We start from the raw sequence: 57,671 nt of genomic DNA, 5'->3' as shown, positions 1-57,671 counted from the left end.
GGGTGGCAGCAGTGAAATTGGCGGTGAGTTCCGGCCACCGGTCATTCCACTCCGGCTTGACCTTGAACTTAACGACAATGAAGATCATCTCTCCTGCTTTCGGTTGGGAACGGGACAGCAATCCTATGCCCCGCCCGGCGCCGCCGTCACGCTGGCCGGAGCCAGCCCGCCGGATGGGAGGATGGATGCGTGGCTCATCTCGACGTATCCAACATTGACTACTTCCTCTCCGACGGACGGCAGCTGCTCAGTGGTGTCAGCTTCAAGGTCGGTGACGGCCATAAGACGGCATTGATCGGTCCGAACGGCACCGGCAAAACGACCCTGCTGCGGATCATCTCGGACGAGGTCAAGCCCGACGAAGGCACCGTCTCACGCTCCGGGAACATGGGCATCATGCGCCAGTTCGTCGGCCAGGTCCGTGACGGCAGCACCGTCCGGGACCTGCTTGTGTCTGCTGCCCCGCCGGTGCTGGCTGCGGCTGCCCGGGCGGTGGACGACGCGGAACTGGCCATGATGGAGAACGACGACGAACCCACCCAGATGCGTTATGCGCAGGCGGTCGCGGACTGGGGAGACGTGGGCGGGTACGAGCAGGAAACCGTGTGGGACGAGGTGACCATGGCATCCCTGGGGATGCCGTTTGACCGGGCGCAGTACCGCAAGGCCAGCACGCTCTCCGGCGGCGAGCAGAAACGGCTGGTCCTGGAAGCGCTGTTCTCCGGCCCGGACCAGCTGCTGCTGCTGGACGAACCGGACAACTACCTGGACGTCCCGGGCAAGCGCTGGCTCGAAGCGAAACTGGCCGAATCGAAGAAATCGGTATTGTTCGTCAGCCACGACCGGGAACTGCTGGCCAATGCCGCTACCCGGATCGTCACCCTGGAGCCGGGGATCAACGGAGCCTCGGCCTGGATTCACGGCGGCGGGTTCGAAAGCTACGTCCAGGCCCGTGAGGACCGGAACGCCCGGTTCGAGGAGCTGCGCCGGCGCTGGGACGAGGAGCACGTCAAGCTCAAGGAACTCGTCAACATGTACAAGAACAAAGCGGCCTTCCGCTCCGACATGGCCAACCGGTACCACGCGGCCCAGACCCGGCTGGCGAAGTTCTTGGAGGCCGGTCCGCCCGAAGCGCTTCCGATTGAACAGAATGTGCAGATGCGGCTGCGCGGCGGCCGGACCGCCAAACGGGCGGTGGTGGCGCAGAAGCTTGAGCTCACCGGTCTGATGAAACCGTTCAGCACCGAGATCTGGTTCGGCGACCGGGTGGGAGTCCTGGGCTCCAACGGTTCCGGAAAGTCACACTTCCTGCGGCTGCTGGCCCTGGGCGGCAGCGACCCGGATAAGGAACACGAACCTGTCTCCGAGGTGGAAATCGCGCCCGTCCCGCATGAGGGATCGGTAAAGCTCGGCGCGCGGATCCGGCCCGGGTTCTTTGCCCAGACCATGATGCGCCAGGACCTGCTGGGTAAAACCCTTCTGGACATCCTGCACCGCGGTGACGACCACCGGTCCGGGCTGGGACGGGAAGCCGCGGCCGGCGCCCTGGACCGCTACGGCCTGGCTTCGCAGGGCGAGCAGAAGTACGACTCACTCTCCGGAGGGCAGCAGGCGCGGCTGCAGATCCTGCTGCTGGAACTCTCCGGAGCTACGCTGCTGCTGCTGGATGAGCCCACCGACAACCTGGACCTGCACTCTGCCGAGGCGCTTGAGAAAGCCATTGACGCCTTTGAAGGAACGGTCCTGGCGGTAACGCACGACCGCTGGTTTGCCCGCAGTTTCGACCGGTTCCTGGTCTTCGGATCCGACGGCAGGGTCTACGAATCCGATGAGCCGGTCTGGGATGAGAAGCGGGTCCAGCGGGCCCGGTAAGCCCTGCCGCCACAGGAATTTCCCATGGGTGGCACCCGTGTCCGAGAATGGGCACGTGCAAACCAAATCACTGGATCGGGCACTACTGGCCGTTTTCGCCATCTTCGGACTGAACGGCATGATTTTCGCCAGCTGGGCAGCGCGGATTCCCGCTGCCGCTGAATCGCTGGGGATCGGCTCCGCGGGCGTCGGCGTGCTGCTGCTCTTCTCTGCTGTCGGATCGGTCTCCTCCCTGCCCCTGTCCGGGGCAGTGGCCCAGCGGGTCGGCACGGCCAACGCCGTTCGGCTGGGAGGACTGCTGGCGTCTTTCGCCGCCCTGGTGATTGCCGCTGGCCTGGCCTGGACCTCCATCCCGCTGACCGCCGGCGGGCTGCTGATCTTCGGAGCCGGGATCGGCCTCTGGGATGTCGCCATGAACCTCGAGGGGACCGAGGTTGAGCACCGGCTGAACCGGACGGTCATGCCGCAGTTCCATGCGGCGTTCAGCGGCGGCGCGTTTGTTGGGGCGATGATTGGTGCGGTGCTGTCCGCCGCCGGCGTGAGCCTGTCCCTGCACCTGATCGGAATCGTGGTGATCGCCGTCGTCCTGGTGATCCTGGTTCCCCGGGCCTTCCTGCCGGACGCACCGGTGCCGGAACACGGTGAACCTGTGGCCAGACCGTCCGGCTTCGCTGCGTGGAAGGAAGGGCGCACGCTGCTGATCGGCGTCGTCGTCCTGGGGGCCGCACTGACGGAAGGCGCCGCCAACGACTGGGTGGCCAAGGCCACGGTGGATGGGCTGCACGCCTCGGAAACCGCGGGCGCGGTGATGTTCGGTGTTTTCGTTGCCGCCATGACTGCCACCCGCTGGTTTGGCGCCCGTCTGATCGACCGGATGGGCCGGGTACGGGCGCTGCGCCTGTGCATGAGCGCCTCACTGGTGGGACTGGTCCTGTTCGTGGCCGCGCCCAACCTGTGGCTGGCGGGCATCGGCGTCATCCTCTGGGGGATCGGAGCCGCCCTGGGCTTCCCCATGGGTATGTCGGCGGCCGGGGATGACCCCGCGCTTGCCGCCGGACGGGTCTCGGTGGTCTCCACCCTGGGCTATACCGCCTTCTTCGTCGGTCCGCCGGTGCTGGGTTTCCTCGGCGAACTCTGGGGCCTGCGCAATGCCCTGCTGGTGGTCGGTGCCGCGATCCTGCTCTCGATCATCTTCGCCCCCGCCGCTGCCGAGCGCCGCAAGAGCACGCAGACCGCCCAGGATCCTGCCGCGTAACGGGCAAATTCGGACAACTTCCCGGGGAATGGGTACTTGCGGACCAAACCTGTCCGGAATGGGCCTTTTCAGCTGTTGCGGCGCAGTCCTACCCTGTTCGCATGTCTTTTCCCCAAAACCCCCCACGTCCGGAACGCCCGGTTTCCGAGGGCCGGCGGGATCCGCTGATCCAGGCCCGCGGGCTGACCAAGATCTATAAATCCAAGTCGGGGCCGGTGCACGCCCTCGACGGACTCGATATCGGAGTTCCCCAAGGCACCGTCACCGCCCTCCTGGGCCCCAACGGCGCCGGCAAGACAACAGCGGTCAAGGTGCTGACAACCCTGATCCAGCCCAACGCCGGAACCGCCTCCATTGACGGGATCGACGTCGCATCGCGTCCCAAGGAGGTCCGCAGGATCATCGGTGTCTCCGGCCAGTACGCTGCCGTGGACGAGAACCTCACCGGCATCGAGAACCTGCGGATGGTGGGCAAGCTCTACCACCTGCCGACCCAGAAGGCTCGGGCCCGGGCAGCCGAGCTCATTGACCAGTTCGAACTCTCCGACGCCGGCAACCGGCCCGTCAAAGGATATTCCGGAGGTATGCGCCGCCGGCTGGACCTGGCTGGCGCCCTGGTGAACGAGCCCCGCGTCCTGTTCCTGGACGAACCGACCACCGGCCTTGATCCGCGCAGCCGGCTGGCGCTCTGGGATGTCATCAAATCCCTGGTCGCCGGGGGGACCACGCTCCTGCTCACCACCCAGTACCTGGAGGAAGCTGACCAGCTCGCGGACACCGTGGCCGTCATCGACGGCGGCAAGGTCATCGCGGAAGGCACCTCCGACCAGCTCAAGGCCCGGATCGGCGGGCACCGGGTGGCCGTGGCGCTGGTGGAAGGATTCGACGCCGGTGTGGCCAGGGAAGTCCTGGCCCGGTACGGGAACGGCGAAGTGCAGACCGCCACCGACGGCCGGACCCTCGAAGTAGCGGTCACCGAGGGTCCGTCGGCGCTCCAGCAGGTCCTGCGCGACCTTGAGTCCGCGGGAATCGAACTGCACGACGCCGGGATCCGGCGCCCCACCTTGGATGACGTTTTCCTCAAGCTCACCGGGCATGTGGCCGAAGAGGAGAAGGACGACGCCGGGAAAGCGAAGGCCTCACGATGAGCACCGCAGCGCAGACACTCACGTTCCAGCCGAGCCAGGGCGCCACCGCCGGCAGCTGGGCCTCCGACGGCTGGACGGTGACCAAACGGAATCTGATCAAGATCCGCCGGACGCCGGACATGGTGGTGTTCGCCGTCCTGCAGCCGATCATGTTCGTGCTGCTGTTCAGCCAGGTTTACGGCGGTTCCATCCAAGTGGCGGGGACCGACTACACGCAGTACCTGATGGCCGGAATCTTCGCGCAGACCGTGGTGTTCGGCTCCACCTTCTCCGGCTCGGCCATGGCTCAGGACCTGAAGGAAGGGATCATCGACCGCTTCCGCACGCTCCCGATGAGTCCCTCGGCCGTGCTGATCGGCCGGACGAATTCGGACCTGGTGCTGAACAGCATCTCGATGGTGATCATGATGGGGACGGGCCTGCTGGTCGGCTGGCGCGTCAACACCGATTTTTGGAGTTTCCTCGGCGGCGTTGGACTGCTGCTGCTTTTCTCCTACTCGTTCAGCTGGGTGATGGCACTGCTGGGAATGTCCGTGCGGTCTCCGGAAGCGATCAACAACGCGTCCTTCATCATCCTGTTCCCGATCACCTTCATTTCGAATGCCTTTGTGCAGAGCTCCACCCTGCCGGAACCGCTGCGGACCATCGCCGACTGGAATCCCGTCTCGGCCCTGGTCCAGGCCGTGCGGCAGCTCTTCGGCAACCTCGGATCCACGCCGGTTCCGGATACCTGGCCCATGCAGAATCCGATCACCACGGTGCTCATCGGCTCTGCGATCATGCTCGTGGCGTTCGTGCCGCTTGCCGTGCGGAAGTTTGAGGCCGTGAGCTCCCGCTAGGACCCGACCCCGGACGGAAGGACACAGCATGATCGAGGCAGCCGAACTCACCAAGCGCTTTGGCGGCAAGACCGCCGTCGACGGCATCACCTTTTCGGTCCAGCCAGGACAGGTGACCGGGTTTCTTGGACCCAACGGTGCAGGGAAATCGACCACCATGAGGCTGATCGTCGGACTGGACCATCCCACCGCCGGGAGCGTGAGGGTCAACGGGAAACCGTATGCCAGGCACCGGATTCCGCTGCATGAGGTGGGTTCCCTCCTGGAGGCCAAGGCAGCCCACCCCAGGCGCTCTGCCTATAACCATCTGCGGGCGATGGCCGCCACCGAGGGTATTCCTGCCACCCGCGTCAAGGAGGTCATTGAACTCACCGGCCTGGGGCCGGCGGCAAGGAAGCGGGTGGGCGGCTTCTCGCTGGGCATGGGCCAGCGGCTCGGCATTGCGTCGGCTCTGCTGGGGGACCCGCAGACCCTGATCCTGGATGAACCGGTCAACGGCCTGGACCCCGAAGGAGTGAAATGGGTGCGCTACCTGGTACGCGGCCTGGCCGCTGAGGGCCGCACCGTCTTTATCTCCTCCCACCTCATGAGCGAAATGGCTGTTACGGCCGACCACCTGATAGTGATTGGCCGCGGCCGCATACTGGCCGACGCCCCGATAGCTGAGGTCCTTACCGGCAGCAAGCAGGAACGCATCCTGGTGCGCACGGACGACGCCGATGCCCTGACAACCGCCGTCGGCTCGGCGGGCGTGGAAGTGCGCCGGCAGGCAGCGGATGAGTTGGAGATCCTCGGACTCAGCGCCCGCAGCATTGCTGAAGCTGCGTTTGCCCGGGGGATCCTCATCACCGGACTCATCCCGCAGCAGGTGTCCCTGGAAGACGCCTACATGGAGCTGACCGGCGGTGAGGTCGAATACCGCTCGCAGCGGATCAGCCCCGGTGCCGATGCCCTGCCGGCCACGGAAGGGCAGCAGAAATGAGTACAGCAGCAGTTCCGGCACCACGGCAGCCGCGAACCTGGGAAGCTGGCCCGGTCACGTTTGGACGCGTCATGCGCTCCGAATGGATCAAGACCGCCACTGTGCCCTCGACCGTCATCCTTCTGGCGGTGAGTTTCGCGGTGATGGTTGGTCTGGGCGCCCTGGTCGCCTGGGGCACAACGGAGCTGGCCAATGACCCGGCCGCGGGCCCTCCGCAGGGACTCGACTCTTCCCTGCAGAGCCTGGCGTACGATGTTCCCTCTTCCGGCCTGCCCTTTGGCCAGCTGCTGATCGCCGCCCTGGCCGTGGTGCTCATCGGATCGGAATACACCACCGGCATGATCCGCAGCACGATGGTAGCCGTACCCACGCGCACCCCCGCACTGCTGGCCAAAACCCTGGTGATCGCAGTCATCTCCTTCCTCCTCGGCGTCGCGGCGGCTTTCACCACCTATCTGGTGGCCCAGCCAATACTCTCCGGTCCCGGTCTGGACTTCGGCCTGGACGCAGAGTGGGTGTTGCCTTCCATCATCAACACCGGCACCGTGCTGGCGCTCATCGCCGTTATGGGGGTGGCCATCGGCGCGCTGCTGCGCAGTACCGCCGGAGGCGTCGTCACCCTGGTCGGTGCGCTCTTTGTCCTGCCGATTATCGCCGGGCTGCTGACCGGCCTGGCCGACTGGGTGGAAGACGCCGCGCGGTTCCTGCCCAGCAATGCTGCCGCCCAGCTGGTTGCCACGCGAATCCAGCCGGAGGCGTTCAATCAAGTGGAAGGCGGCTTGATCCTTGCCGGGTGGGCTGCGGTGCTGCTGGCCGCCGCCGCCGTCGTCCTCAAAAAGCGGGACGTCTAGGTCTTGGCGTAAACCCGGCCCCGGCCGCTGCAGCATCACATCGGCAGGACAGGAAGTCCGCCGGGTGCGGGCGGGATCAGGGTGGACCCTGAGTCATCCCTAAGGGTGACTCCTGAATACTCCTGAATCATCCCTTGGAACGGTCCGGCCGCGCCTGTACTCGCATAGGGTGGGGGCAGCCCCCAAAAAATCTGTCCGCTCCAACATGAGGATCACTATGATTGAGGCAACCGGCCTCTCCAAGCGCTACGGCAGCAAGACCGCCGTCGATAATGTTTCCTTCACTGTTCAGCCCGGCAAGGTGACCGGATTCCTCGGCCCGAACGGCGCAGGAAAGTCCACGACCATGCGGATGATCGTCGGACTTGACCGGCCCACCGCCGGGACCGTCACCGTCAACGGTGCCCCCTACTCCCGCCACAAGGCACCGCTGCACGAGGTTGGCGCCCTGCTGGACGCCAAGGCCGTGCACACCCGCCGCTCGGCCTACAACCACCTGCGCGCCATGGCGGCGACCCACGGCATTTCCAACAAGCGGGTCAACGAAGTCATTGAACTGACCGGCCTGGATTCGGTCGCCAGGAAGCGCGTTGGCGGCTTCTCACTGGGCATGGGCCAGCGGCTGGGCATCGCCGTAGCCATGCTGGGCGATCCGCAGACCCTGATCCTCGACGAGCCCGTCAACGGACTGGATCCCGAGGGTGTGCTCTGGGTCCGCAACCTCGCCCGCGGCCTCGCTGCGGAAGGACGCACCGTTTTCCTGTCCTCGCACCTGATGAGCGAAATGGCTGTCACGGCCGACCACCTCATTGTGATCGGCCGCGGCCGGATCATCGCCAATGCTCCGATCCAGGACATTATCGACGGCGGCGGACGCCAGCGGACCCGCGTGCGGACGGACAACGCGCAGGAACTGCTGCCCGTCCTGGAGACACAGGGTGCCACGGTCCAGCACGTCGAAGACGGCCTCTTTGAGGTCAGCGGCGCCGACTCACGCACCATCGCCGAAATCGCCCTCGACCGCCGCATCCTGCTGACCGAGCTGACCCCGCTCCAGGTCTCGCTTGAGGACGCGTACATGGAACTGACCCGGGACGACGTCGAGTACAAATCCCACGGATTCTCGCAGGAACCGGCGCGCGCCGGTGTCACCGGGGAAGGAAACTGAGAATGAGCACCACATCTGCACCGGCTCCCTCGCGCCGGGCCGCTCGGCCCGACGGCAGCGGCGTCAACTTTGCCCGGATCCTGCGCTCGGAGTGGATCAAGGTCACCACCGTGCCTTCCACGGTGATCCTGCTGGCAACCACTCTGGTGGTGATGGTGGGCCTCGGCGCGTTCTTCGCCTGGAACGTCATCCTGACCGAAGAACTCCTGGCTGAAGCCGGCCCCGAAATGATGGCCCAAATGGGCGGGGCCGTGGACCTGCAGGCGATGGCCTACAGTGTGCCGACCTCCGGCCTGATGTTCGGGCAGCTGCTCATCGCCTCCCTCGCGGTGGTGCTGATTGCCTCCGAATACAGCACCGGAATGATCCGCTCCACCATGGTCGCCGTTCCGAAGCGGATCCCGGCCCTGCTGGCCAAGGCCCTGGTTATCGCCGTGATCGCGTTCGTGGTCGGTGCCATCTCCGGTTTCCTGAGCTACCTCGTAGGCCAGCCCATCCTGAACAGCTCGGACCTCGGCTTCGGCCTGGACATTGACGGCATGGTCGCCAGCATCATCAACACCGGCACGTTCCTTGCGCTGGTGGCCATCATCGGCACCGCACTCGGGACCCTGCTGCGCAGCACGGCGGGCGGCGTCGTAACCACGATCGGCCTGCTGATGATCCTGCCGATCATCGCGTCGATCTTCAACGTCGAATGGGTCACGGATGCTTCGCGGTTCCTGCCGAGCAACGCGGGCAACCAGCTGGTAGCCCTGGACATTGCCGAAGGCGCACTGAACCAGTGGCAGGGCGGACTCGTCATGGCGGCCTGGGCCGCGGTGCTGCTCCTCGTGGCGCTAATTATCACCAAGAAGCGCGACGTCTAAGTAACACAAGCTTCGGTGAGGGCGGCGGAAGAACGGCCGCTGCCCTCACCGATATCTCCTAAAGAACCCCCGGCAAACCGTTGCCGGGGGTTCTTTGCCGTGGAAACGGCGGCAGGTTATGCCGGCGCACCGGGCTCTGGTTGAATCGGAGCATGTCTGACGCATTGGCTCACGTAAAAGACCTCGGCGCGTATGTCAGCGCCTCACCTTCGAGCTTCCACGCCGCCCGCACCGCCGCGGAGAGGCTTCTCGCCGGAGGCTTCACCGAACTCGCCGAAGACCAGGACTGGCCGGCAGCGCCCGGGCGCTACGTGGTGGTCCGCGACGGAGCGTTTATCGCCTGGATCGTTCCGGAAGACGCGGGAGCGGCCACCGGCTTCAATATCTTTGGCACCCATACCGATTCCCCCACCTTCAAGCTCAAGCCTTCGCCCACCACGGGCCGGTTCGGGTGGCTGCAGGCCGGCGTGGAGGTGTACGGCGGGCCGCTGCTGAACTCCTGGCTGGACCGCGAACTGGAACTGGCCGGCCGGCTGGTCACCTTGGACGGACAGGAGCACCTGGTCTCCACAGGCCCGCTGCTGCGCTTCCCGCAGCTCGCCATCCACCTGGACCGGGCCGTGAACGAAGGCCTGAAGCTGGACAAGCAGCAGCATCTGAACCCGGTCTGGGGCCTGGGCGATCCGTCCGCTGCCGACCTGCTGGGAGTGCTGGCTGCGAAGGCCGGCGTGGACCGGGCGGAGATCGGCGGCTACGACGTCGTTGCCGCGGACACGCAGCCGGCCCGGACCTTCGGTGCTGAAGGTGAGTTCTTCGCCTCGGGACGGCTGGACAATCTTTCCTCGGTGCACGCCGGACTCCGCGCGTTGGAGGCCGCCGCCGCGGCCAAATCCGGTGGTTCAATTGCCGTGCTGGCGGCCTTCGACCACGAGGAGGTGGGCAGCGGCAGCCGTTCCGGTGCCGCCGGGCCGTTCCTCGAAGACGTGCTGGCCCGGATCAGTGCCGGGCTGGGCGCCGGTGCCGTGGAAACCCAGCGCGCCTTCGCGGCGTCGTTCTGTATCTCCGCGGATGCCGGGCATGCGGTCCACCCGAACTATGCCGATCGCCATGATCCGGCTAACAAGCCGGTCCTCAACGGGGGGCCGCTGCTGAAGATCAACGCCAACCAGCGCTACACCACCGATGCGCCGGGTGCTGCTTACTGGGCGGCCCTGTGCCGTGAGGCTGAAGTCCCGTACCAGGAGTTCGTTTCCAACAACTCGATTCCCTGCGGCTCCACCATCGGCCCGCTCACCGCGACCCGGCTGGGAATCCGCACCATCGACGTCGGGATTCCACTGCTCTCCATGCACTCGGCCCGCGAAATGGCGGGTGTGCAGGATCCCTACCTGCTCTCCCGTGCGGCGGAACTGTTCTTCAACCGCTGAATCCGGGGGCCGCCCGGTCTTCGGCAGCTGTCCACAGGTGCCCGCAGGCGTCAAAAACCGGCGTGAAAGTCCGATAGGATAGTGGAGTCTGTGCTGTCGGCCTTGGCTGGCAGGCTTTTGGTGCGCGGCGGAGCTATCCGCCGGGTTCCCGGAGCAAAGACAACGCTAAAGAACCTCCTGTTACGGAAATACCGTGACCGTATAGCCCAAAGGAGGTGGGTTCACAAATGCGTGCTTATGAACTGATGGTAATCATCGACCCCGAGGTCGAAGAGCGTACCGTGGAGCCTTCGCTCGACAAGTTCCTCAACGTTGTCCGCAACGATGGTGGAACCGTCGACAAGGTGGACATCTGGGGCCGTCGCCGCCTGGCCTACGAAATCAAAAAGAAGGCCGAAGGCATCTACGCGGTGGTTAACTTCACCGCCAGCCCTGCAGCGGCTGCTGAACTTGACCGCCAGCTTGGCCTCAATGAGACCATCCTGCGCACCAAGATCATCCGCCCCGAAGACCAGAAGGTTGTTGCCGAGTAATTTCGGCCCATCCTTTACTCGTCAATGAAAGGCCCGCATTCCGGGCCGAGACACCAGGAGGCATAAATGGCAGGCGAGACAACGATCACCGTGGTCGGCAACCTGACGAATGATCCGGAACTCCGGTTCACCCCGTCCGGTTCGGCAGTGGCGAACTTCACCATTGCCTCGACGCCGCGTACCTTCGACCGGCAGTCCAATGAATGGAAAGACGGCGAAACGCTGTTCCTCCGTGCATCGGTCTGGCGTGAAGCTGCGGAAAACGTCGCCGAATCCCTGACAAAGGGCACCCGCGTCGTCTGCCAGGGCCGACTCAAGTCGCGTTCGTACGAGACCAAAGAAGGCGAAAAGCGCACCGTGATGGAGCTTGAGGTCGACGAAATCGGCCCCTCGCTGCGGTACGCATCCGCAAAGGTCACCCGCACCCAGCGCTCCGGCGGTGGCGGCGGCGGCTTTGGCGGCAATGCTGGAAACTCCGGCGGCTTCGGCGGCAACTCCAACTCCGGTTGGGGCGGCCAGCAGCAGCAGTCCGCACCTGCGGAAGATCCCTGGGGTGCGCCTGCGGGCGGCAACTCAGGCGGCTGGGGAGCCGGTCCGGATTCCAACGACCCGCCCTTCTAAGCAACACCCTAAGTGCCGCAAGGCACAACCTCTGACGGCAACCGCCGTCGAGCCCATCCCGTGGAATCAATCCACGGGCTCCACTAGACATAAGGAGCTCCACGATGGCTAAGGCTGAACTTCGCAAGCCCAAACCAAAGTCCAATCCCTTGAAGGCCGCTGACATCACTGTCATCGACTACAAGGACGTAGCATTGCTGCGCAAGTTCATTTCCGACCGCGGAAAGATCCGCGCTCGCCGCGTAACTGGCGTCACCGTGCAGGAACAGCGCAAGATCGCACAGGCAATCAAGAACGCCCGTGAAGTTGCACTCCTGCCTTACTCCGGCGCTGGCCGCGGCTAAAGGAAAGGAACCTAACTCATGGCAAAGCTCATTCTGACCCACGAAGTAACCGGTCTCGGTGCTGCAGGCGACGTTGTTGAGGTAAAGGACGGTTACGCACGTAACTACCTGATCCCCCGCGGCTTCGCCCTGACCTGGACCAAAGGTGGCGAGAAGCAGGTTGAGTCCATCAAGGCTGCCCGCGCTGCCCGCGAGCACGCTTCGCTGGAAGATGCCCAGAAGCAGGCTGCTGCTCTCTCCGCCAAGCCGGTCAAGCTGACCGTCAAGGCCGGCGAGTCCGGACGCCTCTTCGGCACGGTCAAGCCCGCTGACGTTGCCGCTGCCGTTGAAGCTGCCGGCCTCGGCAGCATCGACAAGCGCAAGGTTGAACTGCCGACGCACATCAAGTCGGTTGGTTCCTTCCAGGCCAACGTCCGCCTGCACGACGACGTTGCTGCCGTCATCGACCTTGAGGTCGTTGCCAGCTAGCACCGCCCGTTGCGCACTGCGTGACTAAAAGCGCCCTCCGCCTTCGGCGGGGGGCGCTTTTGCGTGTAGGCGTGAGCCTGCCGGGCCTGGACCCCGGTTTTCCTGTGCCGTCAAGCACATCCATTGCCGGTGATGGAAGCTACGCAGGCTGATTATTCCAAGTAGTTTTCGGAAGCCCACAGGTATGTGGATATCGACTGTGGATAATGGCGCTGCTACGCCCCCTAAAGTGATCTGTCAACCTGAAGGTAGAGGATGAATGTTGAGGAAAATACTTCTCTGTGCACAGGTGTGGACGAGTGTTTTCCCAAGTCAGAGCCATATTTGGGCAGAAAATAAATTGTTATCCACAACCTTATGCCCAACCTGTGCACAAGACACGCCCAGTTATGAACAAGGTATCCACAGTGCCTGTGGATAACTCGTTTGTTGAGGGGGCCTTACGGGGCTACGGTTGCGGTGGACTCCTTCATCGGGGCACCTGCAGAGGTTACGGCGAAGGCACTGGCGGCCCAGCCGGTGTCAGTGCCGTCGGGTAGACAGATAGACAGCCACAACCTCATGCCGCCCGCCCGACGGGGCCCATGGATCTAACGTTTTTGGAAAGGGTGGCCATAGTGTCGCTTGCTCACGCGGATGCCGCTGAATCAACCCGCAATTCGGATTTCGGCCGGACCCCGCCGCAGGACCTGGTGGCCGAGCAGTCTGTTCTCGGCGGCATGATGCTCTCCAAGGACGCTATTGCCGACTGCGTTGAGGTGCTGCGCGGCGTGGACTTCTACCGTCCCGCCCATGAGTCCATCTACGAGGCCATCATCGACCTCTATGGCCGCGGCGAGCCTGCCGATGCGGTGACGATCTCGGATGAGTTGACGAAGCGCGGTGAAATTGGCCGGATCGGTGGTCCCGCCTACCTGCACACGCTCATCCAGTCCGTGCCGACCGCGGCAAACGCCGGGTTCTATGCGGAGATCGTCCGGGAACGTGCGGTGCTGCGCCGGCTGGTGGACGCAGGAACCAAGATTGTCCAGCTGGGCTACTCAAGCGACGGCATGGAAGTCGACGACATCGTCAACGCGGCGCAGGCCGAGGTGTATGCCGTGGCTGAGCGCCGCACGGCGGAGGACTATGTTCCGCTGAAGGACATCATCGAGGGCACGGTGGACGAGATCGAATCCGCCGGGCACCGCGGTGAGGGCATGATCGGTGTCCCTACCGGGTTCTACGAGCTCGACGAACTGACCCAGGGCCTGCACGGCGGCCAGATGATCGTTATAGCTGCCCGCCCGGCCGTGGGTAAATCCACGTTTGCCCTCGACTTTGCCCGGTCCGCGGCAATCAAGAACAACATGACCACCGTGTTCTTCTCCTTGGAAATGGGCCGGAACGAGATTGCCATGCGCCTGCTTTCCGCCGAGGCAACGATCGGGCTGCAGGACCTCCGCAAGGGAACGATCAAGGACGAACAGTGGGGCAAGATCGCCACCACCATGGGCAGGATGAATGATGCCCCGCTGTTCATCGATGACAGCCCCAACATGTCCCTGATGGAAATCCGGGCCAAATGCCGCCGTTTGAAGCAGCGGCACGACCTCAAACTGGTGGTCCTGGACTACCTGCAGCTGATGTCCTCCGGCAAGAAGGTGGAATCGCGCCAGCAGGAAGTCTCCGAGTTCTCCCGAGCCCTGAAGCTGCTGGCCAAGGAACTCGATGTCCCGGTCATCGCCCTGTCCCAGCTGAACCGTGGTTCGGAACAGCGTACGGATAAAAAGCCCATGGTCTCCGACCTCCGCGAATCGGGCTCGATCGAGCAGGACGCGGACATGGTCATCCTGCTGCACCGTGAAGACATTTACGACAAGGAGTCTCCGCGCGCCGGCGAAGCCGACGTGATCGTGGCCAAGCACCGTAACGGCCCCACCAAGACCATCGTGGTGGGCTTCCAGGGCCATTACTCCCGGTTCTCCAACATGGCGGTCGAGGGCGGCTCCGGCTTCTAGCCGTTTCTTCCCGCCGAACCCCCGATCTTCCTCAACCCGCCGTCTTTCAGGAGCAACACCGTGCCCAAGTCCAAACCGCGCAAGAAGGCCGCCGCCAAGAAGAGCCAGGCCCGCCGCAGCGCCCACGAAACCAACAGGATCCTGGGTGATGCGGAAACCTTCGTCAGCGACGAGGGCGAGGAACTGCTGAGCTCCCGCGGCTGGATCAGCGAGCGTAACCAGCCCGGCGGGGCGGACCAGGGGGACGCCTGGTACTGGATGCCTTCCCAGCTTCCCGCCTACCTCGAAGAGGGGGAGCCGGTGCCCACTTCCGTGTTCCCGGCTCAGACCGGATTTATCAGTCAGCTCGCCACTCCGGACGGCTCCGTTCCGCCCGAGGCGCAGCGGGAGTATGGCTCGCTGGAGGAGCTGGCGGCGGACTTGGAACGCCTTGAGTCCTACCGGGTGCCCGACGGTGCGTGGACGGTTCTGGGCGGAGGCCCCGGCCCGGATGAAACGCCCGGAGAACTCATTGACACCATCGCTGAGGAATGGGAACTCATTGCCGAGCTGATCCATTTTCCGTACAGCGACAGCGGGGAACGTTCCTTCGAGGCCGTGGCCAGCGCTGCCCGGGAAGGCCGTCTCACCGGCTACGCCTACCAATCCGTCCTGGCGGGCCGCGGAGCAGCCACTCTGCCGTAGGCCTGCCTGGCCTGCCTTTCCCGCGGAGCCTGAGCCGGTGGCCCTGAGCCGGGCCCCGAGCCGGTGGCCCTGAGCGCGGGCACGGGACGAGCGGGGGCCGACCCGTGTTGCACCCAGCCCGGCCCGGAATTAGTATCGACGCATGCTGCTTTCCTGACACCAACTGCCCGCGCCCGAGGCCCCACTGCCAGCCTTGGCGGAATCCGCACCTGTCGGATCCGCCCGCCTGGCCAACCTGTGGATCCTGCCCGGCGGGCTTCCGTATTTGGACGTCAGGACCTTCGTTGGCTGATCAGCACCTTCCCATAGCATCTCCCGGACCAGTTGCCGGACCGGTCACCGCCGGAAACATCCGCCACCTCCGGTTGGCCGCCGTATCCCTCAGCTATCCGGACAGGCGGCTGCTGAGGGATGTGTCAGTGACCGTCTCACCCGGCCAGCGCACCGGTCTGATCGGCGAAAACGGAGCCGGTAAATCCACGCTTCTCCGGATAGCCGCCGGCCTGATTACCCCGGACAGCGGGTCGGTGCACCGCCCGGAATCCACCGGTTTCCTGCGGCAAGAGATGGCATCCACCCCCGCACTGTCCGTGGACCAGGTGCTGGAGGCCGCCGTCGCACCGGTCCGTTCCCTTGGACCGCAGCTGACCGGTCTGGCGGAACGCCTCGGATCGGAAGCCGGCGATCCGGCCGTTGCTGACGCCTATGACCGTGTCCTGCAGGAGGCGGACAGCTCCGGCCTATGGTCGCTGGACGCCCGGATCGCCGCCGTGATGAACGGGCTGGGACTGGGAGCAGTGCCGCGCAGCCGCCCCCTGGACGCCCTATCCGGCGGCCAGCGGCGGCGGCTGTCCCTCGCCGCGCTCCTGCTGGAACGCCCCTTCGCCCTCCTCCTTGATGAGCCCACCAACCACCTCGACGACGGCGCCCTGGACTTCCTGTCCGCCGAACTCGCCGGCTGGCCGGGACCGGTCCTGATGGCCAGCCACGACCGCTGGTTCCTGGACACCGTTGCCACGGACCTGGTGGACCTGGACCCCGGGTCGGGGCCCGAAGGTTACGGCGGGCCGACCGTGCAGGGCATCCGCTATACCGGCGGGTACTCCGGCTACCTGCGGGCCAGGGCCGGGGTGCGCAGCCGCTGGGAGGAAGCCTGGCGGGCACAGGAGGCGGAGCGGCAGCGCCTGCAGCAGATAGCCGATGTGGACGGGCGCAACGTCTTCCACACCACGGCGCCGAAGACTGAAGTCCGCGGAGCCCGGAAATTCTACAGCGACAAGGCGGCCAAGACCGTGGGCGGCAGGGTCCAGGCCGCCCGGCGGGGCCTGGCCGAACTGGAACGCTCCGCGGTTCCCGCTCCGCAGCCGCCGCTGCGTTTCCGTGGAATACCCGGAACACCCGGAACACCCGGAACCTTCGGTGTGAGCGGCATGCCGAACGTGAGCGGATCACCCGGGAGCCCGTCGTTGGAGACGGCAGCGGAGGAGATTGTCCTCCTCGCCCAAGCAGGGGTGCCGGGTCGGCTGCCTCCACAGACCCTGGTGCTCCGGGCCGGTGACCGCCTGCTGGTGGAAGGCCCCAACGGGGCAGGGAAATCGACGCTGCTGGGGCTGCTCGCCGGGACTCTGGCCCCCGCCGCCGGCCGGGTGGTCCGCGCCGGCGGACTGACGGTGGGCCTGCTGAGCCAGGAAGACCGCTGGCCGGACCTGGACGTCACCGCCGGTGACGCGTACCGGTCACGGCTGGCGGAACCCGGCCAGGCGCCGTCGCTGGATGAGCTTGGCCTGCTCCATCCGGGGGTGGACGGGCTGCGGCTGGCTGATCTCTCGCCGGGCCAGCGCCGGCGGGTGGCGCTGGCGGCGCTGGTGGCCGAACCACCGCAGCTGCTGCTGCTGGACGAGCCGACCAATCATCTCTCGCTCGCCCTCGCGGAGGAACTGGAAGAGGCCATTACCGCGTATCCGGGAACGGTGATCCTGGCCAGCCATGACCACTGGCTGCGGCAGCGCTGGACCGGCTCCCGGCTCAGCCTGGCGGCTCCGGACCCGCAGGCAGCTTAGTCCCCGGGCCCCGGGGCCGCGGTCTTGTCCCGGCTGGACGCCAGCTGCCAGGGGACACTGGCCACCATGATTCCCGGCTCGAAGTGCAGCCGGGTCTTGATCCGCAGCGCGGTCTGGTTGTGCACCAGCTGTTCCCACCAGCGGCCGACCACGTATTCGGGGATGTACACCACAAAAAGTTCCCGCGGTGAACTGCGGCGGGCCTCACGCAGGTAGGCCAGGACGGGGGACACGGTTTCGCGGTAGGGGGAGGAGAGGACCGTCAGTGGAACGGGGATGCGCAGCCGCTCCCAGTCATCCACGGTCTTCTGCGTTTCCTCGGGATCCAGGTCCACGATGATCGCGTTCAGGCTGGAGGGGCGGGACGCACGGGCGTAGGCGAGGGCGCGGAGGACCGGCTTGTGGACCTTGGACACCAGAATGACGGCGTTGACCCGGCTGGGCAGGGCCAGAACCTCGGGATCGTCCTCCACCCGCAGCTCCTCCGCCACGGACTGGTAGTGGATCCGGATGCTGTTCATCACGGCGTAGAGGAATGCCATGGCCAACAGGGCGATCCACGCCCCGTGCTCGAACTTGGTGATCACCACGATCACCAGCACCACCGACGTCATGCCGAAACCGCAGGCGTTGATCACCCGCGAACGCCGCATCCGGCGGCGCGCCTCCTTGTTCCGTTCGGTCCGCAGCTTCCTGGTCCAGTGCCGGATCATGCCGAGCTGGCTGGCCGTGAAGGAGACAAAAACGCCCACGATGTAGAGCTGGATCAGGCGGGTGACGTCCGCGTTGAACGCCAGGATGAGCACCAGAGCGGCCAGGCCCAGGGCGATGATGCCGTTGCTGAAGGCCAGGCGGTCGCCGCGGGTGCGCATCTGCCGGGGCAGGTAGCCGTCGCGGGCCAGTACCGAGGCCAGGATGGGGAATCCGTTGAACGCGGTGTTGGACGCAAACACCAGGATCAATCCGGTAGCGACCACCACAATGTAGAAGAGCAGGGAGCCGTCCCCAAAAACGGTCTCCGCGAGTTGGCTGATGACCGGGTGCTGGAGGTAGTCCTGCACGGGCGCACCGTTCAGGAGCAGCTGCGTGGCGGGGTTCTGGACGAAATGGACCTTGGTCAGGGTAGCCAGGGTGAGGATCCCGGCCAGCATCAGCGCCGCCAGCCCACCCAGGAGAAGCAGGGTGGTGGCAGCGTTGGTGCTCTTCGGTTTCCGGAAGGTGGGAACCCCGTTGCTGATGGCTTCCACGCCGGTCAGTGCAGCGGCGCCGGAGGAGAACGCCCGAAGCAGCAGGAAAGCGCCGGCGAGTCCGGTCAGGCCGGCGTCGAGCCCCGCCTCGGGAACCAGATCGAAGGCTGCCGAAGGAGCTTGGGCAAGGGTGCCCGTAGCGGCTTGGAAGAGGCCGGCGGCGCACATGCCCAGAACGGAGGCCAGGAACAGGTAGGTGGGAAAGGCAAAAATCTTCCCCGCTTCCTTGACCCCGCGGAGGTTCACCAGCATCAGGATGACGACGCCGGCTGCGGCGAGCAGTCCCTGCCGGCCGTGAAGCGCTGGAATAACGGTTACCAGGTACTGCGAGGCAGAGGACATGGAGACGGCAACGGTGAGGACATAGTCCACAAGCAGTGCCGACCCGACGGTCAGTCCTGCACGCCGACCCAGGTTTTCGCTGGCGATTTCATAGTCGCCGCCCCCGGAGGGATAGGCGTGGACGTTCTGCCGGTAGGAGGCCACCACCGTCAGCAGGACCACGATGACGGCGAGCCCAACCCAGGGGGAGACTGTAACGGCTGCTACCCCTGCCAGGGCCAGGGTGAGGAGGATTTCGTCCGGCGCATAGGCTGCCGAGGAAAGCGCGTCCGAGGCATAAACCGGCAAGGCGACCCGCTTTCGCAGCAGGGTATGCGATAGCCGCTCATTGCCGTACGGACGCCCCACCAGAATGCGCTTGAGCGCATTGAAGAATGTGAGCACGAGGACAAACCCTAGACCCGTTACAGAACCAAGTCCAGACGGTCACGAACCGGGCCTATCCGGGCCAGCATCCAGGTCTCAAACGGCGCTCAGGCCGCACAGTTCGGCTCTGGCAGCCGCTGCACATCCACGTCGATTGTGTCAGGGCCGCTGAGCTGAAGAAATCATGAACCCGGATGTGAAAATTCCGATGGGATGGTGCCCGCGAATCCCACTCAGGGGCGGCCGGGACCGTGAGCGCGCGCACAAAAACATTCCGTTCGAACAACCCTGAATAGCGTTAAAACGGCCCTGTGGCAAAGTGCACAATTGGCCCCTGGATCGGCATGAATAAGCGGAAGTGGAGTGTGGTAACGGTTGATTTCCGAAGGTCTCGATTTGGTATCGATTCGAACTCGTCTTAGCTTGGATATGTACCCAATACGGGACTACGTCGGATCCAAGAGAGTCCGCTGAGGCTGATCCGGCCGGCCAGCACCCCACATGAGATGGTGTGGCCGACAAATTGCAAGGTGCCCCGCGCCACCAGACGTCGCCGCGGTGGGAGCACCTAAACCTGAACTCTAGTAGTCGGGGTAGGCGACGGCGTTATGAAGCCCGGGGACGGGCGGAACGCATGGTGGGCCCTCAGGAGCAGATACAGCTGATGAAGAACTCTAAGATTACCCGTTACGTTCGCCGTGGACTTGCTGCCGCTGTTGTGGCTGGCGCAGGCCTCACCTTTGCTGGGCCCGGTGCCCAGGCGGCCGATGCGAGTACTTGGGATGCCCTGGCGCAGTGCGAGAGCGGCGGCAACTGGAACACGAACACCGGCAACGGTTTCTCCGGCGGCCTGCAGTTCACGCCTTCCACCTGGGCAGCCTACGGTGGAACCGGCAGCCCCGAAAACGCTTCCCGCGAGCAGCAGATCGCTGTTGCTGAAAAGGTCCTGGCAGGCCAGGGCTGGGGCGCATGGCCTGCATGCTCCGCCAAGCTGGGTCTTTCCGGCGGCGCTACCGGGGTTACCTCCGCAGCCCCCGAGGTAACCACCCAGAGCCAGTACGTGGCTCCGGAGCAGACCGTTCCGGCCGCTCCGGTTGAGACCTACACCCCGGTTGAGACCTACGTTCCGGAAACCCCGGTGCAGGAAGTTGCTCCGGCACCGACCTACACTGAGCCGGCCCCGGTCGCTGCCGCACCTGTCGAGGTTCCCGCATCCTCGCTGGCCCCGGCTGCACCCGTGCAGGCTCCGGCCGTGAGCGGTGACACCTACACCATCCAGGCTGGCGACACCCTGTCCTCCATCGCCGACAAGCTCGGCATCGCAGGCGGCTGGCAGGCCCTGTACGCTGCCAACGCCGGCACGATCGTCCACCCGGACCTCATCTTCACCGGCGAGGTCCTGCAGCTCCCCGCATAAGACGGCGCTGCCTGAGAATGGCTGGATTCCTTCGGGAGTCCAGCCATTCCCTTTTTAACCACTGCTATCCACCGGCGATGGACTGCAGGACCATCACCTCCGAGCCTGCACCGAGAATACTGTCCTGCCGGTCCAGGCCGCGGATGTCCTGGCCGTCGATGTAGATGTTCACATACCGCCGGACAGTTCCTGTCTCGTCCCGGATCCGCCGTTCCAGCACGGGATAGCGGCGCCCGATGGCGTCAAGCAGGGATCCGAGCGTCAGTCCATCGGAACCAGGGAGCGTGAGCTCCCGCTGACCTTCCGCCGTGGCGGCCAGGACTTCCGGCAGCAGGACCCGGACCTCGCCTGCAGTCATGGTCCGGTTGTCCCGAGTGTGGCAGCGCGGACGCACAGGACATCGGGAAGATTGGAAGCGACCAGGCTAAAAGTGCCCCCTTCGTCAGCGCTGGCGTAGACGTCCCCCGCCCGGGTGCCGAAGTAGACCCCTACCGGATCACCGGTATCCACCCCGGCCGCGTCACGCAGGATTGCGTTGTACTCCGCCTCCGGGAGTCCGGTGTCCTGCCGGGTCCAGGAGTCCCCGGCGTCCGTGCTGCGGTAGACGGCCAGGCGCCCGTCCGGCGGTATCCGTTCACCGTCTGCCACCAGCGGAATGGTCCAGATGGTCCCGCCGCTGCGCGGATGCGAGAGCATCACGAACCCGAAGTCCGCAGGAAGGCCGCCGGCAATCGAAATCCAGGTTTCGCCTGAATCATCGGAGCGGTACACACCGTGGTGGTTCTGCGCGTAGAGCCGCCCGGGCGTTTCGGCGTCCCGCGCCACCTTGTGCACGCACTGGCCGAACTCCGGATGAGGGTCCGGCAGGAAGTAGGCGGAAATGCCCTGATTGCGTGCCTGCCAGCTGTTCCCGCCGTCGTCGGACCGGTAGACGCCGCCGGAACTGATGGCCACATGCACCGTGTCATCCGTGGGACTTGGAAGGACAGTGTGCGCGGCGGCCCCGCCGTAGCCCGCACCCCATTCGGCACGGTGCGGGTGGTCCCACAGGCCCTGGTTCAGCTCGAAGCGGCTTCCGCCGTCGGTCGATTTCCACACCGAAATCGGTTCGCACCCGGCCCAGACGACTCCCGGTCGGTCCGCAGTATCCGGCTGGAGCTGCCAGATCCGTCCCAGCGACTCCCCGGCCGCGGCGGGGAAGGCAATGGCCCCCTCTTCCGGCTCCGACCAGGTGGCACCAAGATCGTCGGAGATCACCACTGTCGGCCCCCAGTGGGAGGAGAGCAGGCCGGCCAGGATCCGCGGCGGGGAGGTGCGGGTGTCCAGGGCAACACTGGCAACTTCATTCATCAGAAAGTACGGCCCGCTGAGCGTCCAGTCCCTGCGGTCCGGGCTGCTCGCCAGCCAGAGCCCCTTGCGCGTGCCGATGGCCAGGACAGTATCCTCCGTGTGCGTCATGGCAGACATTGGACCATTCGGCCCCGGGCTGGGCAAGGGGTATCCGGCTGCCTAACCGCAGTCATCCAGCCAACAGGGAAGGCGCCGGCGGCGCCGGATCCGCCCGCGGAAAAGAGGTTGAGAAAACCCAACCGATAGGATGAGCCGCATGGGCGCCCCCTTCGGCGCCTCCGGGAGCACCCGCCACGTGATGGCTGCTCCCGGTTATACGAAGCGGCGTGTCGAGGCGGCCCACGGGCCGCCTCCGCGCTGTGTGACACGAGGCCGAAAAGCCGGAAAGGCAGCCTTGACTGCACGAATTGCCATTATCGGAGCCGGCCCCAGCGGCATGGCCCAGCTCAGAGCGTTTGAGTCAGCGGCCCGGGAGGGCCTGGAAATCCCCGAGATTGTCTGCTTTGAGAAGCAGGACGACTGGGGAGGCCAATGGAACTACACCTGGCGCACCGGGATCGACGGGTACGGGGAACCCGTCCACTCCAGCATGTACCGCAATCTCTGGTCCAACGGGCCGAAGGAGGCCCTCGAGTTCGCCGACTACACCTTCGACGAGCACTTCGGCCGGCCCATCTCCTCCTATCCGCCGCGGGCGGTCCTCTGGGACTACATCAACGGCCGGGTCAGCAAAACGGACGTCCGGAAGTGGGTGCGCTTTGCCCACGCCGTCCGCTGGGTGAAGGAGGTCGACGGCGGCTTCGAGGTCACCGTCGAGGACCTGCGGGCTAAAACAACAACGACGGAACGCTTCGACCGCGTGGTGGTGGCCACCGGACACTTCTCCGTTCCGAACGTTCCCGACTTTGACGGCATTGAGACTTTCCCCGGCTCGCTGCGCCATGCCCACGATTTCCGTGGTGCAGAGGCGCTCGCCGGCAAGGACGTCCTGCTGGTTGGCGCCAGCTACTCCGCCGAGGACATCGGCGTGCAGGCCTTCAAGATGGGAGCGAAGTCGGTCACGATGAGCTACCGGACGGCGCCCATGGGGCTGGCCTGGCCGGACAGCATGGAGGAACTGCCGCTGCTCGAACGCTTCGAGGGTGAGACCGTGCGCTTCTCCAACGGCGAGACGCGCCGTTTCGACGCAGTGATCCTGTGCACCGGATACCTCCACAAGTATCCGTTCCTTCCCGCCGAACTCGCGCTGGATTCGCCGAACAACGTCTACCCCGAACGCCTGTACCGGGGTGTGGTGTGGGAGGGGAACCCGCACCTTTACTACTTGGGCGCCCAGGACCAGTGGTTCACCTTTAACATGTTCGATGCGCAGGCCTGGTACGTGCGGGACCTGATCCTCGGCACCGCGGAACTGCCGGGCGAGGAGGCCCGCCTGCAGCACCAGGCCGAGTGGATGGGCCGTTTCCGGGCCATCGGCACCGCTGCTGACGAGTTGCGGTTCCAGGCTGACTACATCAGCGACCTGGTAGGAGCGACGGACTATCCGGAATTCGACCTCGACCGCGTCGTGGAGGTGTTCCTCGCCTGGAAACAGGACAAGAAGGAGAACATCCTCACCTACCGCGACGGCGTGCACACCTCCGTCCTGACCGGCACCGAGTCGGTGGTCCACCACACGCCCTGGCTGAGCGAGCTGGACGACTCGCTGGAACGCTACCTGTCAGAGCCGGCCGAGGACGAGATCGCCCGGATTGTCCGTGGAAACACCGCCGCGGAGCCTGCCGGACAATAACCGGTCAGCGGAACCACCCGCGGGACGGCGCCGCCGTACCGCGGGTGGAAGGCGGGCGCGCAGCCGGCCAGATGGAAATTGCGGACCCGGTGGGCTAAGGATGGAGGAATGGTTCCTGCACCCCGGCCCTCCGAGTCCGCTTGATTTACATCGACCCGCCCCTGTGGCCTGCCCACAACACCCAGTTCTCCCACCTGGTGTCAGACACCTCGCTGGAAGAGCTGCATGACTTTGCCGCCGCCGCCGGGATTTCCCGCCGGGCCTTTGATCAGGACCACTATGACGTTCCGGCGCACCGGTACCGCGATCTGGTGGAGGCCGGTGCCGCAGCGGTCGACGGCGCCACCCTGGTCCGGGCGCTGATCGCCGGCGGGCTGCGGATACCGGCGCGAGAACGCGCCGCCTCGCTGGTGCATCCGCTGCGCCGCCGCTGGGAGGCGCTGCTCCCCGGCACCCCGGAGCTGGGTGCCGAGCTGCTGAACCGGTGGGGCGAGCCGCACCGCCGCTATCACGACCGCCGCCACCTGCTCCAAACCCTGGAAGCCCTGCACCGGCTGGGCTGCAGTGACCGTCCGGTGCTGCTGGCAGCCTGGTTCCATGATGCGGTGTACGACGGCGTGCCGGGCACGGACGAAGAGGCCTCCGCGGTCCTGGCGCAGCAGCTGCTTCCGGCTGCCGGTGTCAGCCGTCCCGAGACGGCCGAGACGGCCCGGCTGGTCAGGGTGACGGCCGGCCACGATCCGGATCCCGGGGATATCAGCGGTGCGCTGCTCAGCGACGCCGACCTGGCTGTGCTGGGCCGGGATGCGCAGGGGTATGACCGGTATGCCGCTGACATCCGGCTTGAATACCGGCACCTCGACGATGCCGCATTCCGTGCCGGCCGCCGTGCCGTCCTTGACGCGCTGCTGGGCCGGAGCCGGCTCTTCCGCACCGGCCGGGGCGAGGAACTGTGGGGAGCCGCGGCCCGCGCAAACCTGCGCCGCGAACTTGCTGCGCTCTCCGGTGCCACGGACGGAACCGGGGGATTCCGTGCCCCGCGCCGGGAAGCCGAACCGCCCCGTGGCTGAGGGCAGGGACGGATTCCCGGGCCACGAACGCGGAAGCGCCGGCTACCGGGGAGTGCTGGTGGGACTGGCCGCTGCTGGACTGGCGACCTTCGCCCAGCTCTACTCCGTGCAGGGCCTGCTGCCCGAGCTGGCCGCGGATTTCGGCATCACCGCCGCCACCGCTGCGCTCAGTGTCTCCGCCGCCACCCTGGGCCTGGCTGCCGCCGTCATCCCGTGGTCTGCGGCCGCTGACCGGTTCGGCAGGCTGCCGGTGATGCGGACGGCCATCGTGGCCGCCGTCGTTCTGGGACTGCTGGTGCCGCTGGCGCCGGACTTTCCGGCGCTCCTGCTCCTCCGCTTCGCCGAGGGCGCGGCCCTGGGCGGGATACCGGCCGTCGCCCTGGCCTACCTCAGCGAGGAGGTGAGTCCGGTGCACGCTGCCGTCGCGGCGGGAACCTACGTGTCCGGAACCACGATCGGCGGGCTGGCTGGCAGGATCGTGGCGGCGCCCGTCGGCGAATATGCCAACTGGCGCATCGGTGTGGCGGTGGTCAGCCTGCTGGCCGCGGCAGCCGCCGTCGTTTTTATGCTCGCAGCCCCTCGGCAGCGCGGGTACGAACCCCGCCGGCGGAGCGACGGCGGGCCCGGCCTGGGCGCCCGGCTGGCCGTGAACCTGCGGTCCCCGCGGCAGCTGGTGCTCTACGCCCAGGCCTTCCTGCTGATGGGCGGTTTTGTCGCCGTGTACAACTACCTTGGCTTCCGCCTCGGGATGGCGCCCTTCAATCTGCCGCAGGCGCTGGCCAGTTCCCTGTTCCTCGCCTACCTCGCCGGCACCTGGTCCTCACGGGCGGCCGGGAAGGCCGCCGGCACACTGGCCGGCGGCCGCAGGACCGTCCTGCTGGCCAGTACCGCTGTGATGGCTGCTGGCCTGGCCGTCACTCTGCTGCAGACCCTGCCGGCAGTGATCACCGGACTGGTGGTGTTCACCGCCGGGTTCTTCGGCGCGCATGCCGTTGCCTCGGGGTGGGTGCCGGTGCTGGCCGAAACGGGCCGGGCGCAGGCCTCGTCGCTGTACAACCTGGCTTACTACAGCGGATCCAGCCTGCTTGGCTGGGCCGGCGGATTCTTCTTCCAGGGCTCCGGCTGGGCGGGGCTGGCCGGATTTGTCGGCGTCCTGATGGCGCTGGCTGCCCTCCTCGCCACTGCCCTGCCAGGGGGCCGGCCACGCCTTGGCGGAGGAACCGGGCCGTGACCCGGCCAGCCGTACGCTAGAGGAGTGAAAACCAGGACTCCCGCTGCGAACCGCGGCCTCGGCCGGCAGATCCTTGCCCTCGCCCTCCCTGCCCTTGGGGCGCTGATCGCCGAACCGCTGTTCCTGCTGGCCGACGCCGCGATCGTGGGGCATCTGGGCGTGAACCAGCTGGCCGGTGTGGGCCTGGCGTCCACGGTCCTGCAGACCGCCGTCGGACTGATGGTCTTCCTTGCCTATTCGACCACCGGCACCGTGGCGCGGTACCTGGGCGGGAACCGCCACCGCGACGCCGTTGCCGCCGGACGCGACGGCATTGCCCTGGCAGTCCTGCTGGGCATCGTGCTCTCCGCCGCAGCCATCCTCCTGGCCCCCTGGCTGACCGGAGTGATGGGCGCCGAGGGAGACGTGCAGCGCTATGCCGTGGACTACCTGCGCTGGTCTGCACCCGGTCTGACCGCGATGCTGGTGGTGCTGGCCGCCACCGGCGTGCTGCGGGGCCTCCAGGACACCAAAACCCCGCTGGCCGTCGCAGTTGCCGGGTTCAGCGTCAACATCGGCCTGAACTTCCTGCTCGTCTACGGACTGGACCTCTCGGTCGCCGGCGCGGCATTGGGAACCAGCATCAGCCAGTGGGGCATGGCTGCGGTCTATCTGATCATGGTTGCGCGGATGGCCCGGCGGGAACGGGTGCCGCTGCGTCCTGCGGTCTCCGGCATCCTCGCCAGCCTCCATGTCGGGTCCTGGCTGATGCTGCGCACCCTGAGCCTGCGGATCGCGGTGCTTGCCGCCGTTTTCGTCGCCACGTCCCAGGGGCCGGTGTCCCTGGCTGCCCATCAGCTGGTTATGACGTTCTTTACGTTCCTGGCCTTCGCGCTCGATGCGCTCGCCATCGCCGCGCAGGCCATGATCGGCAAGGAGCTGGGCGCCGGGAACCGGCGGACCGTCCGTGACCTGACCCGGACGATGTCCCGGTGGGGCATCGGTTTTGGTGTGATCACCGGCGTGCTGCTGGCTGCGGCGGCGCCGTTTGTGGGCTGGATCTTCACGCCCGACACAGGTGTGCAGCAGGCACTGACGGCTGGCCTGTGGGTTCTGGCCGCTGCGCAGCCGGTCTGTGGCCTGGTGTTTGTGCTGGACGGTGTGCTGATCGGTGCCGGCGATGCGAAGTACCTGGCGCTCACCGGTGTCGTGAACCTGCTGGCCTATCTGCCGCTGCTGTGGTGGGTCCACATTTCCGGACTCGAAGGCGGCACCGGAATCGCGTGGCTGTGGGCCGCTTTTGGGCTCGGCTACATGTCAGCGCGGGCCATCACCCTCGCCTGGCGGGCCCGCGGCGACGCCTGGATGCGCACCGGTGCGGCACCCGGGAACCGGAAGGACTAAGCTAAGGATCGGCCGGACCGGCCGCCAAGCAACCTGAAAGCGGAGGCCAACCGTGGGCGTATCCCACCCCAAGGCACCTTGGGTCCCTATTCTGCTGCGTTCCGTCATTGCGGCGGTGTACGGAGCGGTGAGCATTTTCTGGCAGGAACCAACAGTGGCGGTCCTCGCCCTCGCCGGTGGCGTCTACCTGGTGCTGACCGGAGTCAGCGTCTGGCGGATGTCCGCTCTGGCCAAGGCCTCCGGGGCTGCCATGGTCCCGGCCGCACTGCTGGCCGCCGCCGCCGTCTATGCCGTGGCCGGCGTCCTGGTGGCGGTTATCCAGTCAGCGGAGGTCTTTGCCTTCACTGCCGGCGCCGCCCTGCTCATTGGCGGGGCCATCGAGCTCGTGCTCTGGTTCCGCGCCCGGAAACTGTTCGTCCCGGCCCGTGACTGGCTGATCACCGGGGTGGTGGGCATCGGGGCCGGCGTGCTGATGCCGGTCTTCCTGGGCCTGCCCGAAGCCGGCCACGTTCAGGCCCTGATCGGTGTCAGTGGCGGAGCAGCCATCATCACCGCGGTTATTCTCGCGATCTCCGGCCTGGGGCTGCGCCATGACGCCAGCCTGGCCCGGGACAGCGAGGAAGCCTCGAAGGCCGTAAACTAGAACTGACCGCGGCTTCTACCTGAGGTAGAAGTCCGCCCAATCGACAACGCAGGAGGACAGATAGTGGCGAAGAGCCAGCCCGGTGGGCCGCAGAAACGGAATTCCGTGAAAGCCCCGCTGGTTTTCTCCGCAGTCCTGGCCATCATTGCCGGCATCGCCACCATGATCTTCGCCACCGGCGGAGCAACCAAGGAACTGCGGCTCGATCTGGGCCTCACCGCAGCAGGCATCGCGTTTATTGCCTCGCTGCTGATTTCCTCGCTGCTGCTGATGACGGAGAAGCCGAACCCGGACCACCTCAGCGAGGGGTCCGGCATTCACCGCGCCTCCGCCAAAATCCCCGGCGGCGCCGGCAGTGTTGGAGCACCCGGTGCGAAGACTGCTGCCACCGATGCCCAGGCCGCCAACACGCCGCCCGCAGCACCATCCCCCGGGTCCGATGCTGCCGGGGGTCCCGCAGACCCTCCCGCCGACAAGTCATAGGATCTGCCGGGGCTAACGGGACCGGCCAGCCCAGCTAGCGCCTTCTGCGCTTCTTTCGAGACGGCCTGCTGGTGGTCTCTTCCCGCATCGGCGGTTCCTGCCCGGCCGGTCCTGGAGAGAGTGCGCCGGGTGCCTCTGGCGGCTTCTCACTGAGGAGCCGGAACAGGTCCGTTTCCTCCGCGGAGTCCAGAGCCGACGGCGGTGTCCCGCCAGCGCTTTCCGGTTCCAGGCGCAGCGAAACCCGGCGGTGCAGCACCAACGCCGCAACCGCTGCCGCTACGGTCACGGCGCTGGCCAGGGCCGCGAGGGCATTCAGATACAACCAGAAGAACATCAGCAGCGACGGGGCATCTGCGGGCAGTTGAAGCAGCCCGAACGCCGAGACTGTCCAGAAGACGATGCACACCCCGATCAGGATCCAGGCGGTGCGGGGGGACAGGGCGGAACGCAGTTTCTGCTCCATACGCTCTCCTGGAGGCAGGCGGAATGCCGTACTGCTCGACCCCATCAGTCTAAGAGCGGAGGCTCCGCTGCCGCGCCCCGGGCTGGCCGAATCGGGGCAGTCAGGCGCTGTTTGGGTCCAGCGGTGTCCCCACTCCCGTGGATACGGCAACCGTTATGGGCACCTTGCCGGGCGGCCCCCAGTGGCCAGGGGAGTCGCAGTGGCCAGCGCTGAACGGAGCCGCTCGACCTGATCCGCGGGTACGCGGGCAGTGATGCCGGTTTGTCCGCTGGAACTGAGGCTATGGAACTCCGTGCCCGCCGCGGCTCCGGTTTGGTGGACAAAGCGCAGTGCTGCCTGCAGGTCCGCCGCGGAGAAGGCTGCCTCCACCGGGATGGCTCCGGCGGCGCGGATGGCCTCAAAGAAGGACGTGTCCGTAACCGCCACGTGCAGACGGCCGTCAGCGACCCAGGCATCGGTATACGCAGCGCCGAGGAGCGCCTTGAGGATCTCGTTGGTCTCTACCAGGTCCGGCATACCGTCCTCCGTGTGTGATTCTCCAACCCCGCAGGGGCTTGCCTGCAGCGGCCCCGTGCCAGTATTTGCCTGCGCTGGTGATCGTGCCAGACGGAAAACGGTCCGGGTTCCGCATCAGGGCGGATCCCGGACCGTTCTGCCAGCGGGCCAGCGGGCTAGCGGGCCAGCGGGCTAGCGGGCTAGCGGGCCAGCGGGCTAGCGGGCTAGCGGGTGCTGCTGCGGCGTCGGCGGCTGATGCCTACGCCTGCTGCTCCGCCCAGAAGCAGGATTCCTGCGGCGGAAAGCAGTGCGGTGGTGCCGCCTGCTCCCGTGCTGGGAAGCTTGCCGGCCGGATTCGGGTTGGCCACGCCGGCAACCTGGAGTGCCGTGACGCTGATGGTCACAGCCGCCTCTGCTGATCCGATGCCGTCGAGTTCCTGGGTGGCGGTGACAACGTACTCACCGGCGGCCCAGGTTCCCAGTTCCACGGTCCAGTTGCCGTCTGCGTCCACTACGGCCACGGGATAAGCGTCACCTACGGTCAACGTAAGCGTTGCACCCGGAACACCGGTGCCGGAGATGGTCTCCGGAGCGGTGGCTTCCGTGAACACTTCACCGTTGCGCAGAGACGTGATGGCCGGAGCCGGGTAGATTACGCTGAAGGACGTGGTGACCACCGGAGAAGCGGCCTTCCCTGTGACGCCGTCCTGACTGGCTGACACCGAGTACGCACCTTGGGACAGCGCCTCATCCAACTGAACCGAGAAGGCTCCCTTTGCGTCAGCCTTAGCCGTCACAACCTGCGGGTCGGTGGCTGCCAGTGCCCGTGCTTCGGCTGCGCCCTCCCCGGCAGCCGCGGGAGCGACCTCCAGGGTTACGGTCGCCTCAGGATCGGCGAGCCCTTCGATCGTCCGCAGCTCGTTCACCACGGACGCCCCGTCAGCGGGGTTGGTCAGGACCGGACCGGCCAGCGCAGAGTGCTTGACCGTCACTGAGTACGTGGTGGTCTCCGACTTGTTGAAGCCGACCACTGCAGTGGCAGTGATTTTGGCGGTAGCTCCGTCGGCGACGGTGCGGGGAACCTTCATGGACCAGGTGCCGTCTGCAGCTGCCGGTATGTCGCTGGTGCCGCCGTTCACGGTGACCTTGACGGTTGAGCCGGCCGGCGCGGTGCCGGTCAGCACCTGATCGGTTTCCACCGTCTGGCCATTTTTGATGTTGAGTTCCGGTGCCGCGAGATACAGGGCCACGCTGTAGCCGCCGGTGACGGAGAGGGCGGACGTCAGATCCGCGGCGCCTACCAAGTTGTAGAAGCCATCTTCATCCGGTTGATTGAACCCGCTGCTGACCAGTCCCAAGGCCGTGCTGCCAGAGATGACGGATCCACCGGAGTCTCCTTGCTTGGCTTTAACGGTGGAGACAAATCCTTGGACAATACGCCCATCCTCGTTTTCGGGGGTGCTGTTCTGGCCTGCAACCGCGAAGACCGTATTAGCCTTGAGTACGGTTCCGCACTCCCAGCCGCTGGTTACGCCGGAGCGGCAGATCGGCAGGCCGGCGATGGCCGTTCCGGTGCCGGTGATCCGCGTAGTGGTCTCCGAGAGCGTACCGTCAGTCCACTGGGTTACTTCCGGCAGTAGATCCAGGTCCTTGTTGATGCCGTCAATGACAGCAACGTCAGTGCCGGGAACATCCGGGACGTTGCCAGGTCCACCGAAGGTGGAGGTGCCGACGGTGCCCAGCTCAGTGGTGATATTAGTGGTGCCGTCCGTCGGATACAGGTACGTGTCCTTGACGGTGCCGTCACCGGTGCAATGCCCAGCCGAGATCACCGCAGGCTCGCCTGTTGGGTTCCAGCCGTTGAAACCGACAGAGCAGACACTATATCCCCGACCGGTGTCGCCGAGGTATCCCTGGCCGCCGTAGACGTTTTCAAGGGGTGTTCCGGGACCGCCACCCTTGGTAATCTCAGTCTTGACGTTCGTGTACTCATCAGCGAAGTCTTTCGGCGTGGGTGCCGAAGAGTCTTTCTGCGGGCCCGGCGCTGATACCGTGCTGGGTTCACCCGGGTTTTCGACGCTAATCGTAAAGCCGTCCTGGTCGAGAGCGATGTACTGGAGTCCTTCCACACCCACGCTGGCAATGTAGTCGCGAGCCAGGGCAGTCAGGTCGGTTGCGGTGCGGGTCGCTTCAGTGGTTGCTGTGGCTGACGCTTCATTGGAAGGCTTAGGTGCGGGCTCGGTTGAAGGGGCCGGGGTCCCGGTGGGAGCGGGGGAGGCAGGAGTGCTGCTGCCATCCACAGCCTGCTCGGCGTCAGGTTTTTCTTCGGCTGGCTTTTCCGTGGCTGCCGGTGCCTCGAGCCGGGCGCCCAGCTCCTTGGCCAGTGCTTCCAGTGCCGTACCGGATCCGTAGACGACGATTTCCCCGTCTTCCAGGGCCAGTCCGGTGAAGCCCTCGGTGGTTTGGAGCCGCGGCAGTGCGGCGGCGGCACGCTGGCCGAGTTCACCGGATTCGCGGAACTGTTCCTCGGTGAGGCCGAGGTCCCGCTGCAGTGCTTCGGCGAGACCGGGGGGCAGGGCCCCGGCGGTTTCCGCGGTTCCTGCAGTCTCCGGGGCTGTGGCCAGCCGGGATGCAGCCGGCTCCTTTTGATCGCCGGCGCCGGGTGCAGCCTGGGCCGGCACACCGATCAAGGCGCCTCCGACCACCAGGGCGGCGGTGACGGCCACGGCGCGTGCCGGACCGGACCGTACTAGTGACGTTCTCCTCATTGAATACCCCCATCAGACGTGAGCCACGCTCATGCTGCCCGGGGCGTGCGTCTTGCTGGACCAGCGCCGGGAATCCGAGACTTAGTTGGCATTCCGGAGACATAGAAGGGTCCCGGAACTGCCCGGAGCTTAGCGGGTAAATGCGCTTCTGGCAATTCGTAAGGTTACTTTGTGTCCATCAGGGAAGAGGACTGCCGCAGACGGTACGCCCGGACGTTTTCGCGGTTGCCGCAGTTTCCTGTTCCGCAGTATCTGCGGGAGCGGTTGCGGGAGAGGTCAATGAGCACATCGCTGCAGTCGGAAGCCGCACACACCCGAAGCCGTTCCAGTTCCCGTGCGCGGACGACGTCGGCAAGCGCCATGGCTGCCTCCGTCGCCATCCGGTCAGCCAGGGCAGCCTCCGGGGGAGTGCAGTGCAGGTGCCAGTCCCAGCCGTCATGCCGGACCAGCTGGGGCAGCGCGCGGGAGGTGCGCAGGAGCCGGTTGATGCCTTCAACCAGGGCTTCTTCGCCGGCAGCCCAAAGGTCCCGCAGGGTTTCGCGGAGCCGGAGCACCGCCTTCAGCTCCGCGGCGGTGTGGGTCCGGGACCCGGAGAAGCCCTCCTGGTCCAGGAACCGGGTAAGGCCGGCGTCACCGGAGAGCGGATCGGGGTCCTCGGAAGCAGTGTTCACAAGAGCCGCAGCACTGGCCAGTGCCACTTCAGTGTCATAAGTGAAAACCATCTTGACTCCTGACATAGACCACCTTAGTGTCACAAGCATAGGCCCATTTAGCTCGTGACAAGCTTTTGATCTGCTCGTGACACTGCTCGTGACACTGCTCGTGACACTGTCCATGGGGGCGGGCCGTCTTCCTCGAAAGGTCCGTCATGGAAAAGTCCACATCCGCGGCACGTCCGCTCCCGCCCGCTGCGGCCGCCGGAGCCTCCGGGATCCTGATCGCCCTCCTTTCCTCCGCCGTCTTTGGCCTCTCCGGATCGTTCGCCAAGTCGCTGATGGAGGCCGGCTGGACGCCCGCCACCGCCGTCGCCTTCCGCATGGGCGGAGCCGCCCTGGTACTGCTGGTCCCGGCCCTCATCGCCCTTCACGGCCGCTGGTACCAGGTCCGGCAGAACTGGAAGACCATTGGGCTGTTCGGCTTGGTGGGCGTTGCCGGTTGCCAGTTTTTCTACTTCAATGCCGTGGAACGCCTCTCCGTCGGCGTGGCCCTGCTGCTGGAATTCCTGGCGCCGGTGCTGATGGTGCTGTGGATGTGGTTCCGCAGCCGCCGCCGCCCCGGGACCGCCACCATCCTCGGTGCCGCGGCCGCCGTCGTCGGGCTGGTCCTGGTGCTTGACCTGGGTGGTGACCTGCGGGTTGATCCCCTCGGCGTCGCGTGGGGCCTGGCAGCCGCCGTCTGCCTGGCGATGTACTTCTTTATTACCGCCAAGCAGAACGACACGCTTCCGCCACTGGTGCTGACCACCGGCGGGCTGCTGGTTGGTGCCGGAACCATGCTGCTGCTCGGCCTGACGGGGCTCCTGCCCACCGGCTTCAGCACGGCGGATGTGGAACTGGCCGGCTGGGTGACCCGCTGGTGGGTTCCGCTGATAGGCCTGGTGCTGCTTTCCACCGTGCTGGCCTACGTCACCGGCATCATCGCCGCCCGCGCGCTCGGGCCGCGGATTGCCTCTTTCGTCTCCCTCACCGAGGTGCTTTTTGCCGTGCTGTGGGCGTGGCTGCTCCTCTCTGAACTGCCCCGCACCATCCAGCTGCTCGGCGGCGCCCTGATCGTCACCGGGCTGGTCCTGGTCCGGTCGGACAAGCACACGGACCTGCCGGATGTCGGAGCGGAAGCCGGGCCAGGCGCAGCGCCGGATCAAATATCCGTCCGGCGGCGATCCTAGGTTCCGTTTCCGGTAGGCTCACCGGCAACGAAAGCGGCTCAAAGACCAACGGGGGAACCGTGAAGACTGACCATGCTGGGATGGCTGGGATGGCTGGGATGGCTGGGATGGCTGGGATCCGGCGGGGAACCGCCGGCAACGGCGCAGCCACGCACCGGACGACGCCGGCAGGCACCGCATGAGCCGCAGCGCAGCTAAAACCGCGCCGCGGTCCCGGTGGTTGAAGCTGGTGTGGATGGTGCCCGCAGCGCTCCTGGTCCTTGCCGGCGTCGTCCTGGCTGCCCGCTGGCTCCGGGACACCCCCGCACTGCAGGATTTCCTCGCCCAGTACCCGGGGTCCACCGCTCTGCCGGGCGGTGCTCCGGTGGGGATACCGGCATGGGTCGGGTGGCAGCATTTCCTCAATTCGCTGCTCATCCTGCTGATTGTGCGCTCCGGCTGGCTGATCCGGACCCGACAGCGGCCGGTGGGGTCCTGGACCCGGAACAACAAGGGACTGATCCGCACCCGGAACCAGCCGAAGAAGATGAGCCTGGATCTGTGGTTCCACCTCAGCCTGGACGTCCTCTGGGTCCTGAACGGTCTGATCTTCTACGTCCTGATCTTCGCCACCGGCCACTGGATGCGGCTGGTGCCCACAAGCTGGGATGTGTTCCCCAACGCCGCCTCCACCGCACTGCAGTACGCGTCGCTGGAGTGGCCGACGGAAAACGGCTGGGTGAACTACAACAGCCTGCAGCTGCTCTCCTACTTCGCGGTCGTGTTTATTGCCGCCCCGCTGGCCATCATCTCCGGACTGCGGATGTCTCCGTCCTGGCCGGCCAAATCCCGGATCAACCGCTACTTCCGCATCGAAACCGCGCGGGCAGTGCACTTCCCCGTGATGCTCTTTTTTGTGCTGTTCATCATCGTCCACGTCACGCTGGTGCTCACCACAGGCGCGCTGCGGAACCTGAACCACATGTACGCGGCCTCAGACGGGACCGGCTGGACCGGTTTCTGGTTCTTCGCGGCCTCGGTGGTGCTGATGGTGGTGGCCTGGGTTGCTGCCCGGCCGGTGTTCCTCCGTCCAGTCGCCGGGCTGATGGGGAAGGTCGGCCGCTAGGGTCCCGGATGCGTCCGAAAGGAGCCTAGGCGTCCAGGGCGTCCGCCTGCGCTTCACCGGCTCCCTGCCGGGCTGGCTGCGCCGGTCGTGTCGGCTCTACCTGGATTTCGCGTTTGAGGATCTTGCCGGTCGGGCCCTTGGGCAGCTCGCCGGTGAACACAATCCGGCGGGGGTATTTGTACGCTGCCAGGCGGTCCTTGGCGAACTCAAGGATTTCGGCAGCCAGCGCCTCCCGGCCGGTGTCGTCCTGCGGAACCGCCTCCTCCTTGAGTCCGATGACGGCTGCAACTTCCTCGCCGTTGAGCTCATCCGGCACCCCGACGACGGCGGCCTCCGCAACCGCGGGATGTTCGTACAGGATCTCCTCCACCTCGCGCGGATACACGTTGTAGCCGCCGCGCAGGATCATGTCCTTCTTCCGGTCGACGATGTAGATGTTGCCTTCCTCATCGAACCGGGCGAGGTCACCGGTGCGGAACCAGCCATCCGGAATGGCAGCAGCCGTGGCCTCGGGATTGTTCCAGTACTCCTTCATCACGCCGAGTCCGCGGACCGAGAGCTCACCGATGCTGCCGACCGGCACGTCGTGGCCGGCGTCGTCGAGCATCCGCACCTCCATCCCGTAGACGGGCCTGCCAATGGAGCCGGGACGGCGCTCGCCGCCGGGAAGGTTGAAGGACACGATCGGAGAGGTTTCGGACAGGCCGTAGCCTTCCAGCAGCTCCGCGCCAAACACGTCCTCAAACTCCCGGAGGACCTCCAGTGGCATCGCTGCCCCGCCGGTAATGGCCTGGCGCAGGGAGGTGAGGTTCCTGGTTGCCACGGCCGGGTGGCGCAGCATGCCGATATACATGGTGGGCACCCCCTCAAAGAGCGTCACCGCGTCACGCTCGATGATGTCCAGTGCCTGCCCGGCGTCGAACCGGGGGAGCAGGCTGATGGCGGCACCGGCCAGCACGGCTGCGTTCAGGGCGGCGGTCTGCCCGAAGACGTGGAAGAAGGGCAGGCCGCCGAAGATCACGTCCGATTCCTTGATGCCCACCAGATCCCGGGCCACCTCGGCGTTGCTGCGCAGGTTATTGTGCGTCAGTGCCGCACCCTTGGGCCGGCCGGTGGTGCCGGAGGTGTAGAGCACGACGGCGACGTCCCCGCCGTCGACCTCCGTCACCGCGTCGTCCGCGTCGGTGTCCGCCAGCAGCTGCCGGAAGCTGCCCGCGTTAACCGGGATCACGTCCACCCCGCCGGCTTCCTCGGCCCCTGCAGAGGCTTCCGGAAGCATCAGTTCAAAGGCAAACAGCAGGGCCGCACCGGAATCCTGCAGCGTGTAGGCCACCTCGCGGGCCTTGAGCAGGGGATTCATCGGTACGACGACGGCTCCGTAGCGCAGCACTCCGTAATAGACCGATGCCATCGGGGGGATGTTGGGCATCATGAGTGCCACCCGGTCCCCGCGCTGCACGCCGCGGGCGCGCAGGAGGCCGGCCACCTTGGCGCTCATCGCGTTCAGCATCGAATAGCTGATCACTGTGTCATCGAGTTTCAGGGCGGTGTTTCCGGGTGCGCGGGCAGCGGTGTCGGTCAGGATTCCGGCGAGGTTGGGCACGGGTGATCTCCTTTGATCAGGGGCCAGCTTTGGCTGCGGTGCACCCGAGGTTACACAGCCTGCGGACGGATGTGAACGCCCGCAGCCGGATTGAAGACGGTGCCCGGAGCGTCCCTAATAGCCAAGTTCCTCGCGCAGGTTCGTGAGCTGGTGGGAGGATTCCACGGCGAGTTCCCGGTCCACGGAGGCCAGTGCCTGCACCAGAATGTCGCTGACAATGATGGAAAGCAGCGCCTCGCTGGTCATGCCGGTGGGCGTGTGGGGTGCCAGCAGAAGCACGCTCGCGCGGGCACCCAGGCGGGAGTCCGGCTCGTCGGTCACCAGGATGGCGGCCGCGCCGACGGTGGCAGCACGCTGCATCAGCACTTCCGCGTCCCGCGTCACCCGGCCGGGGGCGAAGACCACCACCACGTCCTTGCCGCGCAGCTGCAGGAGATCGTCCGCCAGCCGGAATCCGTCATTGGCGACGGCCCGCGCGCTGCGTCCAATGCGGTTGAGCCGAAGGGCCAGATTGGAGGCCGCGATTCCGGACGTACCGATCCCGTAGGTCAGGATGAGCTCCCCGCGCATAAGAAGCTCCACGGCGGCGGCGAGGTTGTCCAGCTGGGCCGTCTGCGCCCCGAGGGCGATGCGGTCTGACGCCTCAGCCCAGACGCGGTCTGAGATGTCGGCCAGCCCCGCACCCATGTGGTCGATGCGCTGCTGAAGCCGGACCTCGGGCGCCACGCTGGAGCCGAACACTGTGGCGATGTCCCGTTTGAGTTCCTGCAGGCCCGCGTAACCCAGGGACTGAACCGTCCGCACCACCGTGGCGCTGCTGGTGCCGCTGTCCGCACCCAGCTCCTGCGCGCTGGCGTACAGCAGCCGCTCGGGGCTGCAGTTGGCCAGGAAAGTGCCGACAGTGCGCTCGGCCCGCGACAGATCCGCCCAGAGATTGCGGACCCGCATGCGCAGCTGGGTCAGCCCCGAGTTGGTTGTAACTTCTGTTACTTCCGTCACGGTCTGTGTATCATTCATTCCAAGATGTGAATCCACGTAACGGTCCATCCCGTATCGTCCAATTTTTGTAACACATTGTAACGGCTTGCAGGTGCCGTTCGGAAGGCAGGCAGTACACATGAGTCGCTCCGCACTGCGGGTTATTGAAGTCTCGGGCAGTCCCTTCGAACGGGGCAGGCAGTACGGCGCCGCTGCGGAAGACCTGATTACCCGCTCGATCGGCTATTACAGCGAAGCCCTCGCAGCCCAGACGGGACTCACCTGGGACCAGCTGCGCGCCAAGGCCCGGGGCTGGCTTGAGCTGTGCACCTCCACCGCCCCGGACCTGATGGAGGAGGTGGAAGGCCTCGCGGCAGGCAGCGGCAGGGATGTCCTGGACATCATGGTGCTCAATGTCCGCGGCGAGATCATTTACGACGCCGGTGCGACACCGCCGGCCCCTGTGCCCGAGGAACGCGACGACGTCGACGGGTGCACCACGTTCGTCCTCACCGACGGCGCCGCAGGCGACGGCCATATGTACGTCGGACAGAACTGGGACTGGCGCTACGGCACCCAGGAAACCGCCGTCATCCTGCGCGTGGTCCAGGACCCGCTGCCAACTGTCATCATGCAGGCGGAGGCAGGCCAGATCGGCCGCCAGGGAGCCAACTCAGCGGGCATTGCGTTGAACGCCAACGGCCTTGGCGGGCGCTTCGGCGGAGGGCTCGGGCTGCCCCAGACGTTCATCCGCCGGCTGGTGCTGAACCAGGCGGAGCTTCCCGATGCGCTCAACGTGCTGTTCCGCACCAAACCTCACATTGCGAGCAACGCCGTGCTCTCCCACTCATCCGGGTTCGCCATCGACGTGGAAACAACCCCCAGCCGAAACGGATGGATGTACCCCCAGGACGGGCTGCTGGTACACGGGAACCACTACCAGGCCTTTATCCCTCCGCAGCTCGCCGAGAGCTACCGGCCGGTCTCGGTCGACTCCCTTTTCCGCGTTCCCCAGGCCCAGCGTGGCCTGGAAAAAGTCCGCAGCGCCGCCTCCACCGAGGAAGCCAGGAAACTCATCCGCACGGCGATGTCCGATCACCTCGGATTCCCCGAGTCGGTCTGCACCCACCCCGATACCCGGCGGCCGGCCAGCCGCCAGTGGTCCACGATCCTCTCCAGCTGTGTGGACCTCACCACCGGGGAGTACCTCGTTACCAACGGGACGCCCTGTGACCACAGCTACGAACTGATGCCCTGGAACGTCTTTGACGGCCCGGGGTCCGCACACGAATCCATGACCGCCCCTTCCCTGATGGAGATCACCGAATGAATGCGTTTGTTTCACCGTCCCGGATCCGCCCGCGCCAAGCCGTCCTCAGCGCCACCGTCCTTCTAGCCCTGGGACTTTCCGGCTGTGCCGGGGCGCCAGCCTCGGAGGAACCCGCCGGAACCGGCGTTCCCTTCGGCCCGACCACCGCGGCGGCAGCCACCGGAACAGAGTCCGTTACCTGGATGCTGCCGCAGGAACCGGCAACCTTCGACCTGGACGTCGACAGCGGAACGGCGGAGAACACCATCCTCTCCAACGTCTGCGAACGCCTGATGCAGGTGCAGCCTGACCTGACCACCGTGCCGCATCTGGCCGAGGCCGCGGAGTGGACCAGCGACACCACCGTGGTGTTCACCCTCCGCCCGGACGTCACCTTCCACGACGGAACAGCCATGACGGCGGAGGACGTGCTTTGGAGCATGCAGCGCCACGCGGCCGAGGGCGCTGACGAGTCCGACGAGTACGCGAACGTCACGGACATGGCCATGACCGGTGAGAACGAGATCACCGTGACGCTCAAACAGCGGGATGCGATCTTCCTGCAGGCGATGGCCGGCAACGGCGGAATCGTGCTGAACCGTAAGGTCGTGGAGGCCCAGGGTGCGGCCTACGGGACGCCGTCCAGCCCCGATGCCTGCTCAGGACCGCTTCAGTTGGAAAGCTGGACCTCCGGTTCCAGTGTGACCCTGGCCAAGACGGCGGACTACTGGGACGCTGAAAACGCCTCCCTGGCCGGTTCCGTCACCTTCAAATGGGCCGACGAAAACGCGATCGTTAATTCGCTGACCAGCGGAGACGCACAGGGCGCCTACCTGGACAGCCCGGCCTCGGCCGTTCCGCTGCAGAAGAGCGGAAACGTGACGGTTGCCCAGGGTCCTGCCACCAATGTGTGGTCGCTGATGGCAACGGAGCGTGGTTTGCTCAAGGACGAAAAGATCCGGCAGGCACTTTCCCTGGCGATGAACCGGCAGGGAATCGCTGACGCAGCTTTCGGCGGCCTGGCCCAGCCATGGAAGACACCGGTTGGATCCGGTGCCTGGGGATATGAGCGTGAAACCTTCTCTGATGCCTACGACGCCCTGGCAGGCGCTCCGGCCAGCCCTTCCGAGGATGACCTGGCGCAGGCCCGGAAGCTCGTGGAAGAGGCCGGCTCACCGGCGGAACCACTCATCGTTGCCAACAGCGGCGACTCGATCCGGAACGTGGTCTCCAGCGCCGTGGTGGCAGCAGCGGAATCGATTGGCCTGAAGGCTGAAATCATCACCATCCCCCGCCAGCAGTACGGGGACTTCTACTCGGATGCCGAACTGCGGGCCCAGGCCGACCTGTTCTCCGATGAGTACTACATCTCCAAGAATGACCCCGTTGGCTTCTACAAAAACGGTGCTTCAACCGCCAAGGTGAACTTTGTGCAGTTCTCCGGTGAGGGGTACGACGAGGCCGTCAAGGAAGCACAGGCCACCACCGATGACGCCGCGCGCGCCGCGCTGGCGATCGGACTCCAGGAGCAGTGGGTCGAAGCAGCCGTATGGGTCCCGGTTGTCCAGACACCCACCACCCTCGCGCTCGCCGACACAGTCACGGGAGCACCGTCGTCGGCTGCGTTCCTGTACTACCCGTGGGCGGCCGACATCGGCAGCACCAAGAAGTAGGCCATGAAACGCACAGCCTATCGATTGGCGGGCATGGCCGTGACCCTGGTGGTGAGCTCCTTCATCATCTTCGCGGCCATGTACGCGGCCCCCGGTGATCCCGTGACCTTCCTGATCGGCAACCCGGAGAACATCACTCCGGAGCGGGTCGCCGAAGTACGCGCCCAGTACAACCTGGACCAGCCGCTGCTGGTGCAGTACTGGCTCTGGGCATCCAGTGCAGTCACCGGGAATCTGGGGGTCTCCTTCCAGTACCACCAGCCGGTGGCTGCGCTGATGGCCAGCCGGCTGCCGGCCACGCTGGGCCTGGTGGCCCTTTCCTCGGTGTTCTTCATTGTGGCCGGCATTGGACTGGGAATCCTCTCGGCCCTGCGGCAGGGACGCCGGACCGATTCGGCCATCACCGCCGTGACCACGTTCGCCTCATCCGTGCCCTCCTTCGTCATCGGGCTGGTGCTGGTCTCCGTTTTCGCAGTCCAGCTGGGGATGTTCCCGGTGTCGGGAGCAGGGGAGGGGCTGGCGGACCGCCTGCACCACCTGATCCTTCCCGCCAGCGCACTCGCGGTGGGAGCCGTGGCAATCGTCAGCCGCGTTACCCGCCAATCGATGGTTGAGCAGTTTTCGCTGGACCATGTCGAAGCTGCCCGCAGCTTCGGCCTGTCCGGAAGCAAAGTCGTTGTCCGGCATGTCCTGCGCAACTCGTGGGGTCCCATCCTCACCATGATCGCGCTGGTCGTGGCCAGCATGCTGGCCGGAACCGTCGTCGTCGAAAGCGTGTTCGGCATCAGCGGCGTCGGCAAGCTGCTCGTGGATGCGATCAACACACACGACTTCCCGGTGGTGCAGGCGGTGCTGCTGTACATGGTCATCACCTACATGGTGGTGACCACACTGGTTGATCTGGTCCACCCCCTGCTCGATCCGCGGCTGAAGGCAAAGGACAAAAAAGCATGAGCACCGTTCAAGCGACCGCCCCTGCCCCGGCGCTGCCCCGGAAGTCCGACCTTCCCTACTTGGTCAGCCTCGGTTTCCTCGCCCTGATGGTGCTGGCGGCAGTGCTGGCTCCGTGGATCGCACCCTATCCGCCGGGCGCCGTGGACTTCACTGCGATCTGGCAGGCACCCGGCAGCGCCCATCTGCTGGGGACCGACCAGGTGGGGCAGGACCTGCTGTCCCGGGTGGTCCACGGTGCACGGGAATCCCTGCTCGGGCCGCTGGTTCTTCTGACGCTGGCCACCATCCTCGGAGTCGCGATCGGGACCATCGCGGCGTGGAACGGGGGCTGGATCGACGTCCTGCTGGCCCGGATCACCGACGTGATGTTCGCCTTCCCGGGGCTGTTGTTCGTGGTGCTGGTCATCGCCGTGTTCGGCAAGGGGCCGCTGACGGCGATCGCCGCGCTGGCACTGGCGTACGCACCGGTCATCGCCAAGTTCACCCGCTCCCTGGCCCTGGCGGAAATGGCCAAACCCTATGTTGATGCCTACCGCGTGCAGGGTGTGGGCGGTTTGATGCTCTGCGTCCGGTACATCGTGCCGAACCTGGCACCACCGCTGCTGGGTTACCTGGTGGTGCTCTTCGGCGAGGGGCTTATGAGCCTGGCGACACTCAGCTTCCTGGGCTTTGGGGCACAGCCGCCAAGCTCGGAGTGGGGCCTGATGGTCCAGCAGGGACAGGCCGGAATTATCCAGGGCCAGTTCTGGCCCACGCTGGTCCCGGGCGCGGCCATCGCTGCCGTGGTGGTTGCTGTCAACGTGGTCGGCGTGCGTTTGGCCGACCGCCTGAACTCCAGGTTTGAGGGATAGAAATGCTACTGGAAATTGAGAACCTCGATCTGTCCATCGGCAGCAAACGCATTTTAAACCAGGTCAGCCTGAGCGTTAAGGCGGGGGAGGTCGTGGGACTGGTGGGTGAATCCGGTTCGGGCAAGTCCACGACAGCCCGGGCCGTGCTGCGCCTGTACCCGGGCACCGCCAGCGTGGCCGGCTGTATTTCGGTGGCCGGAACGCAGGTGCTGCCCGGCTCACCCGAGGACATCCGCAGGGTCCGGACCGCTGCTGCCGCGATGATCCATCAGGATCCCCGCGCTGCCCTGAACCCGGTCCGGCGGATCGGTGACTCCCTGACCGAACGGCTGGTGCACGTCCATGGCCGGGACCGCAGGGCCGCGGCGGCGCAGGCGCTGGGCCTGCTGGACGCCGTCGGAATCCGGCAGCCGGAAAAACGGATGCGGCAGTACCCGCATGAACTCTCCGGCGGCATGCTGCAGCGGGTGATGATCGCAGCCGCCCTGACCACTGAGCCGGAGCTGCTGCTTGCGGATGAACCCACCTCGGCCCTGGACGTAACGACCCAGGCCGAGGTCCTGGCGATCCTGCGGGACCTGCAGGAAAAGCGCGGACTGGGGGTCCTGTTCATCACCCACGACCTGCACCTGGCCGCTGCCTACTGCGACCGGGTTTACGTGATGTACCAGGGATCCGTTGTCGAGGAACTGGCCGGCAGCGACTTGTTCGGTGCCGCGGGGCACGAGTACACCCGCCGGCTCCTGGCCGCGGTCCCCTCGCTCAGCGAACCCACGTCCCTGAAGGAGGACTCGGTATGAACCAGCAGGTGCTTGCGGCCCAGGGGCTGCACAAGAGCTTTGGCATGGGCAGTCATGAGCCGCCGGTTGTCGCTGCGGAGAACGTGAGTTTTGTCCTCGCCGCGGGACAATCCCTGGGGCTGGTGGGGGAGTCTGGCTCCGGAAAAACCACGGTAGCCCGCATGCTTGTGGGCCTGGAACGGCCGGATGCGGGAACGATGACGATCCAGGGGCAGGATCTGTCCGGCAAACCGCGTGGACGGCGCGAACGCCTGGCCCGTGCGAGGGCCGTTCAGATGGTGTTCCAGGACCCCTATGGTTCCCTGGACCGCCGGCTGACAGTGGAGCAGTGCCTCCGCCAGGCCATGGCGCTGCACGGTCTGGGCACCTCCGCTGAATTCCCGGGCCGGGTCAAGGGCCTGCTGGAGCAGGTGGGGCTGAGCAGCGGCCACGCGGCATCGAAGCCGCACCAGCTCAGCGGCGGCCAGCGCCAGCGGGTGGCGATCGCCCGGGCACTGGCAGTGGAGCCGGCCGTCCTGGTACTCGACGAAGCAGTGTCGGCCCTGGACGTTTCAGTTCAGGCCCAGATCCTGGACCTGCTGAACCAGATTCGGCAGGACTCGGGTATTGCGCTGCTGTTCGTCAGCCATGACCTGGCCGTGGTCCGGCGGGTTACGGATGACGTCCTGGTGATGTACCGCGGATCCGTCCTGGAAGAGGGGCCAACCCAGGCTGTCCTGGACCGGCCGCAGCATGCCTACACCCAGCTCCTGGTGTCTTCGGTGCCCGGTCCCGGATGGGATCCGCACACGGTGATTGAACGGCGCCGCGTGTTCGAGGCAGCGTCGCAGGGCTGATCCAGGGAACGCCGCTGCGTTCCCTAGAAGAGGTCCTGACGGCTGCGGAGCCCAAGTTTTTGCAGGATGCTGCTCACATGTGACTTCACCGTGGGAATTTCAATGAACAATTCGTTGGCGATTTCCGCATTCGTGAAACGCTGCAGCATGAAGCCGAGGATTTCGCGTTCGCGGGAAGTGATCCGGGATTTCTGCACCCGCTGTTCCAGGCTTTCGAGCTGCTCGGAGCTCTCTGTGCCCAGGATCCAGACCCGCCGTCCGGCGGCAATCGCCCGCACGGTGTCCAGCAGCCGGCTCGCCTTTTCGCCCTTGTGCAGGAAACTGTCGGCACCGGAGAGGTACGCGGAAGAGGCGTCTTCCCGGGAATTGTAGGACGTGTAGATCAGGACATGGGGAGCATCCGGGGCGTTCTTGATCTCCCGGCAGAGTTCCACGCCGCGCAGCTCCCCGCCCAACCGCAGGGGAAGAATAACGACGTCGGGCCGGGCCGCCTTCACGGCTGCCAGGGCCTGGGATTCCGACGACGTTTCGCCGGTAATCTGCATGTCCGGCTGCGCTTCCAGGACGGTCCGCAGACCGAGCCGGACAATGGGGTGGTCTTCCACCAGCAGGATTTTTGTCACCGTTTCCCCTGGCGGGATTCCGGGGCGCTGCGGACCGCCGGGAGCCGGTGCGGATGTCTGGAGCGTGGAACGTGTCACCGGATAAGTTTCCGCCCAGACCCGCCCCTGCACTAATCGGCACGCAGTTTTTACGCGGAATCTCATCCCCTAAGACTGATCTTTTCCCCGGGCATCCCACTTAGCGTCGTAACAGGAATACCGGACCCGGCGGACAGACTTCCCGCGGTCCGGTTCAAAGACGAAGGGTTCAGATGAACACGCAGACACACGTTGAACCGCCGCCGGGGCAGACACCGGGGCAGGACGGCAGCGGGCCGGAGACCTCCCGCGCTGCCGCAGCCTCCTCCGCCGGTACCGGCAATACACCGGCACGGACGCGGCTCCTCTGGTCACTGGCGGCCGCGGGACTGCTCGCTTCCCTGGTGGGCGGCCTGACTGCGGGAGCCCCCACGCTGTGGGGCCTGCTTCCCATTGCCCTGTACGCCGTTCTCTGCCTGCTCGGCATGGACATTGTGGTTGCCACGCTCGTGGCGCTCCTCTCCGGCGTCCTGGTCCTGCACCCCACCCCGGTGGAATTCAGTGTCCTGCTGGGGGATTCCCTGGCGGACCTGGTCACCATGATCGGTCTGATCATCATGCTGGGCGCCGGCGTTGGCGAGGTGCTGAAAAAGACCGGTGTGGCCACCATGATCGTCCGGGGAGTCATGCGGGCGGTCGGGGAGAACAACCCGGTGGCCGTGATCTTCGGGGTGATGATCTCCACCGGCCTGCTGGTGGCCAGCCTGGGCACCCTTGCCGGGGCACTCGCCATTGCGGCGCCGATCCTGCTGCCGATCGCCGCCAGGCTGGGCTTCACCCGCTCCGCCACAGCGTCGATGATGTTCATTGGCGGCTGCGCCGGCCTGGCCGTGGCTCCGTTCGCCGGCTCAAACGTCGCCATCATGTCCGCGGCCGGCGTCGGCTACCTTGACTACCTGCTTTACGGTGCCGGACCGCTGGCCCTGCTGTCCCTGGCACTGGGACCGTTCATCGTCCAGTGGATGCAGCGGCGCACCGAAAACACGGGCGACCACTATCAGGCAGACGAGGCCGGAGTGGAAGACGCCGCCGTGCCGGCCCGGGCCGGCTTCACCACCATCGTGTTTGCCCTGGTGCTGGCTGCCAGCGTTGCCTATGCCATTGTCACGGCAGCGGGCACCGCCTTTCCGCTGCTGGCCCTGCCCCTCATCGGCATCGCCACCGGACTCGCCGGACGGCTGGGCATTACCCAGACCATGGCCCTGATGTACAAGGGCGCAGCGTCGATGGTCAGCATGTTCATCCTGTTCTGGCTGTTGGCGGCACTGTTCATCATCATCGACAGGCTGGCCCCGTTCGACGTCGTCCTCGGATACTTCGAGGTGGGACTGGCCGGCAGCTCCGCCTTCGTCTTCGCGGTGCTGATCGCCCTGCTCGGCTGGGTAGGGGTGCCGGGAGCCACCGCCGCGCAGGTGGTCCTGCTGCACAAGGTCTTCGGCGCCCTGGGCACCAGCCTCGGCATCACCCCGGCGAGCTGGATCATCATCCTGCTCTTCGCCTCGAAGGCGGACACCTACGGTCCGTTCCCCAACGCCAACATGGTGGGCGTGATGGGACTGGCCCGCTCCCAAAACCTGAAGAACATGATGATCACCGGCTGGATGCTGCTGATCCCAGCCTGCCTGATGTACGGCATCATGCTCTTCATCCAGACTCGATAGGGACCCCATGACCACCACATTTGACCTGGCCATCAACAACGCACGCATCATCGACGGCACCGGAGCCCCGGCCCGGCGCGGCGCCGTCGGGATCCGCGGCGGCAGGATCGCCGCCGTCTCCGATACGGACCTGCAGGCTGCCGCCGTCCTCAACGCCGGCGGACAGGTGCTGGCCCCCGGCTTCATTGACCTGCACTCGCACGCGGACTTCACGCTGGGAACCGACCCGCAGGCACTCACCCAGATCAGCCAGGGCGTCACCACCCTGCTGACCGGCAACTGCGGGAGCTCACCGTTTCCATTGAAGGATGTAGACGCACTGAAGAGCGCGGCGTCGTTCCTGGAACCCGTGCTGCCCTGGGACTGGCAGGACGCCTCCGGTTTTGCCGGCAGCCTGGCCGCTGCCCGGCCTGCCGTCAACACCGCGCTGCAGGTGGGTCACAGCGCCCTCCGGCTGGCAGTGATCGGTGACGAACAGCGGGCACCGGCGCCGGGCGAACTGGAGCAGATGCAGGACCTGCTCCGCGAGGCTGCTGCCCAGGGGGTGAGGGGTTATTCCACCGGACTGATCTACGCACCGTGTTCCTATGCCAGCACCGAGGAGGTCACCGCGCTGGCGCAGACAGCCGCCGACTGCGGGATGCTCTACTCCACCCACATGCGCAATGAGACGGACCACCTGCTCGAAGCCGTGGCGGAAGCCATCGCCGTCGCCCGGGCCACCGGCGTGCGGCTGGAAATCTCCCACATCAAGGCCATGGGTCCGCGGAACCACGGCAAAGTCGCTGAAGCCCTGCAGCTGATGGCAGATGCCCGGGCTGAAGGCCTGGACGTCACGGCAGACGTGTATCCCTACACCGCCTCCAGCACCACGCTCAACTCACGGCTTCCGGACTGGAGCCTCGACGGCGGCGGGCCGGCGCTGCTGGCCCGGCTCGCCGATCCGGACGAACGCCGGCGGATCAGCGCCGCGCTCGCACAGCGCTTCGAAGGCGAAATCGACCCGGCAGGAATCGTCCTGGCCAGCATGCCGCAGGGGAAATACTCGCCGTGGATCGGTCACCCGCTGACGGACGTCGCGTCCGCAGCCGGACTCTCCCCGGCAGACGCGGCCCTGGATGTCCTCGCAGAGCACCGGGCAACCGTGGCGATCGTTAACCACGCAATGGCCGACGCCGATGTAGAGGCCGCGCTGCGCGATCCGTTCGTCTCAGTCGCCAGCGACGGCTGGATCATGACGGAGTCCGGTGCGGGAACCCCGCACCCGCGCAGCTTCGGAACCTTTACCCGGGTGCTGGGCCGTTACGTCCGGGAACTCGGGACCATTTCCCCGGAGGAGGCAGTGCGCAAGATGACCTCGCTGCCCGCCGGCCGCGCAGGCCTGACGGACCGCGGAACCATCGGCGTCGGAAAGGTGGCGGACCTGACGGTCTTTGACCCGGAATCGGTCGCGGACCACTCCACCTACAGCGAGCCCTGGCAGCTGTCCACCGGCATCACGCACGTTGTTGTGGGCGGGGAAACCGTCTGGGCCGACGGCGCGGCGACGGGCGTCCGGGCCGGACACGTCCTTTAGGGGCCGTGACAGTGCACGGGCCTGGAACAGTACACGAAACGAGAGTTGGGATCGGGATTTTGGAAACAATGAGTGGGCCTGCACGGCGGGAAAAAATCCTGCAGGCAGCGGTGGCCGGGGGGCTGCTTGAGCCGGAGGAAATTCCGCTGGCTGCGTTCCTGGACCTTGACCTGGCCGCTGAGAACGTCGCTGCCCTGATGAGCGCCTTCCCCGGCGGGGTTCCGGTGCTGCACGCGTTTGCCGCGAAAGCGAACTCCATTGTTCCGGTCCTGGCCGGGCTGCGTGACCTCGGCATGGGCTGTGAGGTGGCCAGTGAGGGGGAATTGGCCCAGGCGCTGGCCGCCGGGTTCTCCCCGCAGGAAATCGTTTTCGATTCCCCCGCTAAGACCGCCAGGGAACTGCGCCAGGCGCTCGCCGCCGGCATCGCCCTGAACATTGACAACTTCCAGGAACTGGAGCGGATCAAGGCGCTCCGGGCGCAGAACCCCAGCGGATCTTCCCTGGGCCTGCGGATTAATCCGCAGATCGGCCTGGGCGGCATTGCCGCGATGAGTACGGCCGGCGCGTCCTCCAAGTTCGGTGTGCCGCTCCAGGACCCGGGGCTGCGGGAGCAGATCCTGGCTGCGTATGCGGCGGACCCCGCGATGAACCGGATCCATACCCACGTGGGATCGCAGGGCTGCCCCCTGCCGCTCATCGGTGCGGGCATTGCCAAGGTGGTGGACCTGGCGGAGGAAGTAAACCGGCGGGCCGGTTTCCAGCAGATCAGGACGATCGACATTGGCGGCGGCCTGCCGGTCGACTTTGAGTCCGATGAGCCGGTGGCTGCCTTCGATGCGTACGTTGCCCAGCTTCAGGAAAGCGCTCCCGCCCTCTTCAGCGGCGGCTACTCCGTGGTGACCGAGTTCGGCCGCAGCATCCTGGCCAAGGCGGGGTTCACTGCGGCCTTCGTGGAGTACACCAAGGTATCCGGCGGCCAGCACATCGCCATCACCCATGCCGGTGCGCAGGTTGCCACACGCACGGTGTTTATGCCGGAAGCCTGGCCGCTCCGGGTCTCCGCCCACACCGCGGACGGCAGCCGGAAAACCGGCGCGGAGGTTGGCCAGGATGTGGCCGGTCCCTGCTGCTTCGCCGGTGACGTCGTTGCCCGTAACCGGGACCTGCCCCTGCTGGAACCGGGGGATCTGGTGGCCCTGCTCGACACCGGCGCCTACTACGCCAGCACCCCGTTCACCTACAACTCGATCCAGCAGCCGCCGGTCTACGGGGCAGCTGTCGATGGCAGCGGCACCGTCAGTTTCACGCTGCTGCGTGAGCAGCAGTCCATGGACGGCCTACTGGCGGCCAGCGGCAGCGGGCTGCACGGCGCGGACCGGGTTCCCTGGTCCCGGGCTGGTTCGCAGCGGGTGGGCTGAACCTCAACCGGCAGCGGCGGGCCCAATCTCACTGACCACCGCGGCAACCCGCCGGCGCTGCGCGCCGTCCAGCCCGCGGATCGGCAGCGGCAGGCAGCCCTCGGGCACCAGGCCCAACTGCTCGGCGATAGCGGCAGTGACGCGGAGGCTGCCGAACTCGGCGAAGAGCTGCCAGAGCGGAGCCAGCCGCGCGGATTCAGCTGCGGCGCCGGCCAGCCGGCCGGCCTGGGCGGCATGCAGAATCCGCAGGGCGGGCGCCGGGAGGATGCCGGCAATGACCGAGTACCAGGTGTCGCAGCCCGCGGCCAGGCCGTCTGCCGCCGTCGCATCCCCCGAGACGCCGATGGTGACGTGCTCCGGCAGGACCGCCCGGATCCCCTCAACCCGTTCGCGCGCCTGTGCCGGGTCGGCCGGAACGCCGGGGATCTTGACGGACGCGATCCCGGGCAGCTCCGCGATCCGTGCGTACAGTCCGGTGCTGAAGCTGAAATGCGTGGTGGCGGGGTTGTCATAGACGATCACCGGCAACTCCGTGCCGGCCGTGATGGTCTGGAAAAGGCCGAACACGTCGTCGTCGGTCAGGGGCTGGTAGCTCATGGGCGCCAGCAGGATTCCTGCTGCGCCCGCCGCCTCCGCGGACCGCACATTGGCCAGGACGTAGGAGGTCCGCAGGGCTCCGACGCCCACGAACACAGGTGTTCCACCCGCGTGTTCCACCGCCAGCCGGGCCACCCGGGCACGTTCGCCGGCAGTGAGGTACGCGTAGGATCCGGTGGACCCGAGGGCGGTAATGGAGTCGACGCCGGCAGCTGTGAGCCGCTTGATGAGGCCAGTGAAGGAGACCTCATCAACGGCATCGTCTTTAAGCGGGGTCAAGGGAAATGCGCTGAGGCCGGTGAACATGAGCTGACTTTAACCCCGCACCCCGGCGGGCCCGGCAAGTATTACGAGCGGAACAGTCCGCTGTACGCGTTGAGTGCCAGCTGTCCGCCGAGATGCGCATACAGCACCCTGCTGCCGGCCGGGATGCCGCCGCTGGTCACCAGGTCGATCAGGCCGGCCAGGGACTTCCCCTCATAAACCGGGTCGGTGATCATGGCCTCGAGCGATGCTCCGAGCCGGATCGCTTCCAGCGTGGACTCGACCGGAATGCCGTAGAGATCCCCGGCCCAGCCCTCCAAGACGGTGATCTCATCCTCGCGCAGGTCCCGGCCCAGGCCGATCAGCTCCGCCGTGTTCCGCGCGATGCGCTCCACCTGGCTGCGGGTCTTCTGCAAAGTGGCGGAGGCATCGATGCCGATCACCCGGCGCGGCCGCTCCTGGCCTGCGAAACCGGCGATCATGCCGGCGTGGGTGGAGCCGGTGACGGTGCAGACAATGATGGTGTCGAAGAAGATGCCGAGCTCACGCTCCTGCTGCTCCACTTCGTACGCCCAGTTGGCGAACCCCAGGCCGCCCAGCGGGTGGTCCGAGGCGCCGGCCGGAATCGCGTAGGGGGTGCCGCCGTCGGCCTTAACCTCGTCGATCGCGGCCTCCCAGCTGCTGCGGATGCCGATGTCGAAGCCCGCGCTGTCCAGCCGGACGTCGGCTCCCATGAGCCGGGAGAGCTGGATGTTGCCCACGCGGTCCGAGAGCGGGTCCGGCCAGTCCACCCAGTTCTCCTGCACCAGCCGCGCTTTCAGGCCCAGCTTCGCCGCAACGGCGGCCACCTGCCGGGTGTGGTTGGACTGGTAGCCGCCGATGGAGACCAGCGTGTCCGCACCCTGCGCCAGCGCGTCCGGCACCAGGTACTCCAGCTTGCGGGTCTTGTTGCCGCCGAAGGCCAGGCCGCTGTTGACGTCCTCCCGCTTCGCCCAGATCTCGACGCCGCCGCCCAGATGCTGGCTCAGGCGGGGGAGCGGGTGAACCGGGCTCGGCCCGAAGGTCAGCGGATAGCGCTCAAAGTCTGTGATGGCCATGGGGACGAGTATGCCCCACGGGGAAGGGCACGGCGCTGACCGACTTGAGGACGGTAAGCCGCCCCTTGGCCGGCTACGTTCCTCGGCGCCCAGCACCGGTGCTACGGTCAAGCGAATCGAGCAGGGAGCGAAGGACAATGCCGAGGAGCCGATGGTGGCAAGGGCAACGAAATCTGCGGCACCCCTGGCCTCCCTCGCCGCGCTCGGCGTCGTTTTTGGTGACATTGGCACGAGCCCGCTGTACGCCCTCGGCACGACGCTGGGACTCGCCGGCGGAGGTACGGACCGGGTCATCATCTTCGGTGTGACATCGATGGTGATCTGGTCGATCACGCTCGTGGTCACGGTGCTGTACGTGGGCATCCTCCTCCGGTTTGATAACGAGGGAGAAGGTGGATTGCTGTCGCTGCTCGCTCTCCTGCGGCGGTCGCGGCCCGCCCCTCGTCTAGGCGCAGCAGCCACGGTCCTGGCGATCATCGGGGCAGCAATGTTCCTCGGCGACAGCATGATCACTCCGGCGATCTCGGTTTTGTCGGCGGTCGAGGGGCTGGAGACGGTAACGCCGGGACTCGCTTCCCTGGTGGTCCCGATCACCGTTGCCGTGTTAGCCGTCCTCTTCCTCGTGCAGCGCCTCGGTACGGCCCGGATCGGTGGTGTCTTTGGTCCCGTGATGCTGCTCTGGTTCATCGCCGCCGCCGTCTTCGGGCTGATGTCCCTGGTCCAGACACCGGACGCATTAGCCGCACTTTCTCCGCACTGGATTCTCCTGCTGGTGGCGGCCTACCCGTGGGCGGCATTCCTCGCCCTCGGCGGGGTCGTGCTCGCGGTCACGGGTGCCGAAGCGTTGTTCGCCGACATGGGCCACTTCGGGCGGCGCTCCATCACCATGGCGTGGCTCGCCGTCGTCTCCCCGAGCCTGGTGATCACCTACCTCGGTCAGGCATCGGCGGTACTGCGGGATCCCTCCGCCGCGGCCAACACCTTCTACGCATCCGTACCCGGATGGGCCGCTGCGCCGATGGTCATTCTCGCCACAGCGGCAACGGTCATTGCTTCACAGGCTGTGATCGCAGGGGCGTACAGCGTGGTTCAGCAGGCTGCCCGGCTCGATCTGCTGCCGCGGTTCCGGGTGATCCATACCTCGGCCTTGGAACGCGGCCAGATTTACCTTCCCGGGGTCAACCTGCTGCTGGCGCTGGCGGTGATTGCGCTCGTCGTGATTTTCCAGAGCTCTGCGGCACTTGCATCTGCCTACGGAATTGCGGTCACCCTGACCATCAGTATGACCATTACCCTTCTTTTACTGCTCCTGCTGCTGCGCGGGCAGCTCCGGCGTTTGTCCGGGCTGACTGTGGCAGCCATGCTTCTTGTGATGTCCGGGTTCTTCCTTGCCAACCTTGCGAAGGTCTCCAGTGGAGGCTGGATACCGCTTGGGGTGGGGTCTGCCCTGGTGCTGCTGATGATCACCTGGTGGCAGGGTGCCCGGAGAATCGCCGACTCCCGGCGGGAGACGGAGCCTGCGGTAGCCGGCATTGTGGACCGGCTCTCCGCTGCCCCCCGGGTCCCGGGAACAACCGTGTACCTCACGGCGCATCCCGGTTCGGCGCCGAGCTCCCTCACGACCATCCTCGACCGCTACACCGTCCTCTCGCGGCACGTGATCCTGATGTCGACCCGCACCACCACCACACCGTATGGACGCACCATCACCGCACACGAAGTCACCGTCGGGGTAACAGCGGTGGACGTGGAATTCGGCTATCGGGAGCCCTTGCGGATCTTCGATGCCCTGCTGGCAGCTGCCCGCCTCCCCGAGGCGGATTTCGAGACTGCGCACACGGAGTCCGCCACGTTCGTGGTCTCAGCGGAAACCGCGGTGGCAAACCGCGCATCGGCGCTGCCGCAATGGCAGCAACGGCTTTTCATCATCCTGCAGCGCACCTCGCTGCCCTGGGCAGCGCATACCCAGCTGCCACCCGGCCAGACAATGATCATCGGACGGGAAGTCCTACTCCGGTAGCGCGGACCCCAGGTCAGGCACCCGGACCGGCGGCGGTATTCTGGAACCGGATTCGACGCACGGCCCCGGCACTCCGTCCCGGCCGCCGAATATCCCGCACACCCGAATGGAACCGCCTTGTCCCGTCCTGTCCCGCTCCCCGCTCCAACGCCTGCCCCGAACGCTGCCCCCGCCGCAAGGCAGACCGTGCTCTCCACGCTGCGCTCGCCGCGGCTGCTGAAGACCGAGGTGCTGGCCGGCCTGGTGGTGGCCCTGGCCCTGATCCCGGAGGCCATTGCCTTCTCGGTCATCGCCGGCGTCGACCCGCGGATGGGCCTGTTCGCCTCCTTCACCATGGCCGTGACCATTGCTTTTGTGGGCGGCCGGCCGGCGATGATCTCCGCTGCCACCGGCGCCGTCGCCCTGGTCATTGCCCCGGTCGTGGCGAACCACGGCGTCGAGTATCTGGTGCCCACCGTGATCCTGGCCGGGGTTATCCAGATCCTGCTCGCGCTCGCAGGCGTCGCCAAGCTGATGCGCTTTATTCCGCGGTCGGTGATGGTGGGGTTCGTGAACGCCCTGGCCATCCTGGTGTTTTCCTCCCAGCTGCCCGAGCTCATCGGCGTGCCGTGGCTGGTTTACCCGATTGTCGCCGTCGGGCTGCTGATCGTTTTCGGCCTGCCCCGGCTGACGACGGCGGTGCCCGCGCCGCTGGTCGCGATCGTCCTGCTGACGGTTGCCGCCGCTGCTGCCGGCTGGAACGTTCCGACCGTGGGGGACAAGGGCGAGCTGCCCGACAGCCTGCCCGCCCTGCTCTTCCCCGATGTTCCGCTGACCCTGGAAACCCTGCAGATCATTGCCCCCTTCGCCGTGGCCATGGCGTTCGTGGGCCTGCTCGAATCGCTGCTGACCGCCAAGCTGGTTGACGACATCACCGACACCCGGTCCTCCAAGCCCCGCGAGGCCGCCGGGCAGGGCATCGCCAATATTGTCACGGGGTTCTTCGGTGGGATGGGCGGCTGTGCCGTCGTCGGGCAGACCATGATGAACGTGAAGGCCTCCGGCGCCCGGACCCGGATTTCCACGTTCCTGGCCGGAGTTTTCCTGCTGATCCTGGTGGTGGTGCTGGGCGACATCGTGGCGTTGATTCCCATGGCCGCGCTGGTCGCGGTCATGATTTTCGTGGCCTGGGCCGCGTTCGACTGGCACAGCGTCCGCCCCTCCACCCTGCGGCGCATGCCCAAGTCGGAAACAGCGGTCATGCTGATCACCGTGCTGGCCACCGTCATAACGCACAACCTCGCGATCGGCGTCGGGGCCGGTGTGCTGGCGGCCATGGTGCTGTTCGCCCGGCGGGTCGCGCACTTCGTCACGGTTCAGCGGACCCTGGCGGACGACGGCGGAACGGTCACCTACGCGGTGCAGGGCGAGTTGTTCTTCGCCTCCTCCAATGACCTGTATACCCAGTTCGAGTACGCCCTGGATCCGGAGGAGATAGTCATCGACATGAGCGCTTCGCATGTCTGGGACGCGTCTACGGTTGCCGCGCTGGACGCGATCACCGAGAAGTACCGCAGCCGGGGTAAGACGGTGCGGATCACGGGGCTGAACGACTCCTCGCTCTCCCTGCAGGACCGGCTTTCCGGAGAGTTGGGCGGCTGACCGGGATTCGACCTCTGGTGCGGCTGCCGCCCGCACGCTAGAAATAGCCTGAACCCCGCGGACCGCCTGGAACTTCACCGGGCCAACGCCGGGACCAACAGCGAGCAGGCGGGCGGAAACATGGGAAAAGTCCTGATTCACGCAACGGTGACCGTGGACGGTTTTATGGCGGACCGCGAGGGCGGCGTCGACTGGATGTTCGACGTCGAGTCGGTGGAGGCGGATACGGCGCTGGTGAACCGCGTTGTCCAGGAAATTGGCGCGGTGGTGGGCGGCGCCAACAAAACCCAGACCATCGAAGAGGGGGAGGAACCCTACGGCGGCATGCTGAAGGTTCCGGTGTTCCTGATGACGCATTCGCTCCGCGGCCCGGTCGACAAGGACGGCACAACGTACACGTTCGTTGATGACATCCGGCAGGCCGTCGACCTGGCGCAGGCCGCGGCAGGAGACAAGTCCGTAGCCCTCCTCGGCGGCAGCATTTCCCGGCAGTGCCTCGAGCTGGGGCTCGTGGATGAAATCCAGCTGCATGTAGTGCCGATCCTGCTGGGCCAGGGCATCTCCCTGTTCAGCGGACTGGAGCACCCGGTAAAGCTGGAACGGTTGGAGACCGAGGCCTTTGCCGGTGGGATCCACCTGCGGTTCCGGGTGTTAACGCCGGGATAGGTGCCCAAAGGCCGCGCTGATCCCGCCGCGTCAGTTCGCTCCTGAACATCAGTCCATGGGTGAGACCCGGATGAGGTTCCCATCCGGATCGGCGACCACGAAAGTGCGGCCGAAGACATCATTGTGGGGTCGCTCCAGCACCGTGACCCCCTTGGCTTCCCACTCCGCAAAGACCTCGTCTACCGCAGATGCGGCCCCTGGAATCATCAGGCCGATTTCGGAGGTCCGCGGCATGGCGGGCTCCGCGTGGTCGCTGCGTCCGGTCCACAAAGCGAAGAGCACTCCCGGCGCAGCCTCGAAAGCGACGTACCGGGGGCTGGTGAACACAGGCTCAATGTCGAACAGCGAACGATAGAACGCCGTGGCAGCTTCAGCCTCCCGGACATAGATCAGGAACAAGTTGGGCGCAGTCATGGGGTCTCCTCAAACGACGGGGGAAAACACTTCAGGCTGACTCAAGCGGTGAATCCCGACAGAACCTGTCATGTTTTACGCCATGATGGTGAATCATGAGAGCCTCCCGCCTACTGGCCATGCTTCTGGTCCTGCAAACGCGGAACCGGATGACCACCCGCGAACTGGCCGAACGGCTGGAAGTGTCCCAGCGAACGGTTCTCCGTGACGTGGAAGCACTGTCAGCCGCTGGGGTTCCCGTCTACGCAGAGCGGGGCAGGCGGGGCGGCATCGTTTTGCTCCCGGGCAGCCGGTTGAACGCCTCTCACCTTGAACCGCCCGAGATGGAAGCTCTGTCCCTAGCTGGCCTGGACAGGGCACAGCGGGAAGAGCTTGGTCTGGCAGCCGCCCACGAAATGGCAACTCACAAGATCGCCGCGCGTCAGGCCACAGTTGCCGCCTCGAAACCGGGGCTGGCAGACCTTGTCATCGTTGATAACGCCAGCTGGCTTTCCGCCGCCGGGCAGGCCACGGATGTGGCTGCCCTGGCACTCGACCTGCGCGTCGGGAACCGGCTCCGGGTTCGGTATCGGCACAGCGGAACCCGGCAGGCTGCCGGGATGGTGGTGGACCCGTATGGCCTGGCGTCCAAAGCGGGCCGGTGGTACCTGGTGGCCGATTGTGAGCAGGAACCCAGGCTTTTCAATCTCGATCGTCTCGAAAATTATGAGGTGCTGCCCAACGCCGCGAAGACCCGTACGGGCCAAGACCTGCGCACGGTCTGGGCGGACCTCAAGCAACGGACGGAGACCCTCGGTCCGGTTGTCCTTCACGCGCGTTTACGGGCAGACCGCCTTGATCTGGCGGCGCGGATCCTGGGATCACGGCTCATAAACACCGGACCGGCCAGCCGGGGGTGGTGCTCGGTGGAGATCAGCTATCCCGATACCGAATCGGTGCGGCAACTGCTGCAGTTCGGAGACCATATTGAGGTGCTTTCGCCGCCGGAGGCGCGCCGGCGCTTTTATGAGCTCGCGTCTGACATCGCGCAGCGCCACCGGTCGGAGTAGCTATCGAGGGCGTGGGCCGGTAAGTCCAGATCGATGCCGGGGAGCTCCACTACGGCTATGGGCTGGTCTTCCGGCTGGATGCGGAGGGGCAGGCGGGTCTGATTTACAAAGACGGCATCAACGCGGGGGTCAGTGCCCTCCTGGGCTATTATCCCGGTGCGGATGTGACGTTGGCGCTGGTTTCCAACTCCGAGGAAGGGGTGTGGGGGCCGCTTGCGGAGATCACAGTTCTGGTGCAGGCAGCAGATTCCGTAGAAGAGGAAGGCAAACGAACAGAGGCGCTGCGCCAGGGATAGATGCGCTCCTAAACCGTTGACTTTTTCAACTATTCCGACAAGGATGGAACGAAAGAGCAGGTCAACGGCGCCCGGCACTGCCGGCAGAAAAGGAGCCACCATGTCC

The 57,671-nt window shown here is 66.1% G+C and carries 53 protein-coding genes (1 of these 53 running past the window's edge); 38 read left to right on the top strand and 15 right to left on the bottom strand.

Translation table 11 applies throughout. From position 1 onward, the window contains the following. Nucleotides 1-88, bottom strand: partial view of a putative quinol monooxygenase gene (locus AL3_RS10510; RefSeq protein WP_066300389.1) — the beginning only. The gene continues 233 nt to the left of window position 1, outside the view; only the first 88 of its 321 coding nucleotides appear in the window; its start codon is at nt 86-88; its stop codon lies beyond the left edge, outside the window. 101 nt (nt 89-189) lie between these two features. Here AL3_RS10510 and AL3_RS10505 point away from each other — a divergent pair, with 101 nt between their 5' ends. The 16 genes from AL3_RS10505 to AL3_RS10430 all read left to right on the top strand — a co-directional run bounded on the left by AL3_RS10505 (nt 190) and on the right by AL3_RS10430 (nt 17,121). Next, nucleotides 190-1,872 carry an ABC-F family ATP-binding cassette domain-containing protein gene (locus AL3_RS10505; protein WP_066300387.1) on the top strand — a complete coding sequence of 561 codons (1,683 nt, stop codon included), beginning with the start codon at nt 190-192 and terminating at the stop codon, nt 1,870-1,872. A 55-nt stretch (nt 1,873-1,927) separates the two neighbouring features. Beyond that, nucleotides 1,928-3,127 (top strand): MFS transporter, encoded by a 1,200-nt coding sequence (locus AL3_RS10500; RefSeq protein WP_343031027.1) that lies wholly within the window; start codon nt 1,928-1,930, stop codon nt 3,125-3,127. 101 nt (nt 3,128-3,228) lie between these two features. After that, the gene (locus AL3_RS10495) at nt 3,229-4,275 is read left to right on the top strand and encodes an ATP-binding cassette domain-containing protein (protein WP_083521668.1); all 1,047 of its coding nucleotides are present in this window, start codon (nt 3,229-3,231) and stop codon (nt 4,273-4,275) included. After that, nucleotides 4,272-5,114, top strand: coding sequence for an ABC transporter permease (locus tag AL3_RS10490; RefSeq protein WP_066300381.1), 843 nt, complete (start codon nt 4,272-4,274; stop codon nt 5,112-5,114). Before AL3_RS10495 ends, AL3_RS10490 begins: the two co-directional genes overlap by 4 nt. Before the next feature lie 28 nt (nt 5,115-5,142). Further along, a complete protein-coding gene (locus AL3_RS10485) occupies nt 5,143-6,096 on the top strand; it encodes an ABC transporter ATP-binding protein (RefSeq protein ID WP_066300380.1) in 954 nt (317 codons plus the stop codon). 71 nt (nt 6,097-6,167) lie between these two features. Then, on the top strand, nt 6,168-6,947 hold the full coding sequence (locus tag AL3_RS10480; protein WP_161599328.1) for an ABC transporter permease subunit: 780 nt from the start codon (nt 6,168-6,170) through the stop codon (nt 6,945-6,947). 217 nt (nt 6,948-7,164) lie between these two features. Continuing rightward, nucleotides 7,165-8,115: an ABC transporter ATP-binding protein gene (locus tag AL3_RS10475; RefSeq protein WP_066300378.1), complete on the top strand. Its 951-nt coding sequence runs from the start codon at nt 7,165-7,167 to the stop codon at nt 8,113-8,115. 2 nt (nt 8,116-8,117) lie between these two features. Next, nucleotides 8,118-8,984 (top strand): ABC transporter permease, encoded by an 867-nt coding sequence (locus AL3_RS10470; protein ID WP_066300371.1) that lies wholly within the window; start codon nt 8,118-8,120, stop codon nt 8,982-8,984. A gap of 152 nt (nt 8,985-9,136) precedes the next feature. Next, a complete protein-coding gene (locus AL3_RS10465) occupies nt 9,137-10,411 on the top strand; it encodes a M18 family aminopeptidase (protein ID WP_066300369.1) in 1,275 nt (424 codons plus the stop codon). Between the two features lie 227 nt (nt 10,412-10,638). Continuing rightward, complete coding sequence (rpsF, locus tag AL3_RS10460) at nt 10,639-10,944, top strand: 30S ribosomal protein S6 (protein WP_066300367.1); 306 nt, start codon at nt 10,639-10,641, stop codon at nt 10,942-10,944. Nucleotides 10,945-11,010: 66 nt separating this feature from the next. Further along, nucleotides 11,011-11,565 (top strand): single-stranded DNA-binding protein, encoded by a 555-nt coding sequence (locus tag AL3_RS10455; RefSeq protein WP_066300362.1) that lies wholly within the window; start codon nt 11,011-11,013, stop codon nt 11,563-11,565. A gap of 104 nt (nt 11,566-11,669) precedes the next feature. Then, nucleotides 11,670-11,909, top strand: a complete 240-nt coding sequence (gene rpsR / locus AL3_RS10450) for a 30S ribosomal protein S18 (protein WP_003800144.1) — start codon at nt 11,670-11,672, stop codon at nt 11,907-11,909. 18 nt (nt 11,910-11,927) lie between these two features. Continuing rightward, nucleotides 11,928-12,377, top strand: a complete 450-nt coding sequence (gene rplI, locus AL3_RS10445; protein WP_066300360.1) for a 50S ribosomal protein L9 — start codon at nt 11,928-11,930, stop codon at nt 12,375-12,377. 617 nt (nt 12,378-12,994) lie between these two features. After that, nucleotides 12,995-14,377, top strand: coding sequence for a replicative DNA helicase (gene dnaB, locus AL3_RS10440; RefSeq protein ID WP_066300357.1), 1,383 nt, complete (start codon nt 12,995-12,997; stop codon nt 14,375-14,377). Between the two features lie 60 nt (nt 14,378-14,437). Continuing rightward, nucleotides 14,438-15,061 (top strand): hypothetical protein, encoded by a 624-nt coding sequence (locus AL3_RS10435; RefSeq protein ID WP_066300355.1) that lies wholly within the window; start codon nt 14,438-14,440, stop codon nt 15,059-15,061. A gap of 284 nt (nt 15,062-15,345) precedes the next feature. After that, nucleotides 15,346-17,121, top strand: coding sequence for an ATP-binding cassette domain-containing protein (locus tag AL3_RS10430; RefSeq protein WP_370665263.1), 1,776 nt, complete (start codon nt 15,346-15,348; stop codon nt 17,119-17,121). Here the strand turns inward: AL3_RS10430 and AL3_RS10425 are convergent. Beyond that, complete coding sequence (locus AL3_RS10425; RefSeq protein WP_066300353.1) at nt 17,118-19,094, bottom strand: APC family permease; 1,977 nt, start codon at nt 19,092-19,094, stop codon at nt 17,118-17,120. The two genes, AL3_RS10430 and AL3_RS10425, sit on opposite strands and share 4 nt — an antisense overlap. Nucleotides 19,095-19,740: 646 nt before the next feature. Here AL3_RS10425 and AL3_RS10420 point away from each other — a divergent pair. After that, nucleotides 19,741-20,493, top strand: coding sequence for a transglycosylase family protein (locus AL3_RS10420; protein ID WP_083521686.1), 753 nt, complete (start codon nt 19,741-19,743; stop codon nt 20,491-20,493). Nucleotides 20,494-20,557: 64 nt separating this feature from the next. Here AL3_RS10420 and AL3_RS10415 read toward each other — a convergent pair whose 3' ends face one another. After that, entirely contained in the window at nt 20,558-20,851 is a 294-nt protein-coding gene (locus tag AL3_RS10415) for a MoaD/ThiS family protein (RefSeq protein WP_066300347.1), read from the bottom strand. Continuing rightward, the gene (locus AL3_RS10410) at nt 20,848-21,960 is read right to left on the bottom strand and encodes a WD40/YVTN/BNR-like repeat-containing protein (RefSeq protein ID WP_066300344.1); all 1,113 of its coding nucleotides are present in this window, start codon (nt 21,958-21,960) and stop codon (nt 20,848-20,850) included. The genes AL3_RS10415 and AL3_RS10410 overlap by 4 nt, the downstream gene beginning before the upstream one ends. Before the next feature lie 277 nt (nt 21,961-22,237). Here AL3_RS10410 and AL3_RS10405 point away from each other — a divergent pair, with 277 nt between their 5' ends. From AL3_RS10405 to AL3_RS10380, 6 genes are all read left to right on the top strand, one after another. Further along, entirely contained in the window at nt 22,238-23,635 is a 1,398-nt protein-coding gene (locus tag AL3_RS10405; protein ID WP_246168369.1) for a trimethylamine monooxygenase, read from the top strand. A 140-nt stretch (nt 23,636-23,775) separates the two neighbouring features. Then, nucleotides 23,776-24,705, top strand: a complete 930-nt coding sequence (locus AL3_RS10400; protein WP_066300341.1) for a DUF4031 domain-containing protein — start codon at nt 23,776-23,778, stop codon at nt 24,703-24,705. Then, nucleotides 24,698-25,936 (top strand): MFS transporter, encoded by a 1,239-nt coding sequence (locus AL3_RS10395; protein WP_066301005.1) that lies wholly within the window; start codon nt 24,698-24,700, stop codon nt 25,934-25,936. Before AL3_RS10400 ends, AL3_RS10395 begins: the two co-directional genes overlap by 8 nt. 24 nt (nt 25,937-25,960) lie before the next feature. Continuing rightward, nucleotides 25,961-27,319, top strand: a complete 1,359-nt coding sequence (locus tag AL3_RS10390) for an MATE family efflux transporter (protein ID WP_066300338.1) — start codon at nt 25,961-25,963, stop codon at nt 27,317-27,319. 52 nt (nt 27,320-27,371) lie between these two features. Then, complete coding sequence (locus tag AL3_RS10385; protein ID WP_066300336.1) at nt 27,372-27,962, top strand: hypothetical protein; 591 nt, start codon at nt 27,372-27,374, stop codon at nt 27,960-27,962. Between the two features lie 63 nt (nt 27,963-28,025). Further along, a complete protein-coding gene (locus tag AL3_RS10380; protein ID WP_174522135.1) occupies nt 28,026-28,445 on the top strand; it encodes a hypothetical protein in 420 nt (139 codons plus the stop codon). A 34-nt stretch (nt 28,446-28,479) separates the two neighbouring features. Here the strand turns inward: AL3_RS10380 and AL3_RS10375 are convergent, their stop codons facing one another. The 4 genes from AL3_RS10375 to AL3_RS10360 form a co-directional block, all read right to left on the bottom strand. Next, the gene (locus AL3_RS10375) at nt 28,480-28,908 is read right to left on the bottom strand and encodes a hypothetical protein (RefSeq protein WP_066300334.1); all 429 of its coding nucleotides are present in this window, start codon (nt 28,906-28,908) and stop codon (nt 28,480-28,482) included. 153 nt (nt 28,909-29,061) lie between these two features. Next, a complete protein-coding gene (locus AL3_RS10370) occupies nt 29,062-29,424 on the bottom strand; it encodes a hypothetical protein (RefSeq protein WP_066300322.1) in 363 nt (120 codons plus the stop codon). 203 nt (nt 29,425-29,627) lie between these two features. Beyond that, complete coding sequence (locus AL3_RS10365; RefSeq protein ID WP_151723849.1) at nt 29,628-32,171, bottom strand: trypsin-like serine protease; 2,544 nt, start codon at nt 32,169-32,171, stop codon at nt 29,628-29,630. Between the two features lie 164 nt (nt 32,172-32,335). Beyond that, nucleotides 32,336-32,893: a CGNR zinc finger domain-containing protein gene (locus AL3_RS10360; protein WP_066300314.1), complete on the bottom strand. Its 558-nt coding sequence runs from the start codon at nt 32,891-32,893 to the stop codon at nt 32,336-32,338. A 146-nt stretch (nt 32,894-33,039) separates the two neighbouring features. Between AL3_RS10360 and AL3_RS10355 the strand changes: the two genes are divergently transcribed. Then, nucleotides 33,040-34,056 (top strand): EamA family transporter, encoded by a 1,017-nt coding sequence (locus AL3_RS10355; RefSeq protein WP_174522134.1) that lies wholly within the window; start codon nt 33,040-33,042, stop codon nt 34,054-34,056. A 178-nt stretch (nt 34,057-34,234) separates the two neighbouring features. Beyond that, a complete protein-coding gene (locus AL3_RS10350) occupies nt 34,235-35,161 on the top strand; it encodes a cytochrome b/b6 domain-containing protein (RefSeq protein ID WP_066300312.1) in 927 nt (308 codons plus the stop codon). A gap of 25 nt (nt 35,162-35,186) precedes the next feature. Here AL3_RS10350 and AL3_RS10345 read toward each other — a convergent pair whose 3' ends face one another. Further along, nucleotides 35,187-36,764: a long-chain-fatty-acid--CoA ligase gene (locus AL3_RS10345; RefSeq protein ID WP_066300307.1), complete on the bottom strand. Its 1,578-nt coding sequence runs from the start codon at nt 36,762-36,764 to the stop codon at nt 35,187-35,189. Between the two features lie 114 nt (nt 36,765-36,878). Continuing rightward, the gene (locus tag AL3_RS10340; RefSeq protein WP_246168370.1) at nt 36,879-37,763 is read right to left on the bottom strand and encodes a MurR/RpiR family transcriptional regulator; all 885 of its coding nucleotides are present in this window, start codon (nt 37,761-37,763) and stop codon (nt 36,879-36,881) included. Nucleotides 37,764-37,881: 118 nt separating this feature from the next. Between AL3_RS10340 and AL3_RS10335 the strand changes: the two genes are divergently transcribed. The 6 genes from AL3_RS10335 to AL3_RS10310 are packed head-to-tail and all read left to right on the top strand — an operon-like array spanning nt 37,882 to nt 44,165. Further along, complete coding sequence (locus AL3_RS10335) at nt 37,882-39,072, top strand: C45 family autoproteolytic acyltransferase/hydrolase (RefSeq protein WP_066300305.1); 1,191 nt, start codon at nt 37,882-37,884, stop codon at nt 39,070-39,072. Continuing rightward, the gene (locus AL3_RS10330) at nt 39,069-40,724 is read left to right on the top strand and encodes an ABC transporter substrate-binding protein (protein ID WP_083521667.1); all 1,656 of its coding nucleotides are present in this window, start codon (nt 39,069-39,071) and stop codon (nt 40,722-40,724) included. The genes AL3_RS10335 and AL3_RS10330 overlap by 4 nt, the downstream gene beginning before the upstream one ends. Nucleotides 40,725-40,727: 3 nt before the next feature. Then, nucleotides 40,728-41,678, top strand: coding sequence for an ABC transporter permease (locus AL3_RS10325; protein WP_066300301.1), 951 nt, complete (start codon nt 40,728-40,730; stop codon nt 41,676-41,678). Further along, nucleotides 41,675-42,529: an ABC transporter permease gene (locus AL3_RS10320; RefSeq protein ID WP_083521666.1), complete on the top strand. Its 855-nt coding sequence runs from the start codon at nt 41,675-41,677 to the stop codon at nt 42,527-42,529. Before AL3_RS10325 ends, AL3_RS10320 begins: the two co-directional genes overlap by 4 nt. A gap of 2 nt (nt 42,530-42,531) precedes the next feature. Beyond that, on the top strand, nt 42,532-43,329 hold the full coding sequence (locus AL3_RS10315; RefSeq protein WP_066300299.1) for an ABC transporter ATP-binding protein: 798 nt from the start codon (nt 42,532-42,534) through the stop codon (nt 43,327-43,329). Next, nucleotides 43,326-44,165: an ABC transporter ATP-binding protein gene (locus AL3_RS10310; protein WP_066300297.1), complete on the top strand. Its 840-nt coding sequence runs from the start codon at nt 43,326-43,328 to the stop codon at nt 44,163-44,165. Before AL3_RS10315 ends, AL3_RS10310 begins: the two co-directional genes overlap by 4 nt. A gap of 23 nt (nt 44,166-44,188) precedes the next feature. On the opposite strand, the gene AL3_RS10305 is transcribed toward AL3_RS10310, so the two are convergent. Beyond that, nucleotides 44,189-44,788: a response regulator transcription factor gene (locus AL3_RS10305; RefSeq protein WP_161599329.1), complete on the bottom strand. Its 600-nt coding sequence runs from the start codon at nt 44,786-44,788 to the stop codon at nt 44,189-44,191. Between the two features lie 251 nt (nt 44,789-45,039). On the opposite strand from AL3_RS10305, the gene AL3_RS10300 reads away from it, so the two are divergent. The 3 genes from AL3_RS10300 to AL3_RS10290 all read left to right on the top strand — a co-directional run bounded on the left by AL3_RS10300 (nt 45,040) and on the right by AL3_RS10290 (nt 49,521). Next, nucleotides 45,040-46,527, top strand: a complete 1,488-nt coding sequence (locus AL3_RS10300) for a Na+/H+ antiporter NhaC family protein (RefSeq protein ID WP_083521664.1) — start codon at nt 45,040-45,042, stop codon at nt 46,525-46,527. Between the two features lie 7 nt (nt 46,528-46,534). After that, nucleotides 46,535-48,103, top strand: a complete 1,569-nt coding sequence (locus AL3_RS10295) for an N-acyl-D-amino-acid deacylase family protein (RefSeq protein WP_066300293.1) — start codon at nt 46,535-46,537, stop codon at nt 48,101-48,103. Between the two features lie 68 nt (nt 48,104-48,171). Then, nucleotides 48,172-49,521, top strand: coding sequence for a type III PLP-dependent enzyme domain-containing protein (locus tag AL3_RS10290; RefSeq protein ID WP_066300292.1), 1,350 nt, complete (start codon nt 48,172-48,174; stop codon nt 49,519-49,521). Nucleotides 49,522-49,524: 3 nt separating this feature from the next. Here the strand turns inward: AL3_RS10290 and AL3_RS10285 are convergent, their stop codons facing one another. Continuing rightward, nucleotides 49,525-50,424 carry a dihydrodipicolinate synthase family protein gene (locus tag AL3_RS10285; protein ID WP_066300291.1) on the bottom strand — a complete coding sequence of 300 codons (900 nt, stop codon included), beginning with the start codon at nt 50,422-50,424 and terminating at the stop codon, nt 49,525-49,527. Nucleotides 50,425-50,465: 41 nt separating this feature from the next. Continuing rightward, nucleotides 50,466-51,479 carry a 1-aminocyclopropane-1-carboxylate deaminase gene (locus tag AL3_RS10280; RefSeq protein ID WP_066300289.1) on the bottom strand — a complete coding sequence of 338 codons (1,014 nt, stop codon included), beginning with the start codon at nt 51,477-51,479 and terminating at the stop codon, nt 50,466-50,468. A 10-nt stretch (nt 51,480-51,489) separates the two neighbouring features. Here AL3_RS10280 and AL3_RS10275 point away from each other — a divergent pair, with 10 nt between their 5' ends. The 3 genes from AL3_RS10275 (at nt 51,490) to AL3_RS10265 (ending at nt 55,806) form a co-directional block, all read left to right on the top strand. Then, entirely contained in the window at nt 51,490-53,499 is a 2,010-nt protein-coding gene (locus AL3_RS10275) for a KUP/HAK/KT family potassium transporter (protein ID WP_161599330.1), read from the top strand. 186 nt (nt 53,500-53,685) lie between these two features. Further along, nucleotides 53,686-55,140: a SulP family inorganic anion transporter gene (locus AL3_RS10270; protein WP_066300283.1), complete on the top strand. Its 1,455-nt coding sequence runs from the start codon at nt 53,686-53,688 to the stop codon at nt 55,138-55,140. Nucleotides 55,141-55,260: 120 nt separating this feature from the next. Further along, entirely contained in the window at nt 55,261-55,806 is a 546-nt protein-coding gene (locus tag AL3_RS10265) for a dihydrofolate reductase family protein (protein ID WP_066300280.1), read from the top strand. Nucleotides 55,807-55,854: 48 nt separating this feature from the next. On the opposite strand, the gene AL3_RS10260 is transcribed toward AL3_RS10265, so the two are convergent. Beyond that, nucleotides 55,855-56,220, bottom strand: coding sequence for a VOC family protein (locus AL3_RS10260; RefSeq protein ID WP_066300278.1), 366 nt, complete (start codon nt 56,218-56,220; stop codon nt 55,855-55,857). A 95-nt stretch (nt 56,221-56,315) separates the two neighbouring features. Here AL3_RS10260 and AL3_RS10255 point away from each other — a divergent pair, with 95 nt between their 5' ends. After that, nucleotides 56,316-57,269, top strand: coding sequence for a helix-turn-helix transcriptional regulator (locus tag AL3_RS10255; RefSeq protein ID WP_066300277.1), 954 nt, complete (start codon nt 56,316-56,318; stop codon nt 57,267-57,269). Here AL3_RS10255 and AL3_RS18805 read toward each other — a convergent pair. Further along, nucleotides 57,224-57,671 (bottom strand): hypothetical protein (locus AL3_RS18805; protein WP_217994781.1); only part of this gene is annotated, 448 nt, incomplete at its 5' end. The two genes, AL3_RS10255 and AL3_RS18805, sit on opposite strands and share 46 nt — an antisense overlap.

Origin of the sequence: Arthrobacter luteolus NBRC 107841 (assembly GCF_001552075.1) — a bacterium.
Lineage (GTDB): Bacteria > Actinomycetota > Actinomycetes > Actinomycetales > Micrococcaceae > Arthrobacter_B > Arthrobacter_B luteolus.
Note: the sequence above shows the minus strand (reverse complement) of the source record. Positions and strands in the feature narration are given on the sequence as shown.

Coding starts and splice junctions, on each gene's coding strand:
- AL3_RS10495 (WP_083521668.1), top strand. CDS start 3,229: ATGTCTTTTCCCCAAAACCCCCCACGTCCGGAACGCCCGGTTTCCGAG.
- AL3_RS10490 (WP_066300381.1), top strand. CDS start 4,272: ATGAGCACCGCAGCGCAGACACTCACGTTCCAGCCGAGCCAGGGCGCC.
- AL3_RS10485 (WP_066300380.1), top strand. CDS start 5,143: ATGATCGAGGCAGCCGAACTCACCAAGCGCTTTGGCGGCAAGACCGCC.
- AL3_RS10480 (WP_161599328.1), top strand. CDS start 6,168: ATGCGCTCCGAATGGATCAAGACCGCCACTGTGCCCTCGACCGTCATC.
- AL3_RS10475 (WP_066300378.1), top strand. CDS start 7,165: ATGATTGAGGCAACCGGCCTCTCCAAGCGCTACGGCAGCAAGACCGCC.
- AL3_RS10470 (WP_066300371.1), top strand. CDS start 8,118: ATGAGCACCACATCTGCACCGGCTCCCTCGCGCCGGGCCGCTCGGCCC.
- AL3_RS10465 (WP_066300369.1), top strand. CDS start 9,137: ATGTCTGACGCATTGGCTCACGTAAAAGACCTCGGCGCGTATGTCAGC.
- rpsF (WP_066300367.1), top strand. CDS start 10,639: ATGCGTGCTTATGAACTGATGGTAATCATCGACCCCGAGGTCGAAGAG.
- AL3_RS10455 (WP_066300362.1), top strand. CDS start 11,011: ATGGCAGGCGAGACAACGATCACCGTGGTCGGCAACCTGACGAATGAT.
- rpsR (WP_003800144.1), top strand. CDS start 11,670: ATGGCTAAGGCTGAACTTCGCAAGCCCAAACCAAAGTCCAATCCCTTG.
- rplI (WP_066300360.1), top strand. CDS start 11,928: ATGGCAAAGCTCATTCTGACCCACGAAGTAACCGGTCTCGGTGCTGCA.
- AL3_RS10420 (WP_083521686.1), top strand. CDS start 19,741: ATGAAGAACTCTAAGATTACCCGTTACGTTCGCCGTGGACTTGCTGCC.
- AL3_RS10415 (WP_066300347.1), bottom strand. CDS start 20,851: ATGACTGCAGGCGAGGTCCGGGTCCTGCTGCCGGAAGTCCTGGCCGCC.
- AL3_RS10410 (WP_066300344.1), bottom strand. CDS start 21,960: ATGTCTGCCATGACGCACACGGAGGATACTGTCCTGGCCATCGGCACG.
- AL3_RS10375 (WP_066300334.1), bottom strand. CDS start 28,908: ATGGAGCAGAAACTGCGTTCCGCCCTGTCCCCCCGCACCGCCTGGATC.
- AL3_RS10370 (WP_066300322.1), bottom strand. CDS start 29,424: ATGCCGGACCTGGTAGAGACCAACGAGATCCTCAAGGCGCTCCTCGGC.
- AL3_RS10365 (WP_151723849.1), bottom strand. CDS start 32,171: ATGAGGAGAACGTCACTAGTACGGTCCGGTCCGGCACGCGCCGTGGCC.
- AL3_RS10360 (WP_066300314.1), bottom strand. CDS start 32,893: ATGGTTTTCACTTATGACACTGAAGTGGCACTGGCCAGTGCTGCGGCT.
- AL3_RS10355 (WP_174522134.1), top strand. CDS start 33,040: ATGGAAAAGTCCACATCCGCGGCACGTCCGCTCCCGCCCGCTGCGGCC.
- AL3_RS10350 (WP_066300312.1), top strand. CDS start 34,235: ATGAGCCGCAGCGCAGCTAAAACCGCGCCGCGGTCCCGGTGGTTGAAG.
- AL3_RS10335 (WP_066300305.1), top strand. CDS start 37,882: ATGAGTCGCTCCGCACTGCGGGTTATTGAAGTCTCGGGCAGTCCCTTC.
- AL3_RS10330 (WP_083521667.1), top strand. CDS start 39,069: ATGAATGCGTTTGTTTCACCGTCCCGGATCCGCCCGCGCCAAGCCGTC.
- AL3_RS10325 (WP_066300301.1), top strand. CDS start 40,728: ATGAAACGCACAGCCTATCGATTGGCGGGCATGGCCGTGACCCTGGTG.
- AL3_RS10320 (WP_083521666.1), top strand. CDS start 41,675: ATGAGCACCGTTCAAGCGACCGCCCCTGCCCCGGCGCTGCCCCGGAAG.
- AL3_RS10315 (WP_066300299.1), top strand. CDS start 42,532: ATGCTACTGGAAATTGAGAACCTCGATCTGTCCATCGGCAGCAAACGC.
- AL3_RS10310 (WP_066300297.1), top strand. CDS start 43,326: ATGAACCAGCAGGTGCTTGCGGCCCAGGGGCTGCACAAGAGCTTTGGC.
- AL3_RS10300 (WP_083521664.1), top strand. CDS start 45,040: ATGAACACGCAGACACACGTTGAACCGCCGCCGGGGCAGACACCGGGG.
- AL3_RS10295 (WP_066300293.1), top strand. CDS start 46,535: ATGACCACCACATTTGACCTGGCCATCAACAACGCACGCATCATCGAC.
- AL3_RS10290 (WP_066300292.1), top strand. CDS start 48,172: ATGAGTGGGCCTGCACGGCGGGAAAAAATCCTGCAGGCAGCGGTGGCC.
- AL3_RS10285 (WP_066300291.1), bottom strand. CDS start 50,424: ATGTTCACCGGCCTCAGCGCATTTCCCTTGACCCCGCTTAAAGACGAT.
- AL3_RS10280 (WP_066300289.1), bottom strand. CDS start 51,479: ATGGCCATCACAGACTTTGAGCGCTATCCGCTGACCTTCGGGCCGAGC.
- AL3_RS10275 (WP_161599330.1), top strand. CDS start 51,490: ATGCCCCACGGGGAAGGGCACGGCGCTGACCGACTTGAGGACGGTAAG.
- AL3_RS10265 (WP_066300280.1), top strand. CDS start 55,261: ATGGGAAAAGTCCTGATTCACGCAACGGTGACCGTGGACGGTTTTATG.
- AL3_RS10260 (WP_066300278.1), bottom strand. CDS start 56,220: ATGACTGCGCCCAACTTGTTCCTGATCTATGTCCGGGAGGCTGAAGCT.
- AL3_RS10255 (WP_066300277.1), top strand. CDS start 56,316: ATGAGAGCCTCCCGCCTACTGGCCATGCTTCTGGTCCTGCAAACGCGG.